The organism is Tenacibaculum sp. M341 (genome assembly GCF_004337695.1).
In the GTDB taxonomy this organism is placed as follows: Bacteria; Bacteroidota; Bacteroidia; order Flavobacteriales; family Flavobacteriaceae; genus Polaribacter.
The window spans coordinates 1-57671 of sequence record NZ_SJXJ01000022.1 but is presented as its reverse complement, the minus strand read 5'-3'; the positions used below and the strand labels follow the sequence as shown (position 1 = coordinate 57671).

Here is a 57671-nt window from a genome sequence, read left to right as displayed (position 1 = left end):
AAGTCATTACCAATTAAATGGAGTATTTGTTTTTCGTTCGCATTCTTTAAAAAGTAATTTATAAGTCCCACTTTTTCGTCAAAAATTAAATAAGAGTTTAATTGACTTCTTCTATTAACTCTATACCCAATACTTTTAGATGTTTTGATTCCTTTTTCAGAGAGATATTGTAATACTCCTAAAAGATTATTTTTTACAGGACCATAACATAACTTATAGATATCGTCAGAGCGATCTAAGTTTTTTAGAAGTCTAGGATACTTTTTAAAATGAAGCTCTAAATATTCTTTAATAATTTGCTCATCTTTCAAATCACATAAAATATCGTAGTTTTTTAAGATACCATAACTTACAGAAACATAGTTGTTCGTATTTTCATCTTTAGATAATATAAATTTGATAGCTTTTATATTCTTCTTGTCTACAAGTGTTTGTAATACATCTACATCAGCATCAGAAGAAGTACTGTAAGGGATGATCTTTCTTTTTAGTGGATTTACTCTTTGTTCTAAAAGGTATTGTACGATTTTTTGAGATTCAGATTGAGCAGCAATTGCCAAGCATACTAAAAATGTATCGTGATTGTAAGAAGTACTGTTTAATGCTGCTTTAAACTTAGCTAAATTATTACTTGTGATAGCTTCTACAATTCGTGTTTTTATTTTGGATGTTTTGGCTAGCTTTTCAATTAAAATAGGATTGATATTAGGAGTTTTATATGATGAATCATGCTCTTTTAAAAGATTGATTAACTTATTAAAAAGGTTAAAATGATTACTAGATTTAGCTAATGATACAATGGTGTTATTAATTTCGCTAACGGTTTTATCATCTTTTAAGTTTATGCCTTTGTTTAAAAGATGTTTAATAGTGAAAGAAAATCTTTCAGATACATTGTCTCTTGAAAAGAAAAGACGTAGACTAGTATTGAATAAATCAGTTTTATTCTCTTTACTTTCAGCATAGGTAAAGACTTCTCTTAAAGTGAAAAAGCTATGTTTTTCTAAAGGTTTTTCGTTTTCATTATTCTGTAGTGTAATATTTGCATGATGCTTGATGAGTAATTGGTTGTAGCATTCTGCTTTGGATAAATGCAAAGGAGTATTTCCATCTGCATTTTTAGCATTAACATTCGCACCTTTTTCTAATAAAGTTTTTAAGAAAAATACATTATCACAATTTTGATGTCTTTTATGATTGATGATTCGGTGTAAAATAGTTTCATCATTTTTAAACTTAAATTCTATGTCAGCTCCTTTCTCAATTAATTTGTTGAACATATAAATGTTTTCATTTTTATATGCCATCCATAAGAAATTCGAATTTTCATAAACTGAAGGATTCAAGTTGATTTTTTGATCTAGAATAGCATTAAACGCAGAAATATTATTTGCGTAAATAGCAGTTTGCATTAACTGGTTAAAAATGGGATGACTTTTATCCAGTTGATGTATTAAATGATCAAAAGTTTTTTGGTTGAATTTCTTCTCTTTGATTACTTTTTCAATAAAATTAGTAGTTACAGAGTCAAGATTAATTTTGATATTGTTTTCCTCTAAAATTCTTACTTTGTAATTAATATTAGCATTGGTATAATACTTTTTCTTTGGATACAATGCTGTTCCTTTTTCTGTAATAGTAAAACCATTTTGAAATAGCATTGCAAAGAAAGCTGGTTTTTTTGTCTGCCTGATAATAGTTTTAATGTTTTCAGCAGAAATTAATTCTTCATTCAATAATTTTCCATTCAATACATATGTACTTAATAAATGGTATGCTCCGTAATTTTCTAGATGTTCAATTTCTTTAAAAATAGTTTGAATGTGTTTTAAAGGAGCTTTTTTATCAGCACCATTATTTAATAACCATTTAACCATGTTTTCATTTTCATAAATAATAGCTGTTGTTAATGGGTTTGATAAAGGTTGCTCATTTTTATTAATTAAGCTTTTGTTTTCTTTTAATAGTTTTTTTGCAGTGTTCTCTTGCTTACAAGCAATAGCAAATGAAGCAGGAGTAATTCCTTTGTAATCTTGTATAAAACTACTAGTAGCTTTTTTAGAAAGTAAATATTTTACATAGTTGTGATTTTCATATAAAAAAGCATAAGAAAGTGGAGTGTATTGCTCTGAATCTTTGTGATTAATTTTTGCTCCTTTCTGAATTAAAAAATCGGCTATTTGCTTAAAATCATCTCTAAAGGCTAGATAAAATAAAGCACTCCAGGCTTCATTTCCTTCACTATCAATTTCTTTGTCGTTTGCTGAGATACCACATTTTAAAACAAGAAACTTTACTATTTCTAAGTCGCTTTTTAACGTAGCTACCGTTAATGGGCTACCAACATATAGTTCCTCTTTATCATCGTCAATAATAATTCCCTTTAAACGAGTATTCGCTCCATGTTTTTTAAGCAGTTTTACAATGTCAAATCTATTTTTATAAATAGCCCACATAAAAGGAGTTGCTTTGTTTTCGTCACGTTCGTTTAAGTTTTGTTTACGAATAATGAGTTTTTTAGCTTGTTCAAATTGCTCATTTTGTATCAATTCAATTAGCGAGGAGCTTTTTTGAGCATTGCTGTTGAAAGCAAAAAATAAGATAATTAGTATAAAGGAAATGCTATTTTTAAAATGCATATAATTTTTATAGTATTTGAAATTCAAATCAATTTTACAATTTATTCTTCAAGTTGTTTTATCTGAATTTATATTCGTTTTGATTTATTATATAATTGCAGTTTTATTACGTTTCATCAACTTAAATATTGCTTTTAATACTTGTTGCATAGAAATTTAAAACTAAAAAAGCCATAACATTTCAAATGTTATGGCTTTTATAAAATTGTTAGAAAACTGAATTATTGTTTCTTTAATAAATCTCTAATTTCAGCTAATAAATCTTCTTGAGAAGGACCTGCAGGAGCAGCTGGAGCTTCTTCTTCTTCTTTTTTCTTCATTGCGTTAACACCTTTTACAATCATAAACATTACAAATGCTACAATAATAAAATCGATAACGTTAGTAATAAACTCACCGTATAAAACAGCAACTTCACCAGATACTTTTCCAGAGGCATCGGCTACACCTTCTTTAATAACATACTTTAAATCTTTAAAGTCTGCATTGAAAATTAAACCAATTAAAGGAGAAACGATTCCTCCTGTAAATGAAGAAACTACTTTGTTAAAGGCAGCACCCATTACAAAACCTACGGCAATGTCAACTAGGTTGCCCTTCATGGCAAAGTCTTTAAATTCTTTTAACATGATTATTTGTTTTTTTTGATTATTGTTAATAATTACAATGTAAGAATTTTTTAACGTTTCACCAATCTTTTTATTCGTTGTGATAAAGCAGTTAAAATTTCATAAGGAATTGTTTCACACTTATGCGCCATATATTCAATATGTTGTTGATGGTTGAAAATAATTACTTCATCACCTTCTTTACAATCAATATTAGTAACATCAACCATAATCATATCCATACAAACATTACCAATAATAGGTGCAGGTTTGTTGTTTACAATAACAAATCCATTTTTTTCGCCCAATCTTCTAGAAATACCATCAGCATGTCCAACAGGAATAGTAGCACTTTGTGTAACCTTACTAGCTACAAAAGCTCTGTTGTATCCAACAGTTTCACCTGGTTGAACTATGTGTATTTGTGAAATAATAGATTTTAAACTATGTGTATTTCTTAAGTTAGCAGTTTCATTAGCATCGTTCCCAAATCCGTACAAACCGATACCAATACGTACCATATCAAACTGAGCTTTTGGGTAATTAATTACACCAGAAGTATTTAAAATATGAATCATAGGTTCGTATCCTAAATGATCATAAATTTGTTTTACAATGTAAGCAAAGTTATTGATTTGATTCACAGTAAACTCCTGCTCATTCGGATCTTCACTGGCTGCTAAGTGAGAAAAAACAGACTGAATAATTACATTGTTAGACTGTTTAATTTCTGCTAAAATATTAGGAATATCAGTATACCAAAAACCTAATCTGTTTAAACCTGTATTAAACTTAATATGTACAGGATAATTCATTAAAGGCACTTCACTAGCATACGCTAAAAAAGCCTCTAAAATTTTGAAGTTATATAAATTAGGTTCTAATCTATACTCAACAATATCTTTTAAGTTAGGAATTTGAGGGTGCAATACCAATATTGGAGTATCAATACCAGCCTCTCTTAATAATATTCCTTCGCTAGAGTATGCTACCGCAAAATAATCAACATGATCAGCTACTATTTTGGCAACTTCAATAGCATCACTACCATAACCAAAAGCTTTAACAACTGCCAAAATTTTGGTAGTAGGTTGTAATTTTTGTTTAAAATATTGGAGGTTATGCAAAACGGCATTTGCATCAATTTCTAAAACAGTTACATGATTATTCATTCTCTTCTTCTGTATTTTGAACACCTTGCTTTTGTAAAGCTTTATAATAAGCAGCTCTACTTAGCGGTTCGTATTCTTGAGTTTCACCTAAAAGTACAATATTTTCACTTTCTGCCTTTCTAAAACTGTAATGTGCTAAGTTTCCTGTTCTGGTACAAACCGCGTGTACTTTGGTAACGTATTCAGCAGTAGCCATTAAAGCAGGCATTGGACCAAACGGATTTCCTTTAAAATCCATGTCTAAACCAGCTACTATTACACGAATACCTCTATTAGCCAAATCGTTACAAACCGCCACTATTTCGTCATCAAAAAATTGTGCTTCATCAATACCTACTACATCTACATTGTTTGCTAATAATCTAATATTTGCTGAAGCAGGAACTGGTGTAGAACGAATTCGATTATCGTTATGCGAAACAACTTCTTCCTCGTCGTAACGAACATCTATTTCAGGTTTAAAAATTTCTACGCGTTGTTTAGCAAATTTTGCTCTTTTGAGTCTTCGAATTAACTCTTCAGTTTTACCAGAAAACATTGAACCGCAAATTACTTCTATCCACCCAAATTGTTCTGTATGATTTACTGTGTTTTCAAGAAACATTTTGTAATTTTAATGCTCAATATTATTTATTTTTGTCTCGTCTGAGTTGAACAACAAATGTATTAAAATTTAAGAGCAAAAAATAAAACCTACGAATAACTTATGCACAAAAAACTAGCTTCAGATTTAACGAGTTTAGCACACAGTATTTTACAGATGAAGAACAAAGAAGATGTACATGCTTTAAAAGAAAAGGCATATGCATTGTATGAAAAGTTAACTGTGTTGGCATATGTAGAAGACTATATAAATACAACACCTCAAGCTGAAGAAACAAAAGAAGAATTAGTAGAGAAAATTGAAAAAGCAGAAATTAGAAAGGCACATGATTTAGAATTAAAAGCGACTCAATTAGAGGAAGAGCTAGTAGAAGAAATAACAAAGATAGAAGAGGTTATTGAAGAAGAAGAGTTGATTGTAGAAGAAGCTACTCAAGAAGTAGAGATAAAAGAAGAAACAATTGATGAAGAAATTGAAGCTAGCGTTGAAGAGATAGAAGAGGAAGTAGCAATTGTAGAAGAAACAATTACTGAAGAAGTAGAAAATATAATAGAAGAACAAGAAGAAGAGATAATTGAAACCACAGAAGAAGCAATTATTGATGAGAAAATAGCAGAACTTATTAATGGAGAGGAAGCTGTAATTGAAGAAGAGGCTGAAATAGAATTTAAAGAAACGACGCCAGAAACTGTTGTTGAAGAAGAGGAAAGATCATTAGATGATCCTTTAGACAAAACAATTGAAGAAGTTTTACAGCAAAAGGAAGTACACGATTTAGATGAAAATATTGAGGTAATTGAGCTGAAAGAAGATGATGAAGAGGAGGAAGAAGTTACTGTAATTGAGCAGAAGATAAATATTGTAGACAATATTGAAGAGCAGCCTTTTGATGAATTAGAGAATCTACTTTTTGGTGAAGAGGAGTTTACAGAAGTTCCTGTAACTGATGAAATAGTGGAAGAAGAAACTCTTGTAGAAGAGGAAGAATTAGTAGAAGATAAATCACAACCTACATTAGAAGATGAACTGAAAGATACGCTTCCGGTAGATGTTATGGCTGATTTGTTTCAAAAAGTAGAGCCTAAAAAAACAGTAAATGATCATTTACAAACGACTATTCAAATTGGGTTAAACGATAGAATTGCCTTTGTAAAGCATTTATTTGATAACGATCAAACAGATTTTAATAGAGTAGTTTCTCAGTTAAATACGTTTAAAACAGAAGAAGAAGCTAAAAAGTTTATCAGTAGAATGGTAAAACCAGATTACGATTGGAGAGAGAAAGAGGAATATGAAAAGCGCTTTTTAGAAATTATTGAAAGAAAATTTGCTTGATTATATGAATAACAAGCCAATTTTAATACATACGCATTTTCATAAAAGAAAAACAGGAATTACCAGAAGCATTGAAAATATTTTGCCTTATGTAAAAGATCAGTTTGATACTTTTATTTATGGTTACAATGTTGAAGGAGAGAAAATTTCAAGAAAACAATTATTAAAATTACTATATTCAGGTAAAAACGTAGTAGTACATTGTCATAGAAACAATGAAATGCTACGTTTTTTACTGTTAAAAATAGTAGGTGCTAAGTTTAAGCTAATATCAACCAGACATGCAGAAACCCAACCTTCGGGTTTGTCCAGATTTTTATTTAAAAAGTCAGATGCTTTAGTAACACTTACAGAAAAAATGAATGTTGGTATTGGAATACCAAATACATTAATTCCACATGGAGTAGATACTAATTTATTTGTTCCTCAAATATCAAAATCAACAACAGAAAACTCCCAAAAAATTCGTGTTTTATGTGCGGGAAGGATTAGAAAAGCTAAAGGACAAGAAACTTTGGTTAATGCTATTGTACCTGTTTTAAAATCTGCAAAGCATGTTGAATTGTTAATTATTGGTAAAATTGACAATGAAAAGTATGTTGAGAATTTACAAAGGATTATTACAGAAAATGGAGTTGAGGATCAAGTAACTTTTTTAAAAGAAACAAGAGATATTATTTCTTATTATCAATCGTCAAAAATAGTAGTAGTTCCATCACATTCAGAAGGATTCTCATTAGTATGTGCAGAAGCAATGAGTTGTGGAGTTACTACTGTAGCTACTAGAGGTGTTGGTATTCATTCAAAATTAATAGCAGATAAAAAAACGGGATACTTATTTGAACCTGAAAACGTAAATGAATTACAGTCAATTCTTTCAGGATTGATAAATGAAAGTTTACCGTACATATCCGAAGAAGCTAGAAGTGCTATTCAGCATAATTGGAGCGCCCAAAAAGAAGCAACTTCGTTAGGAGAGTTATATCTTAGTTTGTAGGTTTGGCATCTAAAGTTTAGCTGAAATTTGTAATTTAGAATTAATTAACTACTACTTAATCAACCTAAAACCTAAAAACGGTTATGCTTAAAAAACAGATCAATATTATTTATTTGTTGCTTATCATGGTAGCATTTGCAAGTTGTAAAACAACGTATCAAACTAAAGAATTTTTAGTGAAAGATGCTCCTGCTACTCCAGATTATAATGTTGAAAATTCTTGGGCAGTATTACCTACAAAATATACAGAAGGATTTAAAAAATATGCGTCTAATAAATTAGATACGTTACAGGTGGATGTGTTTTATTTGTATCCAACCTTAAATTCAGATACTAAAGATACACGTTGGAATGTACCTATTACAGATAAAGAACAAAATGAAAAAGTAATAAATAAAGCAGCTTTAATGCAAGCATCTGCTTTTGCTACTACAGGTAAGGTGTATATACCATTTTACAGGCAAGCACATTTACGTTCGTATTCAATGTATAAAACTGGTGGAAAACAAGCTCAAGAACTTGCCTATTCTGATGTAAAAAGGGCTTTTGAAACGTATTTAAAAAAGTATAATAATAACCGACCAATAATTATGGTAGGTCATAGTCAAGGAACAACGCATACATTAAGATTGTTACAAGATTTTTTTGATGATAAGCCTTTACAAAAGCAATTAGTAGCTGCATATATTCCTGGAATTAGAGTAAAAGAAAATCAGTTTAAAACAATTCCATTAATGACAACTCCAAATGAAACAGGCGGATTTATATCTTGGAATACTTATAAAAAAGGGAATTATCCGAAGAAAGACAAAGATTGGTACAAGGGGAGTGTAACTACGAATCCAATCACTTGGAATTTAGATAAAAATACTACGTTACAACAACACAAAGGTTTTTTATATAGCAATGAAAAAATATATGATAAAGCACTAAAAATAGAAATAACCGACGGTTTAGTATGGAGTAGTAATCCGAAATTTCCATTGCGCTTTTTCATGTCTTTTTTAAAGAATTATCATGCAGGAGATATCAATCTTTTTTGGCAAGATATAAGAGAAAATGCATTGTTAAGAACCAATACCTATTTGAAAAACAACAACTAGTGTAACAAAAAATACGGTACATCGTCTTCATTTTAAAACCGAGTATTATGAAACGAATTACAACAATTATCGTATTATTTTTAACAGTATCAATTACTGCACAAAAAAACACTTTCAAGCAATTTTATAAATCTCACAAGGCTGATGCCGAAGTGTCGTTAAACCTACCAGGATTTTTAGTTAGAATGTTTATGGATGATGATGATATAGATGAAGAAGAACTTTTAGAGAAAGCAAGTAACTTTAAAGTAATGGTGTTTGAGAAACCAGATACTAAAGTGGCAAGTGATTTTAGAAAGTATATTAAACGTAATAACTTTAAAACTTTAGTGAGAGCAAAAGACGGAAAAGATAGAGCTGAAATTTACTTTTTAGAAAGAAATGATCATATTAGAGAGATTGTGTTAAGAGTTGGAAGTAAAGAAGATGAATTAGTGTTGTTAGGTTTAAAAACAAAATTAACAAAAGATGAACTAGCAGCTATAGTATCGTCAGCAAATGTAGAAATAGCTGCTAAGTAATAGTTAGGGCGTTACCCATAAAGGGTCGGGCTTTTAGCAGTCGCTTTAAAAAGTATTTTACATACTTTTAAAGAGCTCCAACAATGCTGCAATCCCTAACGCAAAAGGTTTGAAAAAGTACTTAACTTACTTTTTCAAACCTTTTTATATTTAACAGTGTTCGATTTAGATTAACTGTTTAATTTCTCTTTTAAACTCTCTACTGTTTTTTTACTATTACCAACAAAAATCTCATTGTCAACAATAAAAACTGGTCTCTTTAAAAAAGTATACTCATCTAAAATATGTTGTTTATAGTCTTGCTCAGTTAAGTTCTGATTTTTTAAATCCATTTCTCTATATAACTTGGCTCTTTTGTTAAACAACCCTTCGTAGCTATTTGTAAAACTGTACATTTCTTCAAGTTGAGCAACAGTTATAGGATTTGTTTTTATTTCCTGCTTGTCAAAATCATCCGCATTTACTTCTTTTAAAATACGTCTACAAGTATCACAAGTTTGTAAAAAATATACTTTTTTCATTGTAAGAGTTAAAAGTTTTTAGCTTAATATTTTTCAAAAGTACTATTTATTCCGAAGGAAATAAGAAAAATCATTTAGATACATATTTTTTCAGTCTTCTTTTCTGAATTAAGTATAAAAACAAAAGGCTAAAGAAAGCAAGAGGGTATAACACACAAAAAAATAAAAAGTTGATTTCGTAGTATGATAAGCCAGTTATATTAGCCAGGCTAATGACAAAATCAGTACAATACACGTATATTTCAGTATAAAATTGTTTCATCTTTACAGTTTTTTATAGCGGTTAATTTTATATTGAATTTGTATTGATTTTATAATGAAAAAATACAATGCTAACGGAATAATAATGACTAAAAAAATAATATTAGCTAGTTGATAATTTCCTGTAGACTTTAAAGAATGAATAATTCCGAAGTAAATTCCATCAGTATATTTATAATGACTCTTTAGGAATTTAACATGATGTTTTTTGCAGAAGTCAGTATTATTATGGCATGCCCAAGTACACCTGTTTGTATTGTATTTTCCTGAGTTAACCGTTACAATATTATATTTTTTATACTTGTTTTTAGTATTTGTTTTTCTGGTGAATTCATTAACACCAATTAGCAGCAATACTGGTAAAATAAATATTGAAATGTATAAGAATATCTTTTTCATTGGTTATTAAATTTATTAACGCAAAGGTTCATTGAAATTAAATATCTTTATCATTGAAAATTACACACAAAATGACTACACAATTTAATCTTTTAAAAATATCTAGAAACTTAGTTTTAAAAAAGATAGATGGACTAACTCACGAACAACTACATAAAATTCCAGAAGGATTTAAAAATAATATTGCATGGAATGTAGCACATTTAGTAGTTACTCAACAATTATTACACTATAAATTATCAGGATTACAATGTTTAGTGCCAGATGATTTAATTGAAAAATATAGAAAAGGAACAGCTCCTACAGAAGAAATATCGGCTGAAGATTTTGAAGAGGTGAAAGAGTTGTTAGCAGGGTTGCCAGATACGTTAGAAGAAGATTATAACGAGGGAATTTTTAAGGAGTATACAGAGTATGAAACAAGTACAGGTTTTGTTATTACTTCTATAGATGATGCTATATCTTTCAATAATTTACATGAAGGAATTCATTTAGGAACGATCATGGATTTATATAAGTTAGTATAAAAGTGAAGTTTAATACAAAAGTAATACATGGAGGACAACAGCACGAAAAAGCAACAGGTGCTGTTATGACTCCAATTTTTCAAACTTCTACTTATGCACAGTCAAGTCCAGGAGCTCATAAAGGATTTGAATATTCTAGAGGAGCAAATCCAACCAGATCTGCTTTAGAGAATGCATTTGCATCTATAGAAAACGGTACTAGAGGTTTTGCATTTGCCTCTGGTTTATCAGCGATTGATGCCGTTTTACGTTTATTAAAGCCAGGTGATGAGGTAGTAACAGGGAATGATTTATATGGCGGGACTTATAGAATGTTTACTCGTTTGTTTCAAAAATATGGATTAAAGTTTCATTTTGTAGATATTACTAAAACCGAAAATATTACCAACGCTATTTCTGCAAAAACTAAATTGGTATGGTTAGAAACGCCTACCAATCCGTTAATGAATATAGCAGATATTGAAGCTATTACTAAAGCTGTAAAAAATAAAGACGCAGCAATTCTAGTTGCAGTTGATAATACATTTGCAACGCCATATTTACAGCGTCCTTTAGATATGGGAGTTGATATTGTAATGCATTCAGCAACTAAATATTTAGGCGGGCACTCAGATTTAGTAATGGGGGCTTTAATTGTAAAAGATGAAAATTTAGCAAAAGAGTTACATTTTATTCAATTTGCAGCCGGGGCAATTGCTGGACCAATGGATGCTTTTTTAGCACTTAGAGGAATTAAAACATTGCATGTTCGTATGCAAAGGCATTGTGAAAATGGTAGGGCAGTGGCTGATTTTTTAAATAAGCATTCGAAGGTAGAAAAGGTGTACTATCCTGGATTGGAAGATCATCCTAACCATGAAATAGCCAGTAAGCAAATGGATGATTATGGAGGAATGGTTTCTTTTCGTTTAAAAAATGAAAAAAGAGAAGCTGCATTACGCTTTTTAGAAAGTACTACAATATTTACGCTTGCTGAATCACTTGGAGGTGTGGAAAGTTTATCGAATCATCCGATTACGATGACACATGCTTCAATGCCAGAAGAAGAACGTTTAAAAATAGGAATCACCAATTCTTTAATTCGTTTAAGTGTAGGTTTAGAGTCTGTTGATGATTTGATAGCGGATTTAGAACAAGCTTTAGAGAAATAATAGAAAACCTCTGATCATAAGAGGTTTTTTAATATAATAAAATATACCGAACGGTATATTTTATTATATTTGTAACATGTCTAAGTCTGAAAAAACACGATTACATATTATAGAAACCGTAGCGCCAATTTTTAATAAGAATGGATATGTTGCTATGAGTTTGGCTAAGATTACAGAAGCAACAGGTTTAACTAAAGGAGCAATTTACGGACACTTTAAAAATAAAGAAGAAGTTGCTATTGAAGCATTTAAATTTTCTGTAAGATTGGTTTTAAAAGACTTGAATGCATATGTTGCTAAAGGAAAAACTCCCTTAGAGATGTTAGTAAATGTAGCTGGTTTTTATGAAGGCTATTATATTTACAGTAAAAAATTTGGGGGTTGCCCTATTTTAAATATTGGAGTGGATTCTGATAATCAGAATAATGCAATAGCAAATTTAGTGCGTTCTTATAATGAAAGAATTTTAGCGCAGTTTACTTTTTTAATAAATGCAGCAAAAGAAGCAATACAGATAAAGCAAGAAATACATAGTGAAGAGTATGCAAAACGTTTTTTCTATATGATTGAAGGTGCTGTGTACATGTCGCATATAATGAAAGATGATTATTATCTTTTAGATGTTTCTAAAACAGTAAAGAATATTATACATAAAGAACTGAAAGAATAATTTTTTTAATCAAAAATATACCGATTGGTATATTTTAAAAATAAATAGTATGGAAATACAACAAATATTAGAAAGTAAAGCAGTGATTCGATTTCAAGATTGTGATCCTTTTAATCATTTAAACAATGCAGAGTATTTTAATTACTTGATTAATGCAAGAGAAGACCAAGTAATTGAAAATTATGGTTTAGATATTTATAAACACGGAAAAGAAACAGGGAAAAGCTGGGTGGTTTCTACTCATCAAATAGCTTATTTAAGACCTGCTGTTTTAATGGAAACAGTTACTATTCAGTCTCAATTGATCAATTTTACAGATAAAAAGCTGTTTGTAGAAATACGAATGTTTGACGAAACTAAAAGTGTACTTAAAGCTATAATGTGGAGTTCCTTTTCTTATTTTGACTTGTTAAAGCTTTCTTCAGCTAAGCATTCAGAAGATTTATTGCAATTATTTGAGCAAGCGAAGCTTTCGGTAACTGAAACTACTTTTGAAGATAGAGTGAAGAGTTTACGTTTTCAAAAAGTATGAGTCATAAAAAAAGTCGTATAACTTTTATGTTACACGACTTTTGTTTTATAATTAATAAGAGTTTATTATTGACACTCTGAGTATAATTTAGCAATAGCAACTAAATCCTTCTCAGTGTTTTTAAATTCTCCTTTTTTAAGTTTTTCTACTAAAGAAGCACAGCTTTTAAATAACTCACTAGCACTAGTAACAAAACTACTATCAGAGTTCATTTTTATTCTTTGTGCTTTTTCATTAGATGGGAATTTTAAGTAGTATACACCCTCACCATCATCTTTATGATTTAAGTAAACACCTACTTTTTCTGATTTATAAAGTTCTTTCATTAAAAAAACATTACTGAAAGCAAAGTTTAAAGCATTAGCTACTTTTTGTAATCCATCGGTTTCTGGGTTGATAGGTTTGTAAACTTTATCGTCAACTACAACTTCTTTAACTTTTTTAGCTTTTAACTCTTTAAATCTAGTTTTTCCTTTTGCATTTTTATATTTAACAGAAACAGATTTACCAGGAATTTTTTCACCGTCTAAACTAACAATTGTTCCTTGTTGTTTCTTTTCTTCTTTGCTAAATTTAAGAGTAACTTCACCTTCAAACTTTTCATCTTTAGAAGAGATTACATATCCGGCTGCACCAACAATATCATTTGCTTGAGCTTTTTTCTTAGCCTCTTCGCTTTGTAAAACTTTACCAATTCTTTTGTCAAGTTTATAAGCTTCAGCATAAATTCTTTCGCCATTAATGTTGTGATTAATATCGTAACGCTCTTTAAATCTTTTAAATCTGTTTTTAGCAGAACCTGTAGCCCAGCTTTTTGTTTCTAATGCTACTAGTTTGTTTAAGTATTCTTCTGCTAAAGCCACATCTTCAGTAATCATAGCAGTGTTATGTAGGTTCATTAACATTGCCCAAGCTGGCTTTTTTGTTGATTTGTATTTTTCGTATAAATCTTTCCAGTATGCAATGTAAGGATCAAATAGAGCTTTGTTGTCTCTTAAATCTTCTAAAGTATTTATTTTAGAAAAAATATTGTCGTACAGCTCAACAACTTTCTTTTTACTTTCTTCAATAACTGGCTTATTTTTCTTGTCTTTAATGTAGTAAAAAGCTTGAGAAGTTTTTTCTGAACCGTAATCGTATTTAGCTTTTAACTTAGGAACAACAGTTTTAGTTAAATAATCTTTTCCTAAATACTTTTGTAAAAAATCTTTGATTAAAGTTGGTGTTGGTTTTGCATTATCAACATCTCTAAAGTCTAAATACTTTTCAGCCTCATCAAAAGAGAATGTAGTTACAGTAGTAATGGCTTTTTTATCTTGTCCTATTTGAATAGGAACAAGAAAATCTAAAATTTGTCTAGGCTCACCATCTACTAATAGCATAATAGAAAACTTAGTGTTTTCTTTTGGTTTAGTATACACTTCGTATTGTTTTTTACTAGCGTATCTTTTAATAGTTGTTCTTACATCATTAACACCTACTCCTTGCACACCAAAAAATAAATTAGGAGTTTCATCTCCTACATGATGACTAAATGATTCAAAGTTTAATGCTTTCTGTAATTCTTCTTCATTAAAAGGTAAAGCTCTTTGTGCTTTATCTAAGAAGTTGATAGCGTAAGATTCCATATCCTTTACTGGTTGTTCAGTAGGATAAGAAGGTATTACAATACGAACAGATTTTGATTTTTGTTTTTGAGCAATTCCTGTAACTAAAATAAAGCAGAATGATAAAATAGTTAACGATCTTATTTTCATGATTTTTATGTTTGAATAACAATAATTGGGGTTATTGTTAAATTATGTTGGAGGCAAATTTATGTTTTTTTAAATATAAAAGTTAAAAAGGTTTAAAAATTTTGATTTTATGTTTTATTATGGTTAAAAAAATCAAATAAAAATATCGTTTATTAAAAATGTTTCAGGAAAATGAAAATAAAAGAAGAAGAGAAGAGAGTGTCGTCGATAACTTTGTAAAAATACTTTTGGGGTAAAAAGAAAAAGCACCGAAATTTTCGGTGCTTTTTAAAATATGTTTAGAAGATTGAATTACTTCGCTTCAGCATATCTTCTTTCAACCTCGTTCCAGTTGATTACTTTAAAGAAAGCATCAATATAATCAGGACGACGGTTTTGATAGTTTAAGTAGTATGCGTGCTCCCATACATCTAATCCTAAAATTGGAGTACCACCACAAGCTACACCAGGCATTAAAGGATTGTCTTGGTTTGGAGTAGAACAAACTTCTACTTTACCACCTTTATGAACACATAACCATGCCCATCCAGAACCAAATTGAGTAGCAGCAGCCTTAGAGAAAGCCTCAATAAAAGCTTCTTTAGAACCAAATTCAGCCTCAATAGCATCTTTTAATTCACCAGAAAGATATCCTCTATCTTCAGGATTCATTACTGTCCAGAATAAAGAGTGATTGAAAAAACCACCACCGTTATTACGAACAGCACCATTCGTCATGTCTAAGTTAGTTAAAATATCTTCAATTGATTTTCCTTCTAAATCAGTACCTTCAATAGCAGCATTTAATTTATTTGTATATCCATTATGATGCTTTGAATGGTGAATTTCCATTGTTCTAGCATCTATATTAGGTTCTAAAGCATCGTAAGCGTACCCTAATTCTGGTAATTTAAAAGCCATAATATTTTTTTATTTGATTTAACGTTTTTGAATTACGAATTTACCATAAAAAAATAGGACTAACAATGGTTAATCTTATTTTGAAGTTTATTCTAGTATAAATTATTCTTATAGTTCTTTTTTAGTTATTGGTATTTAGTACTGAGTATTGAGAAAATGTGCTTTTGAGTTTTTAGTTATCTGTGATTGAGGGGAGTCTTTCCCTTTCAAATTCCTTACCATTAAAACTTAAGCCTAAACACCAATTCTAATATTTAATATCACATATCTAATATGATTAATCTCTCATAAACTCTTCTGCTTTTTCTACCATGTTTTTACTTCCGCAGAAAAAAGGAATACGTTGGTGTAATTCCGTTGGTTCAACGTCCATAATACGATTAAAACCATCAGAAGCTTTTCCGTTAGCTTGCTCTGCTAAAAAAGCCATAGGATTACATTCATATAACAAACGTAATTTACCATTTGAGTTTTTAGAACTTTTTGGGTACATGTAAATACCACCCTTAATCATGTTTCTGTGAAAATCAGATACTAAAGATCCAATATATCTACTAGTGTAAGGTCTGTTTCCTTCTTCTTCCTGACAATATTTAATGTAATTTTTTACTCCTTGAGGAAAGTGAATATAATTTCCTTCATTTACAGAGTAAATTTTACCATCTTCAGGAAACTGCATATTTGGGTGCGATAAGTAAAAAGTACCAATAGCAGGGTTTAAAGTAAATCCGTTAACACCATCACCAGTAGTATAAACTAACATAGTAGAAGTACCATATACTACATATCCTGCAGCAACTTGTTCACTTCCTTTTTGTAAAAAATCTTCTAATTGTACTGGAGTTCCTACAGGAGTAACTCTTCTATAAATAGAGAAAATAGTTCCTACAGAAACATTTACATCAATATTAGATGAACCATCCAAAGGATCTATTAAAACAACATATTTATTTTGATGATTTTCGTCTTGGCTATTCACAGTAATAAAATCATCTTCTTCTTCACTGGCAATACCACAAACAATATTTCTATTGGTTAAGGTTTGAATAAATTTATCATTGGCATATACGTCTAATTTTTGTTGGTCTTCTCCTTGGATATTGGTTTCTCCAGCAGCACCGATAATGTCTACCAGACCAGCTTTATTTACTTCGTGATTTACAACTTTAGCTGCTAAACGAATAGAATTAATTAAACGAGATAATTCACCTGAGGTATATTTGAAAGAAGCTTGGTTTTCAATTATAAACTCACCTAGTGTTTGATTTTTTTTAGCCATAAAAATGATACAATTTTATTCGAATGCAAAGATGTTGACTTTTTTGAATAACTACAACGATTTCGCAGAGTATTTTAAATAAATTAATAATAGAAAATTACTTGGCAAAAGTCTTGTGTATTGTGTTTTTAAATGTTTGTTTTATAGTATCGTTAATCAGCTTGTTTGTCTAATGTTCAAAAAATCAAACAATGTTATATTTTTCGTAAAAATCAACAAAAAAAGAACGATGTGTTGTAATTTGTTATTTTTTTTAACAAGCTGTTATAAAAACTATTTTTGCCTAAAATTTTCAAAAAAAATGAATTTTACTATACGTAAAGGTACGGAAAAAGACGCACAAGCGATTTTAAATTTAATTACAGAACTAGCTGTTTTTGAAAAAGAACCAGATGCTGTAGAAGTTTCTGTAGAAGATTTAATTGCTGATGGATTTGGAGACAATCCAAGATTTAAAACATTTGTAGCAGAAGAAAATGACGGATCAGTTATTGGTATGGCATTGTTTTATGAGCGTTATTCTACCTGGAAAGGAAAAACAATTCATTTAGAAGATTTAATGGTTACCGCTTCAAAAAGAGGTATTGGAGCAGGTAAGGCATTGTATACTGCAGTGATGAATTACGCGTTTGAAAATGATTACAAACGTGTGGCTTGGGAGGTGCTAGATTGGAATACAAATGCGATACAATTTTATGAAAATAGTGGGGCAGCCGTTTTTGAAGATTGGCGTGTTGCTCAAATGAATCAAGAAAACTTAAGAAAGTTTATAAATGAGAATATTTAAGTTTGGAGGTGCATCAGTTAAAAATCCTGATGCCGTTAGGAATGTAGCACGAGTGTTACAACATGAAGGAACTGAAAATACTTTAGTGGTAATTTCGGCAATGGGAAAAATGACCAATGCGTTTGAACGTTTGGTAAAGGCTTATCAAGATAAAACAGAATTTGAAGAAGCTTTTTCATTTATAAAAGATTTTCATGCAAATATGTTACAAGGTTTATTTAAAGAAAATCATGTAGCATATGAAAAAGTAGGAGGGCTATTTGGCGAGCTAAATGGTTTCATGGCGACTAATAATGCTACTGATTATAATTTTATATATGATCAGATAGTAAGTTTTGGAGAATTAATTTCTACTACAATTGTAAGTGAGTATTTAAACGAAATTGGTTTACAAAACAATTGGTTAGATGTAAGGAAGTTCATAAAAACGGATGCTAATTACAGAGATGCTAAGGTGAATTGGGAGTTAACTGAAGCTACTATTCAGCAAAATGTAAATGCATCAGAATTAAATATAACACAAGGTTTTTTGGGAAGTGATGGAGAGAATACCACAACATTAGGAAGAGAAGGTTCTGATTATACAGCTGGTATATTTGCATATTGTTTAAATGCAGAAAGTGTTACTATTTGGAAAGATGTTCCTGGGGTGTTAAATGCAGATCCAAGAGTGTTTGATAAAACTGAATTGTTACATAAAATTTCATATACAGAAGCCATAGAAATGGCTTTTTACGGCGCTTCTGTAATTCACCCAAAAACATTACAACCGTTAGAGCAAAAAAGGATACCGTTGTATGTACGATCATTTGATGATTTAAATCAAACCGGAACTTCTGTTTTAAAAACTGTAGGTATTGAGCCAGAAGTACCTTGTTATATTGTTAAAAAGAATCAGATTTTAGTATCTGTGTCTGCCAAAGATTTTTCATTTATGGTAGAGGATAATATTAGCGATGTATTTAAAAAACTACACGATTATAAATTAAAAGTAAACCTAATTCAAAACTCTGCACTAAGCTTTTCAGTTTGTGTTGAAGATAAGTTTAATTTGTTTGATGCTTTTTATGAAGATTTACAAACCTCTTTCAATACAAAATCATACAAAAATGCTACACTTTATACAATTAGACATTTTAATGATGCAGCAATTGAAGGAATAAAGAAAAGAGGTAAAGCCATTATACGACAAATAAATACAGAAACAGCACAGTTAGTTATTCAAGAAAACGCCTAACCAAAGCAATTTTCTTATATATTTGCGATGAATGACAATACCAAATTATGGGTTTAGTTACATCTAAAGAAGTTGCAAAGGCGATAAAAGTAGATAAGTTAGGTGTTATAGGAACATCTATCGGATGGTTGTTGATGAAGGTTTTGCGAATTTCAACAGCTAATAAAGTTTACAATAAACATAAACATCTTAATGATTTACCTTTTCTAAAGGGATTATTAGATGAATTTCAAATAGAATTTGAGATTCCTGAAGAGGATTTGAAACGTATTCCTAAAGACGGACCGTTTATAACGATTTCAAACCATCCGTTAGGAGGAATTGATGGTATCTTACTTTTACGTTTGTTAGTAGAAAGTAGACCAGATTATAAGATTATAGCAAATTTTTTATTGCATAGAATTGAGCCGTTAAAGCCTTATGTAATGCCAGTAAATCCTTTTGAAAACCATAAGGATGCTAAGTCTAGTGTATCTGGTATAAAAAATGCTTTGCTACATCTACGTGAAGGTAAACCATTAGGACTTTTTCCAGCAGGAGAGGTTTCTACTTACAGAGATGGTAAGTTAATGGTAGATAAAGAATGGGAAGAAGGTGCTGTAAAGCTTATTAAAAAAGCAAAAGTGCCTGTTATACCTATTTATTTCCACGCTAAAAATAGCCGTTTGTTTTATGTGTTATCTAAAATTAGTGATACATTAAGAACAGCAAAATTACCTTCAGAGTTATTATCGCAAAAAAAGCGTGTAATAAAGGTTCGTATCGGAAAGCCAATTTCTGTTAAAGACCAAGATCAATACAAAGAAATTCCAGCATTTTATGAGTTTTTACGTAAGAAAACGTACATGCTGGCAAACCCTTTTGAAAAGAACCAAAAGTTAATTTCAACTCAAAAATTAAAAATACCTAAAAAAGCGAAAAAAATCAGTTCACAAAAGAATCCTGATTTAATAGCTAAGGAAATAGACGAGTTGAGAGATAATGGTAAGCGTTTGTTAGAAAGTAAAAATTACGAGGTGTTTTTTACAGAAGCAAAAGCAATACCAAGTTTATTACATGAAATTGGTAGGTTAAGAGAGATTACTTTTAGAGAAATAGGTGAAGGAACTAATAAGCCTATAGATTTAGATAAGTTTGATAAGTACTATCACCATTTAATTTTATGGGACAATAGCGCAAATGTATTGGCTGGTGCCTATAGAATGGGAATTGGTAAAGGAATTTACAAACGTCATGGTATCAATGGTTTTTATGTACACTCTTTGTTTAAAATAGAACCAGAGTTGTATCCAATGATGGAGGAAACTATTGAAATGGGACGAGCTTTTATTATTAAGCAATATCAGCAAAGACCAATGCCACTTTTCTTATTATGGAAGGGAATTATTCATATTACAATTCGTTATCCGAAGCATAAATATTTAATGGGAGGGGTGAGTATTAGTAATCAATTCTCAGATTTTTCTAAATCATTGATGATTGAGTTTATGAAATCTCATTATTACGATCCGTATGTGGCTCAATATATTCATCCGAAGAAAGAATTTAAGGTAAAACTTAAAGATGGTGATAAAGATTTTGTATTTGACGCAACACAGTCAGATATGAATAAGTTTGATAAAATTATTGATGAAATTGAACCAGGGAATTTGAGAATTCCTGTTTTAATAAAGAAATATTTAAAACAGAATGCTCGATTGGTAGCTTTTAATGTAGATCCTAAATTTAATAACGCAATAGACGGATTGATGTACATTAAAGTATCTGATTTACCTGAAAAAACAGTGAAGCCTGTTTTGGAAGAATTTCAAGCAGAATTAGAGCGAAAAGCAGCAGAATTAGAACGAAAAACAACAGAAGTTAATAAATAAATTTGTTGCTTAAAACTCAGTTTTACTGAAGGTTATAAAATAATTGTTACTTTAAACTACATAAAAAAGATAGTTTATAGTAACAATTTTCTTTTTTATGGAACATGATTTAAATAGGTGTTTGTCTTTTTTGAAGGCTTACATGTTTAAATTATATAAAGATGATAAAAGAGTTAGCGTTATTAATGATTCAAGAAAATGAAAATTCTAAGAATCATTTTTTTTCTGTTTCCGATGATAATGAAAATATAAAAAGGCTAATAGAGCATGAGTTATTTGATGATCTTAAAAGTAAATTAAAAAGCGAAGTTTTAGATATAGGATTGCTATTAAAGCTAGTTGATTTTATTGAAAATTATGCTAGTTATTATAGTTTAAAAAGAAATAATGCTTTAAAAGAATTATCACCAGCAGCTTCGGTTGATCAGTCAAATAAACTTTTTATTCATGTAAATGATTCATATGTTTCTTTAAGTATAGACGATATTGTTAAATGTGAAGCTAGCGGTAATTATACGTACATACATACCAAGCAAAAAGAAGAGTTTTTAGTTTCTAAACCACTTAAATATTATGAACTATTACTGGGAGCTAAAGGTTTTTTTAGAGCTAATAGATCTTTATTAGTAAACATGAATTTTGTTCAATCTATTTATAAACGAGAAGCAATAGTTTTAGTAACAAACGAGCGAATTACAGTTTCTGTGCGTAATAAGGCAAAACTGACAGAGTTTATCAATAAATACGTTTAAAGTGTAGATAAAAGTAATTATACAATGATTTTTAACGCTTAAAAGTTTTTAAAAACTGTTGGTTAGGTTTTTATTTAGGTTTACGTCATTCGTTAATCAAATAAAAATATAAACTATGTTAAAAAACATTTTAGAATTATCAGGAGTGTCGGCTTTAAATAATGAAAAGCAAAAAGAAGTAACTGGAGGAAATCCAATTTTATTATCATGTTCTTATCGTTGTAATGGAAGAAATTATGTTTTAGTTGGAGGTCAAGGACCAGATTGTTATTTAAATTATCCTGCAATTATTGTAAATCATCCAAGCTGTGGAGGTTCTGGAGGAGGAATTGATGTGTGGGCATAATTTTTTCTAATTAATTAAGATTTTAAGCTGTCTCTGACAGCTTTTTTTTGTTTTAAAAAGTTAAAATATAACCTGTTTTTTGAATAAAAAATACACTTAAAACAGAAATAACTTGGTTTGTAAATTAAATATTTACGCTTATCATAAAGTTTATTTTTAAAGGACGTTTTTTAAATAAGTTTACATCATTCGTAAATCAAATAAAAATATAATCATGTTAAAAAACATTTTAGAATTAACGGGAGTTTCGGCTTTGAATAATGAAAAGCAAAAAGAAGTAAGTGGAGGTAATACAAGCTTTGTTTCATGTACTTACCGTTGTGAAGGTAGAAATTATGTTTTAGATGGTGGACAAGGACCAGATTGTTATTTGAACTATCCGTCATTGATTACCAATCATCCATCTTGTGGAGGTACTGGGGGTTCTGAAGGTATAGGTGGTGGGGGTATAAGACCTACTGGCGGAGGAATTGAAGTTTGGGCATAATAACCTAAGTTTATAACTAACATTATTTTAGCTGTTTGGGAATTATTTTCAGACAGCTTTTTTTATGCGTATTCGATAGAAATTAAAGTCTATCTGTGTAAAAATTTTGCTAAAATTACATGAATAAAATATGGTTGTTTTACTGTTATTTTTACCTTGTTTTACTCTCTGTTGAGGTGTTAATTTGATGTTTGTGTTTTAAGAATTCTATGCTAGATTTATTTTTTGAGATATAATATTTACAAAAGATACCCGTTATCACTTACAATAAATCAAATCTCAATAAAAAATGAAAAAAAGTGTAATCCTATTAAGTGTTTCAGCTTTAATTATGAGTTCATGTGTTTCTAAAAAGAAATATGTAGCACTTGAAAAGCAGTATCAAGATACAAAAGGTAACTTGCAGAAAACCACTTTGGAGAAGCAAGAATTAGAAGCGAAATTTGCTAAAATTGAAAAGAGAGTTGAAAATTACAATGAGAAAATAAATTCATTAAAAAACTATAATTCTTCATTAAAAGAAGAAAACAATGTGAAGTTAGATATGGTGGGTAATACTGCAGTAATTTCTAACTCAATGAAAGAGAAAATGAGAGCTGTTTTAGCAAAGGTTGATCCTGCAGAATTAGCAAATGCTAAAACATTAAAAGATTCTATGAACATAGCAGTAGCTTATAACTTAAAAAAGTCAATCAATTCTGCTGAGCTTGAAAACTCTGATGATGTAGATGTGAATATTGATAAGACTGTGGTAATGATTTCTGTAGCTGATAACTTATTATTTAACACTGCTAGTTATAGAGTGAAAAATAAAGCACACAAGTTATTAAAGCAATTGGCAAACGTAATTAATTCTGAGCCAAGTATGGATGTAATGATTGAAGGTCATACTGATTCAAGATCTATTAACAATGCAGTTTTACAAGATAACTGGGATTTGAGTGTAAAAAGAGCAACTTCAATAGTAAGAATTTTAGAGAAAAAATATAAAGTAGAAGGTAGTAGATTAATTGCCGCAGGTAGAGGAAGTTCTATTCCGTTAGTTGAAAATAATACAGCATCTAATAGAGCAAGAAACAGAAGAACGAGAATTGTGATATTACCTAACTTAGATAAGTTCTTCGGTATGATGGCTGAAGAAGAAGCAGTAAACCCTTAACAACCATTTGTTATAATTTAATTTGAGCAAAAAACCTAATTCTGTAATGGAATTAGGTTTTTTTATATTGTATAATAGTACTACTATTAAATGTATTATTTTCCGAATAATCGTTGAAAGAAATTCTTTGCTTTTCCTTTAGTTTCTTTAATTTCTTCAACTACATCTTCAGCAATATCTGCTGCTTTTTCAGTAACATCACTTAAAACCTCTTTAGCGTCTTCGGCAAATTCGCCAGCTTTATTTTTAATGTTTTGAACTTCTTCACTCGCTAATACTTCTGCTACTTTTTCTTTAGCATCAGAAAGAGCATCCTTGGCTCCATCGGCTAAATCTGCTAATTTTTCACCCGCCTCACCAGCAAATTCAGAGATCTTTTCTTCAGCTACTTTTGCATATTCACCCGCTTTGTCGGCAACATCACCAAGAGCTTCTTTTGCTTCACCTGCTAGTTCGGTAGCTTTTTCTGTAGCATTATGAAAAGCCTCTTTAGCAGCGTCTTTTGCATTTTCAGTTGTTTCATTTGCAGTGTTTTCTATGTTTTCTGCTTCGTTATTTACTTGATCTTCTAAATTTTTGTTTTCTTCAGACATTTTTTGTTGGTTTTAAGTTAGATACCTCTCAAATTTAATAAATAAAAAGTAAACCCAACAATGTAAATTGTTGGGTTATTACTAACTAATTATGTAACCTAATTAGCTCATCAAAACAAATCTTTTTCATTTTCGTTTCCCCCTCTGTTTATGTATGCTATGTCTCTTACGTTTTTTTGTACTGCAATAGCTGCATAAATACTTAACATAAAAGAAATACCGTAGAAACCTTTTTCATTTAATTCTAAATCGGCATTCCATAAACCTATAATTAATAACAATATTGAAATTAAAGTTGTAGCCCAACTTATTCCGTAATACATTTCTGTTACTGCAATTCCTTCTAATTTATCTCTTACCGCTTTTTGTACAGAAATAACTGAAAAAAGACCAAATAAAAGTATGGTAAAGTAGTACCCTTTTTCATTTAATTGCATAGTAGCATTCCATAAACCAATACAGTAAGAAATGGTTCCAACACCTAAAGCAGCCCAAGACGCTCCTATAAAAGCTCCTGTAGGTTTTTGATTGAATACTTTTTTTTCTTTCTTCTTTTCTTTCTTTGTAGTTGCTTCTTTATTTGAAACTGTTGTTTGATAATCCATAATATTTGTTTTGAATGATTACACTGCAAAAATGTAACATGATAAAGAAGTATAGAAAACTTGTTTTTGTAAAAACTGACGATTAAAAAATAAATTATGATTTAAAATAAATTGTTTTTATTTATATATTTGAATTAAAACTGACGATTAAAAATGAGTTTAAATTCAGTTATTTCTTCTTTTTCTACGGATGATTATACAAAGTTTATCTATTTTTTAAATAAGAGAAATAGGCGAACAGATGCTAAGAATATTCAATTATTTAAGCTGATTTATGCAGGAGAATTGTCATCAGAAGAAATTTGTAGTCAATTATATGCGAGTAAAAAGAAAGACGCTTATCATGCGCTCAGAAAAAGACTGTATGAATCTCTAATCGATTTTTTGGCAGCATCTAACTTAGAAGAAGAGAGTTCTGATAAGATAGAAGTGATTAAATATATTTTAGTAGCACGTTCCTTTTTGCAACAGCAACAATTTGTTACAGGGTTTAAACTATTAAAAAAGGCAGCCACTATTGCTCGTGAATATCAATTGTATCCGTATTTAAATGAAATTTATCAGTTAAGAATTCAGTTTTCGTATGCTAATGAGGCAGAAGATTTAGAAGAACTAATTGCCGATTTTAGAGCAAATCAAAAGTTACATAGACTAGAAGAGGAGTTAAACATTGTATATGCTAAGGTAAGAAAGGTACTTCATCAAATAAGTAATAAAGGTGAGGTGGTAGATTTTCATAAAATCGTGTTGCAAATATTACATCAACAACAAATTAGTATTGATGAAACACTTTCTTTTAAATCGTTTTATCAATTATTAACTATTGCTAGTATTTCTGCTTTTGTAACTAAAGATTATATTCAAATAGAATCTTTTATGTTAGAAATGTATGCGTTGTTAGAAGAGCATCCAAATAAAGAAAAGGAAAGGTTTTATCACATTCATGTGTTATACATGATTGCCAATACGCTTTTTAGAACTAAGCAGTTTGAAAAATCTATGGAATTTTTGAAAAGAATGAATTCTGAAATAGCTAAAAACAAGCGAAAGAATGAACGAATTTTTAAGTTAAAGTATGAGTTACTTTATGTTTTAAATCTGAACTATACAAATTGTCAAGATGAAGCAATAGAACGGTTAGAATCTGTTTTAAGAAAAAAGCATCATGATTTAGTAGGTGTGTTAGATTTACATTTAAGTTTAGTAGTTTTTTATTCTCAAAAAGAAGAATTTAAAAAGTCTTATGCACTATTGTCTAAGCTTTATCATACAGATAATTGGTATCTAGAAAAAGTGGGTAAAGAATGGGTGATTAAAAAAAGTTTAATTGAGATATTGTTGTTAATAGAACTGGATTATTTGGAATTGTTTGAAAGTAGATTATTACGATTTAAAAGACAGTATGCTTCTTATTTAAAAGAAATAGGACAAGAGCGTGTGTTGATATTTTTGAAATATGCAGTACTTTATTATCAAAATCCAAAAGAAATTACTTCGGAATCCTTTTTAAATAAAGTAGAAAACTCTTTTGAGTGGATAGATGCAAAAGAGGAAGATATTTTTGTAATGAGTTTTTATGCTTGGTTAAAGAGTAAAATGATAAATAAACCAGTTTATAATGTTACTTTAGATTTGATAGAAATGGCTAAAAAATTATAAGAAAGCTTCATCAACAGGTTCCCAAAGTTCTATTTTATTACCGTCTAAATCAACAATCCAAGCAAACTTTCCGTAGCTGTATTCTTCTATCTCTCCGATAATAGTAACTCCTTCATTTTTTAATTCTTCTAGTAATTCTGTTAAATGTTCAACTCTATAATTAATCATAAAGTCTTTTTTAGAAGGAAGAAAGTGATTGGTGTCTTTTTTAAAGAGACTCCATTGTGTTGAAGCCTTATTGTTTTCATTGTCTTTCCACCAAAAAGTACAGCCCCAATCATCAGTATTAAATCCTAAATGTTTTTGATACCATTCTTTAGTAACATTTACATTTTCAGTTTTAAAAAATACACCGCCAATACCAGTTACTTTACCTTTTTTCATGAGAAAGAATTTAAAAACGATACAATTTACAAATAAAACTAATTATATACAGTAAAAGTAAAACCCTACAGGTTAAAAAACTGTAGGGCTCCTAAAAAATATAAACTAGACATAAAAATATAATTTATGCTCAATAACAATGCTTATTTATTTTTTGGTACCATTTAAAAACTTAGGTTTAAATACTAACATACCCCAAATCCAATTTTGCATTCCAGCAGCATTAACTTCTGGCACACCTTTTAGTTCATACATACCATCTGAAGCAAACATATGAGAATAACCAGCAACTAAAGCAAAACCTTTAAAACCTTGCTTGAAAACTAAATCTACTTCAGTTCCTAAAGATGATTCTCCGCTTGGTAAATCTTGATCAGCATTAAAGTTTAAAACTTTTACCATTAAATTTGATTTAGCTCCAAGTTTAAAATTTGAACTTACATGAATATCAAATAAACCTACAGAATTAGCATGGTTACCAACATAGAAATAATCCATAAATCCATTAAACTTATGATTTGTTCCGTATAATGGGAAGAAAGCAGAAGTAGCATCTGCATCAGTAGAGCTGTTTCCACTAATTAATTCTGCACCAGCACCTACAGTAATTTTATCTGAAGCCTTGTAAGTAGCGTCTAATCCAAGTAAATAAGCGCTTTCAACATCTTTATAGCTAGTACCATAAATAGCTCTACCCGTTTGTAAATATCCGTTTAAAGCAGCTCCGAATTTACCTGATTTATATTTTAAATGTGTACCAAATGTTTGTAAGTTTACTGTTTCTCCAAGTCCAATACTATGATTTTCAAAACCATTGTTCATAAATAATAAACTTCCAGAAAAAGTATCCCAACTTTGGTGTAAATGCAACATTTGCATTGTTTTATAAGTGAAAAAGCCAGAGGTGTTAAAATCGTTACCTACAGATACAAAACCGCCTGGGTTTTCAAAATCTTGATTAAAAGCCAAAGCTAAATCAGCGGCAAATTTCCCTTTTCTATATTTAATTAAACCAGCATCATGATTTCTACCTTGTTGTGCCCAGTCTAATCCACCTAAAATACGCTGATCATCATAAGATAATACTTGTCTACCTAATTTAGCAGAAAAACCATCACCGAAATCAACTTCAGCCCAAGCTTGAAAAACAGCAAAAGAATTATTTTGATCATTAGGTAAAATTTGTCGATTTTCTCCCCAAACAAGTACGTCTTGAAAACTTACAAAAAACTTGTAAGCATCTGTTTTATAACCAGCATTTAAACGTATTCTTGTAGAGGTAGCTAGTCCAGGGTCTGCGTCTTCAGGAATAATACTTCCAAATCCATTACGAAATTCAGTACGAGGTCTAAACTCACCACTTAATGTAAACTGAGCATTTACGGTGGTAACCACCATAAAAAGCAGTATTAAAAAAACATTCTTTGTTGTCATTTTTTTCATATTTGTAGTGTTTAATGTTCTAAAAAGTCTATTAGGTGTTTTCTGTATTCATAGTATTTATCATGTTCTAAAACGGTTTTTCTAGTTCTAGGTCTTTCAAAGTTGATGTTAAGTACATCACCAATTTTAGCTTTTGGTCCACTAGTCATCATTACTACTCTGTCTGCTAAAAAGATAGCTTCATCAACGTCGTGAGTAATCATAACTGCGGTAATTTTTTCTTTATTCCAAATCTCAATAAGTATGTCTTGTAATTCTCCTCTAGTTAAAGAATCTAACATTCCAAAAGGTTCGTCAAGTAGTAATACTTTTGGTTTTATAGCAAATGCTCTTGCAATTCCTACTCTTTGTTGCATTCCTTGAGATAATTCGCTGGCTCTTTTGTTAAAAGAATTTTCTAACCCAACTTTTTGTAAGTAATATTTAGCAATATCTTTTCGTTGTGCTTTTGTTGCATGTGGAAATACTTGATTTACACCTAGCAAAACATTTTGAAGTGAAGTCATCCAAGGCATTAAACTTGGAGCTTGAAAAATAACGCCTCTGTCTGGTCCAGGACCTTTAATCGGTTTCCCTAGTACAGATATATGACCTCCTGTAATTTCATTCAATCCTGCAATCATTGAAAGCATTGTTGTTTTTCCACAACCAGAATGACCAATAATTGTTACAAATTCTTCTTTCATAATTTGTAAATTCAAGTCTTCCAGTACAACATAATCTCCTTTAGGAGTTGGATATACTTTTTTTAAGTTTTTTAAATCCAACATAATATCCTTAGTAGCATTCACTTCAGTGATAATACTTGTGTTTTTTTCTAATACTTGTGTACTCATCTTCAATTCTCTTTAATTATGCTGAAATAAAACTTTTAGGCGCTAAATCTGGTAAAATGTAAGTTTCTTGGTTTTTAGATTTACGCTCATTTCCAATATCCATTAAATATTCAATAATGGCATTACGAGTCTTTTTGTAAACAGGATTGTCATTTAATGCTGTTTTATCTCTAGGGCGTTCAATATCAATGTTAAAAACAGGTCCTAATGTTGCATTTGGTCCAGGGCGTAAAGGAATAATTTTATCAGCCATATAAATTCCCTCATCCACATCATTCGTAATTAATAAGGCAGTTCTTTTATCTTTTTCCCAAATGTTTAAAATTTGATCTTGTAGGTTTCCTCTAGTCAATGCATCTAAGGCACCTAAAGGTTCGTCCATAATAATCATATCAGGTTTCATAGCTAAAGCACGAGCTACAGCTACACGTTGGCGCATTCCTCCAGATAATTCTTTAGGTAATTTGTTGATAGCAGGAGTTAAACCTACCATTTCAATATAATATGCTGATTTACGTTTCCAAACAGCTTTTTCTCTTTTAGGAAAGGCTTCTTTAACTGCCATTAATACATTTTGTTCTACTGTTAACCAAGGTAATAATGAGTAGTTTTGAAATATTACACCACGATCATGACTAGTTCCTTTAACAGGTTCTCCTTTAAATAATACTTCTCCTTTTGTAGGTTCTAAAAGTCCGTTTATTAAATTAACTAAAGTAGTTTTTCCGCTACCAGTAAATCCAACAATGGCAACAAATTCACCTTCTTCAATAGATAAGTTGATGTTAGAAAGTACTTCGGTTGCATTAGCGCCTTGTCCGTAAGTTTTGTGTATATTTTTTAATTCTAGATATGCCATTGGTGTCTTAATTTAAAGTTATAAATCTTTTTTTGTTAAAAAACAGGGTTTTACCTTATTTTTAAATTCCTTCGTTTTTGTTAAAAGACACCATGTTTTGGATTGTTAACATAATTCTGTCTAATAAGAATCCGATAATACCTATAACAAACATGGCTACAATAATTTTAGAATTAGAATCGTTGGCTCCATTTTGAAATTCTTCCCAAACAAATAAACCTAAACCAGGACTTTGAGCTAATAATTCAATAGCAATTAATACCATCCAAGCTACCGATAATGTAATACGTAAACCTGTAAATATTAAAGGTAAAGATGAAGGAAGCACTACTTTGAAAACTTTTTGTAATGCACCAAGCTTTAAAACTTTAGCTACATTTATGTAGTCTTTATCAACAGTAGAAACTCCCATGGCAGTATTTACTAAAGTAGCCCACATAGCACATAAACCTACACTGATAAAAGAAATTATAAAAGAGTTGTCTTTGCTTGATCCTAATAAAATTGTTTTTACAATCATAAACACAAGTAAGTACCAAACTACTGGAGATACAGGTTTAAATATTTGAATAAACCAGTTGAATGCATTTCTTAATTTATCGCTTAGTCCAATTACAATTCCTATTGGCACAGCAATAAATAGTGCTAATAGAAAACCAGCAAAAACTGTTTTTAAACTTGTTCCAATAATTTCTACAAAAGAAGCTCTACCAGTGTAAACGATCAATTTCTTTTTGGCTACTAAACCTTCGCTAATTTTATCAGCGTTATCAATGTTAAATTGTTTGATGCCTTCATTGGTAGATGCTACACTTTCGTAAAAATCTTTTTTATCTTGTTTAATAATGTAGTAATCGTTTACTAAAGTTATTAAAGAAGCCCATACCATACTTGGTGAAGGCAAAGTATTTGTTTGACAGCTTGATTCATTAGCTGCAAAACAAGCTTTCAAAGCATCAGCAGCCGCAACTCCTTGGTCAGCAAGTGCCTTTTCGACTCTATAGTTAATTTCTCTCTGACGTAAAGCCTCTGCACTTAAATACCAAATACCAATAAATGTTGCTATTGATAATACAGGTACAATTATCTTTTTAAAGATAGCCTCAAATGAAAAACTTGGTTTTTTGATGCTTATTTTAGAAGCTATGTTTCTAACGATTTCTAACCATTTAGCTTCTGCTGTTTTACTTACTGTTATACTTTGCTTCATGATATTGAACTTTTATTAGGTTTATATTTTTTAGGTGTAGCTTTTAAAGGTGTAAGCTATAAAACTTTCAATTTTCATTTATTTCTTTTCTTTATTACCAATAGAAAAGCTGTTGATATATGAAATAGGATCTTTTGCGTCGTACTTTTTACCATCAATAAAATCGGTAGTAGCTGGTTTGTAACCATCTGTTTCAGGGATATCTGAAGCAGGAATCTGTCCTTCCTCTACTAATAAAGTAGCTGCTTTTTTCCAGATATCTGGACGATAAATCTTTTTGATAGTTTCAGGATACCAGTTAGCAGGTTTTGTTTCTGTGATTTGACCCCAACGACGCATTTGAGTTAAAAACCAAATACCATCTGAATAAAAAGGATAAGTAGCATGATATTTATAGAATACATTAAAATCAGGCATTTCTCTTTTATCTCCCTTTTCAAATTCAAAAGTACCAGTCATAGAGTTTGCTAATACAATTTCATCAGCACCTACATATTGTGATTGTGATAATATTTTTACAGCTTCAGCTCTATTTGAAGGTTCATCTAACCATTTACCAGCTCTAATTAAGGCTTTGGTAACTGCAATAGCTGTATTCGGATTTTCATCAATAAACTTTTTAGTCATCACGAATACTTTTTCAGGGTTGTTTTTCCAGATATCATAGTTAGTGGTTACTGGAACTCCAATACCTTTAAATACTGCTTGTTGATTCCATGGTTCACCTACACAATATCCGAAGATAGTACCTGAAGCTAATGTTTTAGGCATTTGAGGTGGTGGGGTAACAGATAATAAAACTTCTGCATCAATTTGTCCTTGAGTATTGTCTTTAGTGTACATTCCTGGGTGAATACCTGCAGCAGCTAACCAATAACGTATTTCATAATTATGAGTAGATACAGGGAAAACCATTCCCATTTTAAATGCTTTACCTTCTCCTTTATAAGAAGAAATTACAGGTTTTAAAGCATCTGCTTTTATAGGGTGTATTGGTTTTCCGTCTTCACCTTTAGGTACATGAGGTTTCATTTTAGACCATACATCATTAGATACAGTGATACCATTTCCATTTAAATCCATAGAAAAAGTAGTTACTAATTCTGCTTGTCTTCCAAATCCAGCGCCAGCAGCAATTGGTTGACCGGCTAACATGTGTGAACCATCAAGTTGTCCGTCAATTACACGATCTAATACGTTTTTCCAATTCGACTGCGCCTCAACAGAAACAAATAGACCTTCATCTTTAAAAAAACCTTTTTCCTTGGCAATTGCTAAAGGAGCCATGTCGGTTAGTTTTATAAAACCAAAAGTCAATTGAGGTTTTTCAATTGCTAGTTTTTTAGTTTTTGATACTTTTTCTGTTTTAGTTTCTGTAATAACCTCTTTATTTTCAGGTTTTTTGTCTTTGCCCCCGCAAGCTATTAGCAGCATGGCTAATGATAAAAACCAGATAGAGTTTTTTAGTAGCGTTCTCATTGTTTTATTTTTAGATTAAATACGTATTGATACTTATTTTTAGCAAATATATACGTAGTTTTAAAATAAGCTTATGAGAAAGAGCGTGTAAAATTATCTTTTTAAAACACAAGAAAACCTGCTTTTTAGCAGGTTTTGTTTTTAAATTACTGGTTGTGAGGTGTTCTTGTTTTTACGTATCTAAGTAAAAATTGTGTTCGCTTATTTCTTTTTTAAGTAGTTCAATATCAGGTATTCCGATTTTTTTGCCCTTGGCAATAATTAAATTTTCTTTTTTGAGTGCAGAAATCATTCTAATTACTTGTTCTTCAGTAGTGCCAGCATAATCTGCATATTCTTTTCTGCTTAAAGTTAATTTAAGGAAATCGTTGGTGTTTCCGAATTTTCGATTTATATATAATAAGGTATCGATTACACGTTCTCTAACAGTCATTTGAGATAACGTTTTGACTTTCGCTTCGCTAGCATTTAATTCTTCAGCATAAAAAAGCATCAGGTCATAAGTGAATAAAGGATTTTCATGTAATACTTTTTGTAAGATGTCTTTTGAAAAATAGCAAAGTATGGTGTCTTCTAAAGCTGAAGCTCCAATTGAATAGTATTCTTCAGTTCCAAATCCACGATGTCCAATAATTTCACCTTCTTTTGCAAAACGTACTATTTGTTCTCTTCCGTTAATTCCTGTTCTTAAGACTTTTACTTTTCCTTTTAAAATAAAAAACAACCCGTTAACAGGAGCACCTTCAATAATAAACTGTTGTCCTTTTTTACATCGAATAGTATTTTTATTTTCAAAAAAATTAGCGTCTTGTAAAGCAGCTTTATTACGATTGATAAGGCAGGATGTGTTTTCACAGTTTTCGCACGAAATATGAAGGTTTGCTTTTGTTTTTAAGGGCATAATGTCGTTTTAAATAATAAATAGCTACTAAACGAATATAAGTATTTGTACGTATGATTAAAAATCATGGATTTACTTTTCAAGAGTAACTAAAAAACGATACTGATTTTTATCAATACCCAATTTTTAGCTTCGTTTTTTCATTTATTCATATTTATTTTATTCGTAAATAATTCTTTACAAAGATTCGTTATATTTGGTTAGATATAACGAATACAAATGATAACCATACAAGAAGCATTGTCTATTGTAAAAGATAATAGCAAACCTTTATTAAAAGAAACTACCAAAAAAGTAGAAAAAGCAGGTGGATACTTATTGTGTCAAGATGTTGTTTCTCCCATATATATGCCTCCATTCAGACAATCTGCTATGGATGGATATGCGTTATGTGTTCATGACTCGGTGGAATATACTTTGATTGGAGAGGTAAAAGCAGGTGATGATATTGAGCCAAAATTATTACCTGGACAAGCTGTTCGAATTTTTACAGGAGCAGCGGTACCAGACTCTGCTGGTGTTGTTATTATGCAAGAGAAAGTAACTGTAAAAGGAGAGGTTATTTTAATTGAAGATACTATTTCTGATGGTAAAAATATACGTCCTTTAGGAGAGCAGGTTCAAAAGGGAGGATTAGCCTTGAAAAAAGGAACTAAGTTAACACCTGCAGCTATTGGGTATTTAATTTCATTAGGAATTACTGAGGTGCTTGTATACAAAAAGCCATCAATAGCAATAGTGAGTACAGGAAATGAACTTGTACAGGCTGGACAAGATTTACCAAAAGGTAAAATTTATGAAAGTAACTCTAAAATGTTATTATCTGCACTATATTCTTTAAAGTTTTATGATGTAGAAATTCACACAATAGTAGATGATTATGAGCAAACCAAATCGAAATTATCAACAATTATTAACTCGTCAGATTTAGTGATTGTTACTGGAGGTGTTTCGGTAGGAGATTACGATTTTGTGGGAAAATCATTGAGAGAGTTAGCAGTACAAGAGCTTTTTTATAAAGTAAAACAGAAACCAGGAAAACCTTTGTTTTATGGTAAAAAAGGAGAAACGCATATTTTTGGATTACCAGGAAATCCCGCAGCAGCATTATCTTGTTTCTACTTATACGTATATATGGTACTACAAAAAATGATGAATAGAGCTGTGGTTGAGTTGCCAAGAGTTAAAGCTAAAACGACCAATGCTTTTATAAAAAGAGGAGACCGTCCACAGTTTTTAAAAGCAATATATAAAGAAGGAAATATTACCTTATTAGAAGGTCAAAGTTCTGCAATGTTACAAACTTTTGCATTGAGTAATGCGTTGGTTTTTGTTCCGTTAGAAGTGAGTAATGTGAATGTTAATGATGAATTAGAAACCATTTTGTTACCTGTTTAAAAAATGAGTAATTATAAGATTAAGAGTAGAATTTGGATAGAATCTGATAAGATTGTTTTTTTAGGAGAAGGTCGTATTCAATTATTAAAAGCAATTGAAGCTACAGGTTCACTATCAAAAGCTGCTAAATCTTTAAAATTATCATATAAGAAAGCATGGCATTTGTTAGATTCTGTAAATAAATCAGCTAAAAAACCTGTTACTATGAATAAGATAGGAGGCAAAGGAGGAGGAGGTACAGAGTTGACTGCTTATGGAAAATCGTTGATTCTTGTTTTTGAAAACATCAATCAACAATGCTGGAAGTTTTTAGATAATGAATTAAAAAAGTTAGATAATATTTAGTTATGTTAGAAGAATATACATCTTTGTTTTTTGTCATTTTACCAGTAGTTGCTTTTTTGTATGCGAGTGTTGGACATGGAGGGGCAAGTGGTTACTTGGCGTTAATGGCTTTGTTTTCATTTCCTACAGAAACGATGAAACCTACTGCCTTACTTTTAAATTTATTTGTAGCTGGAGTATCGTTTTACCATTATTATAAAGAAGGTCATTTTCATAAAAAACTATTTTTATCCTTTTCAATAGCATCTATTCCAATGGCTTTTTTAGGCGGAACCATGTCTATTCCAACGTCATTATATAAAAAGATTTTAGCAGGACTCTTAATATTTGCAATTTTAAAAATGTTGAATGTTTTTGGAAAAGAATCTAATGCTAATAAAGATTTTAAAGTAGGTTTAGGAATTGTAGCTGGAGCAGTTATTGGTTTTTTCTCTGGATTGATAGGTATTGGTGGAGGAATTATTTTAACACCGATTATTTTATTAATGAGTTGGGGAAATATGAAGCAAGCAGCAGGAGTTTCAGCACTTTTTATTTGGGTGAATTCTTTAGCTGGATTATTAGGACAATTAAGTAGTGGGGTGCAATTACACAAAGAATCGTTTTGGTTAGTAGTTGTTGCGTTATTTGGAGGCTTTTTAGGAAGTTATTATGGGAGTAAAAAATTAAACAATCAAGTGTTAAGATACGTGCTGGCTTTTGTATTGTTAATTGCTTGTGTAAAACTAGTTTTAACATAGGATGATTACAAAAAAAGATATAACAGGGATAGTTCTTGCTGGTGGAAAAAGTAGTAGAATGGGAACTGATAAAGGGCTGCTGTTATTTCAGAATACACCTTTTGTACAGCATAGTATAAATGCGTTAGATTGTTTGGTGTCTGATATTTTGTTGGTTTCAAACAATGTAGCCTACGATGTGTTTAAAGTAAAAAGAGTACAAGATTCAGTAGTTGATTTTGGACCTGTTGCAGGAATTTATGCAGGTTTATCGGCCTCTTTAACACCTTATAATATTGTGTTAAGTTGTGATATCCCTCTAATTCAAACTGTAATATTAGAAAAACTACTGAATGCAGTAGATAAAACATCTGAAGTTATTTTAATAGAAAGTGATGGAAGAAAAATGCCTTTAATAGCACTCTATAAAAAAGAATGTATGTTTCAATTTAAGGATGCTATCGAAGCTAAGGAACATAAGTTACAAAAGGTATTGGGTAAACTAAAAGTAAAATCGGTATTACTAACTAAAGAGGAAGAAGAGTTGGTAACTAATGTAAATACAAAGGAAGAACTAAATGCGATTATAGATGATGATAACAGTTAAGTATTTTGGACAAGTTTCGGATGTAACTCACAAAAAAGAAGAGCAAATTACAGTAGAGAAGGGAACTATTACTGATGTATTAGCTCATTTGTTAGCCGAATATCCAGAGTTAAAAAATATAGATTTTAAGGTAGCGCAAGGACAAGAATTAGTGAATGATAAAGTAGTATTGTCTGGTGAAGAAATCGCTTTGTTACCACCTTTTGCAGGGGGATGATTTAGAACTTAGAATTTTGTTTGGGATATTATGAAAGAGGAAAAATTCGTAATTAAAGTTAGACAACAATCAACTAAATAAAAATGGAAAGTAAAAAACCAAAAAATGTTTTTAAAGAAGGCGCTATTTCACCTCAGTTTATAGCAAATTCTATAGAAAAGCATCAGAGTAAAACTAATATTGGAGCTCATAATATTTTTTTAGGTCAAGTAAGAGCTGATGAAATTGAAGGTAAAACAGTTACCGCAATTGACTATACAACTTATGAAGGAATGGCGAATGCCAAGTTTCATGAAATTAGAGAAGCTACTTTTGAGAAGTATGATATTACTTGTATGCATATTTATCACAGCGTAGGTAGAGTAGCAGTAGGAGAGATTTGTTTGTTTGTATTTGTATCTAGTTCTAGAAGAAGAGTGGTTTTTGAAGCATTGGAATATGTAGTTGAAGCTATAAAAGCTGAGGTTCCAATTTTTGGAAAAGAACTGTTTGAAGATGCTAGTTATCAATGGAAAGTAAATACGTGATTTTAATTGTCAGTGCGCTGTGGTCAGTTGGCAGTTTTTTCAGTGATCAATGATCGGTTATCAATGATCATTTTTTGAAGAGCAATAAGATTAATATATAATAAAGAAAAACTTTCGACTTTTGTCTTTGGACTTTAGACTGATGTTTAGTTGTCATTTTTGAAAGGCATTAAAATTTAAAGACAAAAACAAAACTTTGTACTCAATACTCAATACTCAATACTCAATACTTAATACTCAATACTAAAAAAAATGGTAGATATTACACATAAAATAACCACATTACGATTAGCAACTGCAGAAGCTATACTAAAAGTAAGTGATATAAAAACAATTGAAGCTTTACAAAATAATACAGTACCTAAAGGTAATGTGTTTGAAATAGCAAAAGCGGCAGGATTGTTAGCTGTAAAAAATACATTTACTGTAATACCCGATTGCCATCCGTTGCCAGTAGAATTTACCTCAATTTCTTATGAGATAGAAGATTTAACGGTAAAAATTTATGTTGCTGTAAAAACGGTGTATAAAACAGGAGTAGAAGTAGAAGCAATGCATGGAGCTAGTATTGTAGCGTTAACAATGTACGATATGTTAAAGCCTATTGATAAGCAAGTAGAAATAGGAACTGTACGATTGTTAGAAAAAAGTGGAGGGAAAAGTAGTTTTAAAACAAAACATAGGTCACAATTAACCGCAAGTGTAATTGTTTGTTCAGATTCTGTTTCCGAAGGAAAAAAAGAAGACAGTGCAGGAAAGGTAATTATAAAAAAGTTAGAAGCAAATAATGTAGTTGTGGAGAATTATGATATTGTGCCTGATGAAATTGAAGTCATTAGGGAAAAAGCAACCACTTATGCAACAAAAAATCATTTGGTAATTTTTACAGGAGGTACAGGTTTGTCTTTTAGAGATGTTACTCCAGAAGCATTATTACCAATTATTGAACGTCGTATTCCAGGAATAGAAGAAGCAATTAGAGATTATGGACAAGAACGCATGCCTTATGCAATGTTATCGAGAAGTGTTGCCGGAACTTTAGGAGATGCTTTGGTATTAGCATTGCCAGGTTCTACAAAAGGAGCGTCAGAATCTATGGATGCTGTTTTTCCACATGTATTGCATGTATTTAAAATATTAAAAGGACAGAAACACGAGTAAATGACAGCAATTAAAAAAACACTAACCGATAGTTTTGGTAGAGAGCATACTTATTTACGTATTTCGTTAACCGAAAAATGTAATTTAAGGTGTACGTATTGTATGCCTGAACACGGAATTCCATTAACACCAAAAAGTCATTTAATGTCTGCGGATGAAGTGTTTGAAATTGCTAAAATTTTTGTGGAGAAAGGAGTTTCTAAAATTCGATTAACAGGAGGTGAGCCATTAGTCCGAAAAGATTTTTTAGACATTTTAAAAAGATTAGCTTCTTTAAATGTTCAATTAGCGTTAACCAGTAATGCAGTTATCATAGATCGTTTTGTTGATGATTTAAAAGTTTATCAAGTAAACGATCTTAATATTAGTTTGGATTCGCTTCAACCAGAAAAGTTTCATCATATTACGAAGAGAAATCAGTTTAAAAAAGTACATGAAAACTTATTAATGCTTATTAAAGAAGGTTTTCGTGTAAAGGTAAATGTGGTACTCATGAAAGGTTTTAATGAAGATGAGATTGTTGACTTTATTAATTTATCTCAAAAATATCCTATCAGTATCCGATTTATAGAGTTTATGCCTTTTGATGGAAATAAATGGGATAAGTCAAAAATGGTTTCCTACAAAGAAATTATGAATGTTGTTAGAGAATCGTTTGGAGAAAATGAAGTAGAACGATTGTTAGATGCACAAAATGATACTGCTAAAAATTATAAAATATCAGGTTATAAAGGAAGTTTTGGAATAATAAGTTCAGTTACCAATCCGTTTTGTGATACTTGTAACAGAATTCGATTAACTGCTGATGGAAAATTAAAAAATTGCTTATTTTCAGCTACTGAGTCTCATTTATTACCACAATTAAGAGTTGGTAAATCTATTGAGGCAATTATTGAAAAAGAAGTGAAATCTAAATTTAAAGTTCGTGGAGGAATGAATTCCCTCGAAAAATTAGAAAACCCCGATTTACATTCGAAAAATAGAAGCATGATTAGTATTGGGGGATAATGTTTAAAGGTTGCTATGGATAAACTAGAATTACAGTTTTTTGATAATATTAAGCGGTTTAAAAACTCTAAAGATTTTAAAAGTAAGTTTGAACAGGAATATAAGATATGTAATGATTATCAAATACAAATAAATTACAAAAAAGAGCTAAACCAAGGTTGTACTAGAATAAATAACTTTTTTGAGTTTTATATTAATGGTATTCCGCTTAGTCAGATACTAGACAAGTTTTTTAACAATTCTGAAACTCTACTAAACAATCAAAATGGTCAAATTGGATATTGCAAAAACTCTTATAATTTTGATAAATTAGTTATCAATAGTTTTTTAAAGAAGCCAATAACAAGTAAAGATTTGAGTATTTTTCCTAAAGAAGGGAAAGAAGAATGGTTTTTAGATTTTGTAGATGAACTGAATAAAGCAATTAACGAAGACGCTTTCTTTAGGTTTTATATTTGTTCTGTGTGCGGAGATGGTTACTGCCATCTGACATTGGGAAAGGTTATTAAAAATGAAAAAACATTTTCATGGATTTTTGAAAATTTTAAAGATGAAACTTTAAAATTTGAATTTGATAGTGATTCTTATATAAAAGTATTTAATGATTATTTGAAAGAATGTTTAATGGGGAATTGAAAAGATTATCAGGTTGTTATTCGCTATCTTAACTACTGGTAGAAAATACAAATAACATAATAAATAATTTGCTTTTTATTTTCAGATGCTGAACTTATAAAGGTTTAGACTTTATGTAGGGTCAGTAGGATTATTAAAACTTTTAAATTAAATGGAAAGAATAAGATTAGAAGATTTACCCAAAATCTTAAATGAAGATATAATAAATATCCTCGCATTCATGGCTAATGAAATTCCACAATCAAAAGATTGGCATGATATTTTTGAAGTTTTATCAGATGTTGATTACAGAAGAGTTATGGATAGGAGGAGAGAACTTCAAAATCAAGAGGAACAATCTCGAAAGGCAGCAATGACAGAAGAAGAAAAGATAGAAGAGAAAAATAAAATAGATGAATTTATAAGAAATCTTAAGCCTACAGATTTTTTTGGTAATATGGGGCAGCCAGAAACGATAGAAGATCTTAAAAATAGATATGGAGAGTATTCTTCAGATTATGATGATAGTAAAATAGAAGAAAAAAATAATTCAATAAACTTGATAGAATCTTTTCCTGAAAAGACAACATTCGATAGTTCCTCTTTATTATATTTTTATGAATCAATAAATGAATTAACAATTCGAGTTATAGAGGGGGTAAAACAAGTACAATATAGGTTTTATAACCTCATAGAATATTATCAGTCTAGCAAGAATAATGAAAATCAAGGAATTTTTGAAAAGAAATCTTCAGATTGGTTGAGCAAGATTGAGTACGATAATTCTTATTTAATCCACAAATTAGATAAACAAACTATAAAACATTTCGTTTTTAATATTAGTGATTTAAGTTTTGAAATTCTTGCAGAAAATTATGTTAAAGATTTAGAATTTTATGAAGTTTATAGAGAACAGGAACTTGTGAGAAAAATAATAAAATGAAGTTAGAGCCAGTATTTAAATATTTAAGTAATTCATTATTAAGAGATACAGGTTTAGAGTATTATCCAGAATCTAAAAAGGCATTAACGATAGTAAATCTAGCTAACCATAAAGAAAATAAAAATGAAACATATGGCTTTTTATTTTCTGATGTTATTACTATTTCACAAAGGGTTAAGAATAAAATGAATGCTGATTTATTAGGTTGTACAGATGTTGGAATGTTACATTTTTTATATTATTTGAATTTAGAAGATGAAAAAAAGCGATATGTGTTTCATACTGAAGAAAATTTTATTGTTATTGAAGCTAAGGCAGTTGAACTGATAGAGGGGCTATACTTTATGTAGATTCGGTATAATTATTAGAGCTTTTAAATTAAATGTAGAGAGAATATTGAGATATTTCCTAGCTTGGGCTGATATATATCATGGAACAATGAGTGATGGAATAACATTAGAGTTCGCAATAAAGAACGATATAATTGAATCTGCTTATCCAAATTTAACACTATGGTAGAAAAATGGCAAATTATAATAAAAAAACAAAATTAATACACATAGAAAATATAGATAACTACAGATTGTCGTATTTGAAGTATAAAAATACACCATTAATTAATGTAACTTTAAAATCCACGAAAGAAGACCATTATATAGGTGATTTTTTATCATGTCATAAGGATAAAAATGATATAAGAGACGATATTCTTAATATGATAGATAATGTGTTAGATAATAAATCTTTAAATGAGGTTTTGAGTTCGCAATACTTATCTGTTTATGTAGAAAAAGAAAATTCCTTTTTTATAGAAAGTTCTGATTTAGTTATTGGAAAAAAGATTGCCATGGAACATTCGAAGATGTTAATTCCAACTCCAATTTTTAAGGAAATCACACAACAATGGCTTGTTTTTTTAGAATTAGAACAAGGAAGATGAGATTATGTCAAAGAATAATTTCATAATATATACATTTATCTATTTAGTACTTTCAAGTTTTTTTCTACTTAAAGTAGGACCAAACATGTTAAGGTCAGGAAAGGTTATAGCTATAAAACCTGAAGATGCTGGTAATATAAAAAGTATGAACTTCTCCTATCATATAGCTAGTAAACAATATTTGAATGTACAACTAAATACAACAAAGAGAGGTATAAGATTTCAGTATTATCTTCCTGATAATGATCAAGAAAAATTGATAGATATTTTAGGTGATAATAACTTAATTAATGATGAGAACGAGCTTTTGAGTCAAGTCCCTATTATATTTCAAAGAAATGACTTGGAGTTTTTTAAAAATATTGAAGTTATATATTTTAAAGATGAATTAACTTTTTTATCGATAAATGATAAAACAATATTAGGAAGTAAAAATGTATTAGGTAGAATAATTATAATAGTCTTAAGCTATTTTATAATGGTTTTAGGAGGGGTGGGATTATTGATTTTTCCATTGAATTTGTTCTTACAGATTAGAGATAATGAAAATACAGGAAAATCAATTTATGTTCCAAACAGACTAGATGGGGTAAAATATATCTTAAGAGTTTTAAAAAAAATAAATTTGAAAGAAAAACGCTCCCATGTTGCCGCGAGAAAGAGTAATAAAAAGTAACGGCTACCGTTAGTATTTGCTAGTGGTATATCAGTTGTTAAAAAATAATATTTAAAAAGCTACTTTGCATTAAAGTGTAAGTTAATTTAGTTATCTAATTATTCAGCATGAGTTGAGTGTTAGCGTCGGGGTGAAAAAAATGAAATGAAAAAAAATATAACTAGTTTTTTAATAACAATATTGATAATTACAGTATTAATTTTAGGTTTTAAATTATTAGATAATATAGAATTTTATATAATCATATTTATTGTTCTTTTATTAACAAGTCTACTACTTCTACTTAATAAAAAATCAAGAAAAGTTGGTTTTGGTATTCTTTTGGCTTTATTGATGTGCTTATTAGGTTTTATAATATTAGACAGTATGTTAAAAGGATTAATTTAGTTAATGAATCTTCAGTACAGTGTTACTAACAACCTCTTTTCCTGATAGGTTGTAAAAATAATATTGTATATTAAACTATTGATTTGAATACTAGTCTAATAAGATGAACTATTTAATTATCAATAGTTGAAATAAAGTTTAAGTAGCTTATTTTATTACAATAACATATCATTACAAACCTATCTATGCATTATATAGCAATCCCCATTTTTAATATTAGAACAATATTTTTTGCAGTTTCATTTATTATATTTTCTGCATGTAACAAAGGAAGTGACAACCTTGATAACGGATCATCATCTCCCAATTCTCCGAACATACTTTTAATTATAGCAGATGATTTAGGAAAAGATGCTATAAATGGTTTTTCAGAAGGAAACATAAAGCCAGTTTCACCTAATATAGATAAGATAAGAACAGATGGATTGTCTTTTTCTAAATTTTGGGTGTATCCAACTTGTTCACCAACACGGGCTTCAATATTAACAGGAAAATACGGTTATCGTACAGGTGTAAAATGGGCTTCAGATGTTCTTGATGAATCAGAAACGAGTTTACAAGAATATATCAATAATCAAACTTTAGATCGATATTCAACGGCAATTGTAGGAAAATGGCATTTGTCTGGAGGTAATAGTACTTTTAATCCAGAAGTCTTTGGCATCGATTATTATGCAGGTTTAATTAGAGGAGACGCAGGTGATTATTTTAATTGGCAATTAACAGAAGACGGTGTGGCTACTACAGAAACTACCTACATAACAACGAAATTTACCAATTTAGCAATTGATTGGATACAGCAACAAAATAAACCTTGGTTTATGTGGTTGGCTTACAATGCACCTCATACACCGTTTCATGTACCACCAAGCGAAATGCATAATCAAGGAGATTTACCAGAATATACTTCAGGAATGGATGCAACTCCGTATTACATGGCAGCTATAGAGGCAATGGATTTTCAAATAGGAAGACTTTTAGATAGCATGACTGATAGCGAAAGAGAAAATACGGTTATTATTTTTATGGGAGATAATGGTACTCCAAATCAGGTAGCCCAACAACCATATTCAAATACAACAGCAAAAGGAACTTTATATCAAGGAGGAATAAATACACCGTTGTTTATTTCAGGAAAAGGAGTAACAAGAAAAGGTATAGATGAGAATTTAATTACAAGCTCAGATTTGTTTGCTACTATTGCTAGCATTTCAGGAGTACCTGTAACGGAAATTCATGATAGTAGAAATTTTAGAACTTTGTTTACTGAAGAAACAGTGTTAAGAGGTTATCAATATTCTGAAAAGGATAATGGAAGCGATGATCTTTTGACAATAAGTAACGGTGATTATAAGTTGATTGAAAATGCAAATGGAAGTGCTGAATTTTATAATTTAAACAATGATCCTTATGAGCAAAATAATTTATTAAATGGCGCATTAAATGGATCTGAATTTACAACAAAATCAATATTAGAAAACGAGTTGACAAAGATTAGGCAGTAAATTGATTTTTGAGAGCACTTAGAAAAAAATATGAATATTAGTTTTGATCTTGATGGAACTTTAATTCCGTTCAATAAAGAATTTGAAACAGAAAAAAGAAGTTTATTAGCAAAGCTTTTTGGAATAGAGAGGCTGAGAAAAGGTAGTTCTGTTTTAATTGCTGATTTACAACGAGAAGGTCATAAGATTCATGTGTACACCACATCTTTCCGATCTAAAATAAAAATCCGAATTATGTTAAAGTACTATGGGGTTTCAGTAAATAAAATTATTAATCAGACTAGAAACAGGAAAGTTCTAAAATCATTAAACCTAAATCTATCAAAATACCCACCTGCATTTGGTTTTGATTTGCATATAGATGATTTAAAGGGAGTTGAAATAGAAGGAGCTAAGTTTAATTTTAAGGTTGTAGTTGTGAGTTCTTCGGATATTAACTGGGTTTTAAAAATAAAGAAGAGTCTAACATCTGTTAAAAATTTGTAGTTAATTATTCATTTCATTAAAAGAATTTATATGAATAAGGTTTTTCGTTAATTTTACGATTGAAAAATTGTAGAATAAATGTATAAAAATCAAGAGTTGAATCAAAAAAACACCTCTGAATCAAAATTAAAAAGGATTGATAGGAATTATATTTCTAGTGAAATTAGAAGTGTCTTTAATTTAGAAAAAGGATTGTTTTTTACAGTAAAAAGTTTGCTAATAAATCCTGGGAAATCAGTTAGGGAATTTCTTTTTAAAGATAGAAAGAAATATGTAAAACCAATTGTTTACTTGTTAATAGCAGCTATTCTTTTTTCATTTATCATAAAAACATTAAACCTTAATGTAAGTTTTTTTAATGTGAATAATATTAAAGGGCTTCGTGATCTTATTAGAGGAAGAGAAGTTGGTGATTGAACTCAAAGAAATTTAGGGTATTCTCAATTAGTAATGGGATTGTTTATTGGAGTGTGGCTTCAGGTATTCTTCAAGAAAGCAAATTATAATTTCTATGAAATATTAGTGATGTTATCGTTTGTTTTAGGAGAAGCATTTATACTCTTGGGCATTTTTTTAATTTTAGCAGCTTTGTTTAAAAGTCCAATTATAGGAGTTATAGGTTCTTTAGTGTATTTCATTTACATTATTTGGGCTGTTTCACAGTTTTTTGGTGGAAAAAATGTCAAGAATTTTATCAAATCATTTCTAGCTTATTTTTTAGGGAACATAACTTATTTGTTAGTACTAGTTATAATTGCTTTTCTTTTAAAATTGGTACTTTAGTTTTTAATGGATAAATTCGATAAAAAAAAGGGTATGGAAACACAAATATTTAAACCCAATAAAAAACAAAATATCATTTTAATGTTAGTTTGTTTAATTTTTATCATAGGAGGAGTTTTTATGATTAAAAGTGGTGAGCCCAAAGGGTGGTTTGTAGCAATATCTTTTGGATTAGGAATCATCGTTTCTATAGTTCAATTGTATCCAAACGCATCTTACTTAAAGCTTACAGAAGAAGGTTTTGAGGTAAAAAGTATGTTTAGAGCATCTTTTACAAAATGGGCAGATATTAAAGACTTGAGAAAAGGAAGTTTGAATGGAAATAAAATGATTTTCTTTGATTATACCGACGAACATAAAAAATGGAAACAAGGAAAGAAAGTGGCTAAGTTTTTATCAGGAAAAGAAGGAGCAATACCATCTTCATATAATATCAAAACAGATGATTTATTAGCATTAATGTTAACTTACAAGTCAGAGGTGGTTAAGTATAGGTAAAAGAGAGGTATTTATACATAATAAAAAATAAATTGATTAACATCATTAATATTACTTAAGAAAATGAAAATTACAAATAAGATTTTAGTACTAATGTTAGTACAGATAAGCACGGCTTCTTTTTGTCAGTCAGGTAGTAAAATTGTGAAAAAATTTTACTCTGATATGTATTTAAATGGATCTAATAAATACAATGGTTCATTAGAGAAATCGAGAGCAGCTCTCGACTATAAATATTTTTCTAATGAAATGAAACACCTTATTAAAACACACTATTTAACTATTCCTAGAAAAGATTCACACACTACTATAAGTGAAAAAACAAGTGAAGGATGGATGTTAACATCTATTGGTAAGGTAAAAAATATATTAGGGTTTGATATTGAGATTAAAAGAAAGTTTTTAATAAAAAAAATTGATAAAAGAAAAAAGATAGTGAACTCTCAAGACCTTATTTCTTTTAATTTAAACTTTAAAGTAGAGCATAAAAAATGGGATTATTTATGGGATTTACAAAAAAATGAAATTATAAATGATATAACAAAGAATCTAAAATTAGAGGTTGTTTCAAGTGATAAGGAGCCTTTAAGTAATAATTTACAAGAAGGTAAACTTAAAATAGTTAACAATTCTGATTATGATGTTAAAAACATTGAAATTGTAATTGATCACTTTGATGCAGATGGTATTTCAGTAAATACAGATGTAAGGGTTATAAAAGATATTATAAGGTCAAAAGGTTATAGAGAGTTTAATTGGTCTAGTTATGATTGTTCTAAATGTGTTTCACAAAAATATAAAGTAAATTTTTTTGAAGATTAATGTTTTCCTGATATCAATGATAATAGGCTTACTTTACCAAAACTTTTTTCTCAAAAGCACTTTTTGGCGCTTCACAAACCGAGCACTTGTAAGAATCAGGTAAACTATCAAAAGAAGTATGCGGTTGTATGTTTTGTGTAATATCACCATAAGTTTCATCATAAATAGTAAAACATTCCGTGCATTGATGAATTTCATCTTCAATTACTTCTTTTTTACTGTTCTTTTTAGAAGTGGTGTTTTCTTGTTCGTTTCCTAACTGTTCAAAGTATAATTTACTTAATTCCATTAGTAAGCCAGGAAGCTCTACTTGATCTACATCTTGAACGTGCATTACGTATTCTAATGAGTTAGGATCAAAATTCTTAGCATACAATAAATTATAGGTATCGCGAATTACAAAATCGTCAATAGGAGCAGGGCGTTTATTCTTTTCAATAACAATAGAAGTAAAATTATAAGCATCATTATTATAGTTTGTTATACCGAAAGTTAATCCGTAGGTACTGATGTCATTTTGGTCAAAATTTGTAACTAAATACTTTTTTAAATTTAAAGCATCTTTATCGTTTACAGGTAAATGCCAATTGAGTTCTAACATAGAATGACGTACGTTAATACCAAATCTACCCAATAATTTTTCCCAAGCTAATTTAGAAGCAACAGGAATTCCTTTTACAATAAACGATTTCCATGGAGTAATAGAAATTTTACCAATTTTATTTTCATTACATAAATCGCACATTTCCTTTAAAAAAGAAATAGTGTATTTGTTGTTTCGCCAATATAACCCTAACCAATATTTATCACCAATACGATTCATGCCTTCGTAATAAGGAAAAGGATGAAATGGAACTTCTAAAGGTTTGTCAACAGTTCTATTATTTGTTTCAACAGCATCATTCACTAATTCAAAAACAGTGTCAATATTTTCGGGTTCTTCAATCAGAACGTTTTCTATAGCTTGTGCTACCTTGTGTAAGTCCCAACTATAAATAAGAGCAGGATACATTTTTATTTTTCTCCATGATGGTAAACGAAGGTATAAGTACCAGTAATCTTCGTTTTCAGAAGCAATAAAATTGATGTTCCCTGTAAATAAAGGAACTAATCGTTGTTTAGGATCAGTAATATTTACTCGTAATTTAGGCTGGTATTTGAATTGTTCAATAACATATAAATACCGAGCACTTGTAAGCCAAGATGTGTTGTTAAATATGTCTGAAGAAACATAAGAAGAAACCACATTTTGTGCTTGATTTTCACCAGGGGGAATGATTTCAGCATCTTTAAAAGCGTTTAGTTTTTCATCATCAATATCTTTTAAAAATATAATGTCTTGCCTTGAACCAAAAGAAATAGTATCCATTCCCATAGTTTCGGCTGTTTCACAAATACTTTTTAATTCACCAGGAGAAAGTGTTCCACCATTAATTAATAATCGACTTAGTTTTTTCATGCTAAAATTTTAGTGTTTAGAAGAATTTCTCTTACTTCGGTTTTACAACTTCCGCAACCTAAACCAGCTCCGGTTTTATTACATAGTTCGGTGAAATCAGCACAACCATTTAAAATTGTTTCTTCAATGTTTCCTTTTCCTACTTGGCTACACGAACAGACTAGTTTTCCTTGTACAATTTTATTAGAAGCTGTACCTCTTAAAATAGTACTTCGTTTTTCTGCCATTTCAGTTTTGCTCTCTATCATTGTTTTAAACTCGGCAAACTCACTTTTGTCTCCCATTAAAACTGCACCAATTAATAAATCATCTTTTACAATACACTTTTTATAATAGCGTTGCGATTCATCTAAAAATACGATTTCCTCATAACTAGGATCGTTTTTAGGAACAATAATGTCGCCAATACTGCATAAGCTTAAATCATTGAATTTTAAAATATTCATTAAAACAGAGCCTTTGTATACGCTACTAACATCACCCGCTAAAAAATTGGCTAAAATAGCAGCCTGTTCTTCAGCAGCTGAGGTAATTCCAAATAACTTATTTTTAAACTCTGCAATTTCTCCAATAGCAAAAATATCAGGATGAGAAGATTGTAAATGTTCATTAACAATTACACCTCTACTACATAAAACACCATTATCTCTGGCAATTTCTATATTCGGTTGTGTACCAATGGCGTATACAATAGCGTTGGCTGTAATTGATTTCCCACTTTTTAGTGTAATGTTTAAATCATCTGTATCATCATCTTCAAAAACAGTACTTACTTCATTATCAAAATAAATCTGAATACCTCTTTCTTGAACATCTAAAGCCAGTAGTTTACTAGAAACTTGATCTAATTGGCGCTCCATTAAACGAGAGGCACGTTGTACAATGGTAATACGTACATTTTTATGTTTCATGGCAGCTGCTAACTCTAAACCTAACAATCCACCACCAACAATTACTACATGCTGTTTTTCTGGAGGAAGATTTGTAGCATCTAAATAAGCTTTAAATCGATCAGCATCTACCTTATTACGCATGGTAAATTGTCCTGGTAAATTTATTTGAACATCTCTAGGAATAAAAGCTCTACTTCCAGTAGCCATTATTAACTTATCAAAAGAATGCGTTACATTATTGCTATCAATCACTGTTTTTTCAGCAGGATTTATTTTTGAGATAGTGGTTTCAGGATAAGTGTGAATGTATAATTCTTCTAACTCTAGTTTCTTAATTTTTAATAATTCTTCCCAAGATAATTCTTCAGTAACATATTCAGGGAGTAAAACTCTATTATAAAATAGATTGACCTCTTTTGAGAAAACATGGATTTCATCAGCTTCATTGTATTCCCTGTAGTTTTGAATAAATCGGAAAGCTGCTGCACCAGCTCCAATTACTATGATTTTTTCTACAGATTTTTGATATCGAGTAACAGAAACCTGAGTGAATTTAAAATCGGGTTCTTTTGATACTGGATCTAATACAGTTCTGGTTAAATTATTAGCTCTATTTAGGTTACTTTGCAATTGCTTTCCCCAGTGCATTGGTAAAAAAACAACTCCTTTTTTAATACTATCAGTAACTTTTGCTCTTACTCTTACAAGACCATTGATACTTTTAATTTCAACAATGTCTTTGTCTTTTATTTTATTAAGATATGCATCTACAGGATTAATTTCTAGTAAAGGTACAGGATAATGTGTTTTTAATCGTGATACTTTACCTGTTTTAGTCATTGTGTGCCATTGATCTCTGATACGACCTGTGGTTAGAATTAACGGATAGTCAGGATCGGTTTCTATATTCGATTTATAATCGGTAACAGGAATATTGAAAATAGCCTTTTGCGTTGGAGTATAGAATTTCTTGTCTTCAAATAAGCGCTGTGTTCCTTGGTGTCTGTATTGATGCACTGGCCATTGAAAAGTTCCTTCATTTTTTAATCGATCGTAATTTAAAAAGGAAACATCAATATTAGTGCCTTTGGTCATAGAAGCATATTCGTCATAAATTTCGCTTGTATCACTATAATTAAAGCTTCGAAAGCCCATACGTTGAGCAAAATCGCAAAATATTTCTACATCTGGACGTGCTTCACTTGGTGGATCTATTGCTTTTGGTAAGTATGAAATTCTTCGTTCAGAATTCGTCATGGTTCCTTCTTTTTCTAACCATCCTGCGGCAGGCAATACTAAATCGGCAAATTTTACAGTGTCAGACCTAAAAGAGATGTCTTGAACAATGACAAATTTTGCATTTTTCATGGCTTTTTCAATGCGATTTGAATTAGGTAAGCTCACTAAAGGATTCGTACAAACAATCCAAACAGCTTTCATTTTTCCACTTTCAAGTGCATCAAACATTTCAGTAGCTGTAAGTCCAGGTTTTTCAGAAATTTTTTCTACACCCCAAAATTGAGCAACTTCTTGACGATGTTCTGGGTTTAAAAGATTTTTATGTACTGCTAATAAATTAGCCATGCCACCAACTTCTCTACCTCCCATAGCATTAGGTTGACCAGTAAGGGAAAAAGGACCAGAACCTGGTTTTCCTACTTGTCCTGTTATTAAGGATAAGTTTAAAAGAGATACGTTTTTGTCTGTTCCAACAACACTTTGATTTAAGCCCATTGCCCACATGCTGATAAAACCTTTAGACAGTCCTATAATATTCGCTACTTTTTTAATCTCTTTTTCATCAATACCACAAATAGCTGCTGCTTTTTTAATAGAGATATCATACACTGTTTCTTTATATTTATCAAACCCTTCAGTATGTTTGGCTATGAAATCTTTATCAACAAGTCCTCTTTTAATTAAGTATTGTCCAATTGCATTGTATAAAACAACATCGGTACCAGGAAGTATTTGTAAATGAATATCGGCAAATTTTGCAGAGTCCGTTTTTCTTGGATCTACTACAATAATTTTTACATTCGGATTTTCTTCTTTGTGTTTTTCAATTCTTCTAAAAAGTATTGGGTGGCACCATGCAGGATTGGCTCCTGTAATTAAAAAACAATCAGCTAATTCAATATCGGCATAAGAGATAGGTACGCTATCTTCTCCAAACGTTTTTTTGTAGCCAACAACAGCAGAACTCATACAAAGTCTTGAGTTTGTATCTATATTATTAGTACCCAAAAAACCTTTGGTGAGCTTGTTTGCAATGTAATATTCTTCAGTTAAACTTTGTCCAGATACATATAAACCAACGCTATCTGGACCGTGTTTTTTTATTATAGATTTAAAAATATTGGCAGCTCTGTCTAAGGCATCGTCCCAATTTACTCGAACTCTAGGGTGTGATCTGCTCCAGCGCATTTCAGGATATAAAATTCGATCAGAAGTATCATTTACTACGTAATGTAAATTCATGCCTTTAGAGCACAACATCCCTTTGTTTACAGGATGTTCTTTGTCTCCTTCAACATATATTTTATTGTTAGTATCTTTTTTTGCAATTATACCGCAACCAACTCCACAATAAGAACACGTAGTTTTAAATTCCATAATACCAATACCTATTTACACAAAACTAAGTATTTATACTTAATTTTAAATAAAATTCATAAGTAATTATTGAAATTTGAAGAATTTTTAGTTTAAGGATTAAACAATTATTAATTTCTTAAAATTGGGTTGGGTATTTTGTTGATACATAATGAAGTGTTTTAACTGCTGATTAAATATTAGGGTGGTATTTTACAAATGTTATGATGATAGATAAATAGGCTGTGAACAAAATCATAAATCGTACTAGAAATTCTTAATTTATAACTAATAACATTTATCTTTGTACCTATGAATTTACCTTTTTTATTTATTGGAGGACCAGAGATTTTTGTAGTACTATTATTTGTAGTGTTATTTTTTGGAGCAGACAAAATACCCGAAATAGCTAGAGGGTTAGGTAAAGGAATGCGTCAAATAAAAGATGCTACTAATGATATTAAAAAAGAAATAAACGATTCAGCTAAAAGCCAAGGGCTAGATACTAATATTGTTTCTGATATTAACAAAGAAATAAATGATGTAAAGGATAATATTGATGATTTTACAGGTCCTATAAAAAGGAATATGTAAATTATTTTACCCTACTTACCGTTAAACCGTCTCTAATTGGTAATAATACAGTTTCTATTCTTTCATCTTCATTTAATAACTTGTTGTATTCTAGTAGTACCTTGGTGTCTTTGTCTTTTTCATTTAGTGTTTCTACAACTTTACCACTCCATAGTACATTATCAGATAAAATAATTCCTCCTTTATTCATTTTTTCTATAATTAAATGAAAGTAGTTTAGGTAATTAGATTTATCAGCATCAATAAATACTAAATCAAATTTTTCTTCTATTGTAGGTATAATTTCTATAGCATTACCAATACGTTGGTGTATTTGGTCCTTATAGTCAGATTTATCAAAATATTTTTTTTGTAAATCTTCTAGTTCTTCGTTTTTATCAATAGTATAAAGTATACCATTTTCTTGTAATCCTTCTGCCAAGCATAAAGCAGAATACCCTGTATAAGTTCCAATTTCTAAAATTGATTTAGGGCGAATTAATTTGGCTAACATTGACAGAACTCTACCCTGAAAAGCACCACTTAACATTCTTGGATTTAATACTGTTTGCCAAGTTTCTTTGCTTAGTTGCTTCAGTAAATCAGGTTCTTGTTGTGAATGATTTACAATGTAAGTGTCTATTTTTTCAGGTAAAAAATGCATTTGCGAAAATTTTTGCAAAAATATAAAAACGGAATTTACTGTGCAGTAAATTCCGTTCAATCTAACAAAAAATCAAAAAAACGATTTATTAGTACTAATAAATCGAAAAGTTTATGAAGACATTTCTCTCTTCAATTTTTCTTTCAATAATTCTTTATCCTCATCACTCATACATTGTACGCGACTTTTGCAATCATTTGCTTTACTGTTGAAAATATCTGTTAAATGGATATTTTGTTTCACGTACTTTGCGCATATTTTACAATATGCAATGTGAATGTTTAACTTTATTCTTTCTAAAAGAGTAGCTTCATTGTACTGCGATTTATTACAGATTTCTGTAGCTTCTTTACACGATATAATTAAAAATTTGAACATCTTTTTATTTATTAAACCAATTTTTCTCCATGCAGTTTCTTAACTGTGCTCTAGCTCTATGGATAATAACCCATAGATTTGACGACGTTATATTTAATTCCTTACAAATTTCTTCAGTTTCAAATCCTTGAATAGTTTTCATTGTAAAAACCATAGCATATTTTTCAGGAAGATTACCGATACATATGTCTATTTGATCTTTTAACTCTTCGTTCTCAATATTCTTCTCGGTTTCATTTTTCCAAGATTGAGGAACTCTTTCTTCTATCCATTTACCTTCGTTTTCTCCATCTTCGTAAAAATCCATTCGAACTTCGGCTTGTCCTTTCTTAGAATTAATTTTTCGATAGTAATCGATTATTTTTCTTTTAAGAATAGAAACTAACCAAGTTCTCTCGGTTGATTTACCTTGAAAATTTTTTGCTGATCTTAAACCTGCAAAGAAGGTTTCCTGAACTAAATCTTTAGCAACATCTCCATTACTAACTCTTGCAATAGCATAATTATACAGATAATCTGAGTATTTATCTATCCAAGTATCAGGATTTAATATATGTATCTCACTTTCTTGACTCACGAACTAAAAATATACATTATTTTTTATTTAATTAACCTTACACCCTTTTCTTTTTCTGGTATCAATTAAATAAATTATATCCCATTTTCCATTATTATTAAACAGATGAAATGAATTTGCACCGCAATGACTAAAAACATCATTTAAGTAAAACTCGTAAGGTGTCCAAACTGTCGCTAAATTAGCATCTATTTTTATATTAAATGATAATAATTTTTCAAAATACTTGTCGGTTTTCTTTTTTGAGGCAATGTTTTTTAACAAATTATCTCTTGTTTCCCCTTTTAAAATCGACGTTCCTTGCTTGTTAATGTAAGCTGTTTGAATTTTAACATCTTTGTGTAAAGTTTCACTTATTTTAGTTGAATCTCCTTCATGTAAACCTTCAAAAAATACATTAATGACTTTTTTTATAGCTGCCTCATCAGCAACTTTTTGAGCATTTAAAATACTACTTAAAAGTAGTAAGTATAATGTTAAAAGAATTTTAGCCATTACATTGTTTTTTGTAAAATTATAAAAATAGATGATAGTTTAAAATCAAATTAACACAAGATTAACTAGTTTGGTGTATTTTCCATATTTTTGCGGAAATTAAAGCATATTAAATGTCAGTAGCAAAGAAAGAATACAAAAGAGTTACCGTTAAGTCGTTGATTGAGATGAAGAGTAATAAAGAAAAAATCTCAATGCTTACAGCTTATGATTATACCATGGCTAAAATTGTTGATGGTGCTGGAATTGATGTTATTTTGGTTGGTGATTCAGCTTCTAATGTTATGGCTGGACATGAAACTACTTTGCCTATTACATTAGATCAAATGATTTATCATGCAAGCTCAGTAATTAGAGCTATTGACCGTTGTTTAGTAGTAGTAGATTTACCTTTTGGTACTTACCAAGGAAATTCTAAGCAAGCACTAGAATCTGCAATTAGAATAATGAAAGAAACAGGAGGTCATGCTGTTAAATTAGAAGGAGGCGCAGAAATAGAGCAATCAATTTCTAGAATTTTAACTGCTGGTATTCCAGTAATGGGGCATTTAGGTTTAACACCACAGTCTATATATAAATTTGGGACTTACACAGTTAGAGCAAAAGAAGAAGCAGAAGCTCAAAAATTAAAAGAAGATGCTAAATTATTAGAAGAGTTAGGATGTTTCGCTTTAGTTTTAGAAAAAGTTCCTGCAAAATTAGCACAAGAAGTAGCTGAGAGTTTAACCATTCCTGTAATAGGTATTGGTGCTGGTAGTGGAGTTGATGGTCAGGTGTTGGTAACACATGATATGTTAGGAATGACACACGAATTTAATCCACGTTTTTTACGTCGTTATTTAGATTTATATTCAGAAATGACCAATGCATTTAAACAATATATTGATGATGTAAAAAGTATTGATTTTCCAAACGAAAAGGAACAATATTAAATTTTTAAAATGTCTGATAATTTATTTAAATTTATCAGACATTTTTTTTGAATAAACTTTATAAAAATTGCTTAATGAAAATGAGAAAAGGTATTCTTGTGATTACTCTTCTAGTATCAATATTTACTTATAGTCAAACTGGATTTATAGAAGTGGAAGTTAGAGATTCTATAAAACTGAAAGCTTCTAAGTATGAGTATTTAATTGAAATTACTCAAAATAATGATTATTTATATAGTAATGATAATACTGATGTAATTGCTACTAGAAAAAAGATAAAAGAAAAAACAGTATTACAAAAGAAAGAAATTGAAGCATTTCTAAAAGAAAAGAACTACAAATACAGGTTTCCTGAAAATCTTTACTTAATAAATAACAATTCATTATTCGATGACAAATCATTTGTAATTACAGTTTTTAATAGTTCAGAAATAAACAAATTGCGAACTGATTTTAAACAGTTTGATTATATTAATATTCGTTTGATAGAAACACTTTACGAACCTAAAGATGAAGGTGAAGCGGAAAAACGATTGTTTAAAAAATTAATAAAAAAAGCAACCGAAAAAGCATCAATGATAGCTGCATTATCTGGTTTAAAATTGGGTAAAATCATCGAGTTTAAGGAAGTTAAAGAAATTGATAATCTTACTTTTAATATAATGGATGTTTATGCTATGAGTAAGCGGAATAACAATTCTACAAGCCTAGTTCATGTTGATAGTAAGGCAATTGTGGTAAAGTTTGCTGCTAAGTAATACTTCTATTCGAGTGACTTTTAATAAAGAAAATAATATTTATACTCTTTTATTTGTCTTAGGGCTAATGATATTAGTGTTCTTTGGTTTAGTTTTTTGGTTTTCTCTTATACAGGATCTTTTTTATAAAACTATTGATGTTTATTCAGTACTCAAATTACTACTAGTGATCATGATTACTGTGTTGCTATTCAGATTATTTAAAATATTATTCGATAAAAAAGACTTTCCGCATCCGAAGAATTTTAAACCTTTTTTGAAATGGAATTATGATATTAGTTTTTGGAATATTTTCAAAAAAAAGGAATTTAAGCATCTAAAAAAAAGAGCTATCAAAGAAGCTTTGTTTCCTTGGTACTTTCTTTTACTTATAATTGGTATTACTTATTTAATAGGTTGGAATAAGATAAATAATATTCAATTGACATTACAATTTACGATGTATAGCCTTTGGATTGTTTTTATGATTTCAAGTGCTACACTTATTCATTTTTATTCACAAAACAAAAGATTATTTCCTTTTAAATACTGTAAATTAGCCTTTAATAGCTCTGGTTTTATGGTGAATAATGTCTTTTTACCAATAGAAGTACATCACGCACAATATGATATATCTTCTTTCGAAATTACGGAAAAATATGATGCGCTTTGCTTTCATCATTTTACCTCCAAAATAACTGAATATGATTCTTTTGAATATGGTTCTGGAAAATATATAACGATTAAAGAATATTATATTCCTATACCTTGTGATAAAAAAGAAGATGTAGATAAATTTATTGATGTTTTTGAAAACAGATATAAAAAGAAAATAAAAGGAAGAGGATTGATTAAGAGTAGTTTATGAGTAAAGTATTCGATTTAGTGTACCAGTTACTTAAATGGTTATCTAAAATTAGTGGATTTACTTACAGAGAAATTAATATTATAGTTTACTTCATTATAATTCCTTCGTTGTTTTTCTTTTTATTGAGTAAAATTTTGAAGCAAAAATATATTGTAATAAACCCGTTGTGCATTTAGGCAATATTAACTTTTAGATTATTTATTTTTCGTTTTTCTATGAATTTATTAATGTATTGAATAGTTGTCAATGCTGTTATTTTGGCTAGAATCCTAGTTTTAA

The 57671-nt window shown here is 29.9% G+C and carries 63 protein-coding genes and 1 pseudogene (1 of these 64 running past the window's edge); 38 read left to right on the top strand and 26 right to left on the bottom strand.

The genetic code is table 11. The features are described 5' to 3' along the window. The 4 genes from EYW44_RS18715 to EYW44_RS18700 form a co-directional block, all read right to left on the bottom strand. On the bottom strand, positions 1-2639 hold the 5' portion of the coding sequence (locus tag EYW44_RS18715) for an ankyrin repeat domain-containing protein (RefSeq protein WP_132726299.1). 964 nt of this gene lie to the left of the window's left edge; the window shows 2639 of its 3603 coding nt (coding positions 1-2639); it begins with the start codon at positions 2637-2639; its stop codon lies off the left edge, out of view. A 221-nt stretch (positions 2640-2860) separates the two neighbouring features. Continuing rightward, positions 2861-3268 (bottom strand): large-conductance mechanosensitive channel protein MscL, encoded by a 408-nt coding sequence (gene mscL, locus EYW44_RS18710; protein WP_132726297.1) that lies wholly within the window; start codon positions 3266-3268, stop codon positions 2861-2863. A gap of 50 nt (positions 3269-3318) precedes the next feature. Further along, on the bottom strand, positions 3319-4419 hold the full coding sequence (gene alr / locus EYW44_RS18705) for an alanine racemase (RefSeq protein ID WP_132726294.1): 1101 nt from the start codon (positions 4417-4419) through the stop codon (positions 3319-3321). Further along, on the bottom strand, positions 4412-5023 hold the full coding sequence (locus EYW44_RS18700; protein ID WP_132726292.1) for a thymidine kinase: 612 nt from the start codon (positions 5021-5023) through the stop codon (positions 4412-4414). Before EYW44_RS18700 ends, alr begins: the two co-directional genes overlap by 8 nt. Before the next feature lie 102 nt (positions 5024-5125). On the opposite strand from EYW44_RS18700, the gene EYW44_RS18695 reads away from it, so the two are divergent. The 4 genes from EYW44_RS18695 (at position 5126) to EYW44_RS18680 (ending at position 8979) form a co-directional block, all read left to right on the top strand. Then, positions 5126-6358, top strand: a complete 1233-nt coding sequence (locus EYW44_RS18695) for a hypothetical protein (protein WP_132726289.1) — start codon at positions 5126-5128, stop codon at positions 6356-6358. A gap of 4 nt (positions 6359-6362) precedes the next feature. Next, on the top strand, positions 6363-7355 hold the full coding sequence (locus EYW44_RS18690; protein WP_132726287.1) for a glycosyltransferase family 4 protein: 993 nt from the start codon (positions 6363-6365) through the stop codon (positions 7353-7355). A gap of 83 nt (positions 7356-7438) precedes the next feature. After that, positions 7439-8458 (top strand): DUF3089 domain-containing protein, encoded by a 1020-nt coding sequence (locus EYW44_RS18685; protein ID WP_132726284.1) that lies wholly within the window; start codon positions 7439-7441, stop codon positions 8456-8458. 47 nt (positions 8459-8505) lie between these two features. Then, positions 8506-8979, top strand: a complete 474-nt coding sequence (locus tag EYW44_RS18680) for a DUF4252 domain-containing protein (protein ID WP_132726281.1) — start codon at positions 8506-8508, stop codon at positions 8977-8979. Between the two features lie 170 nt (positions 8980-9149). Here the strand turns inward: EYW44_RS18680 and EYW44_RS18675 are convergent, their stop codons facing one another. Together EYW44_RS18675 and EYW44_RS18670 are read right to left on the bottom strand one after the other, a co-directional pair. Continuing rightward, complete coding sequence (locus tag EYW44_RS18675; protein WP_132726278.1) at positions 9150-9500, bottom strand: arsenate reductase family protein; 351 nt, start codon at positions 9498-9500, stop codon at positions 9150-9152. A gap of 264 nt (positions 9501-9764) precedes the next feature. Further along, complete coding sequence (locus EYW44_RS18670; RefSeq protein ID WP_132726277.1) at positions 9765-10160, bottom strand: hypothetical protein; 396 nt, start codon at positions 10158-10160, stop codon at positions 9765-9767. A 71-nt stretch (positions 10161-10231) separates the two neighbouring features. Here EYW44_RS18670 and EYW44_RS18665 point away from each other — a divergent pair, with 71 nt between their 5' ends. From EYW44_RS18665 to EYW44_RS18650, 4 genes are all read left to right on the top strand, one after another. Continuing rightward, positions 10232-10687: a DinB family protein gene (locus tag EYW44_RS18665; protein WP_132726275.1), complete on the top strand. Its 456-nt coding sequence runs from the start codon at positions 10232-10234 to the stop codon at positions 10685-10687. Positions 10688-10689: 2 nt separating this feature from the next. After that, the gene (locus EYW44_RS18660; protein ID WP_132726273.1) at positions 10690-11838 is read left to right on the top strand and encodes a cystathionine gamma-synthase; all 1149 of its coding nucleotides are present in this window, start codon (positions 10690-10692) and stop codon (positions 11836-11838) included. A gap of 76 nt (positions 11839-11914) precedes the next feature. Then, positions 11915-12508 (top strand): TetR family transcriptional regulator, encoded by a 594-nt coding sequence (locus EYW44_RS18655; protein ID WP_132726272.1) that lies wholly within the window; start codon positions 11915-11917, stop codon positions 12506-12508. Positions 12509-12557: 49 nt separating this feature from the next. After that, positions 12558-13040 carry an acyl-CoA thioesterase gene (locus tag EYW44_RS18650; protein ID WP_132726270.1) on the top strand — a complete coding sequence of 161 codons (483 nt, stop codon included), beginning with the start codon at positions 12558-12560 and terminating at the stop codon, positions 13038-13040. 65 nt (positions 13041-13105) lie between these two features. On the opposite strand, the gene EYW44_RS18645 is transcribed toward EYW44_RS18650, so the two are convergent. From EYW44_RS18645 to fbp, 3 genes are all read right to left on the bottom strand, one after another. Then, positions 13106-14797, bottom strand: a complete 1692-nt coding sequence (locus tag EYW44_RS18645) for a hypothetical protein (protein ID WP_132726268.1) — start codon at positions 14795-14797, stop codon at positions 13106-13108. Positions 14798-15088: 291 nt separating this feature from the next. After that, positions 15089-15697 (bottom strand): superoxide dismutase, encoded by a 609-nt coding sequence (locus EYW44_RS18640; RefSeq protein ID WP_132726265.1) that lies wholly within the window; start codon positions 15695-15697, stop codon positions 15089-15091. Between the two features lie 277 nt (positions 15698-15974). Beyond that, entirely contained in the window at positions 15975-16976 is a 1002-nt protein-coding gene (fbp, locus tag EYW44_RS18635) for a class 1 fructose-bisphosphatase (RefSeq protein ID WP_132726262.1), read from the bottom strand. Positions 16977-17277: 301 nt separating this feature from the next. On the opposite strand from fbp, the gene EYW44_RS18630 reads away from it, so the two are divergent. The 7 genes from EYW44_RS18630 to EYW44_RS18600 all read left to right on the top strand — a co-directional run bounded on the left by EYW44_RS18630 (position 17278) and on the right by EYW44_RS18600 (position 23615). Then, positions 17278-17763 carry a GNAT family N-acetyltransferase gene (locus EYW44_RS18630; RefSeq protein WP_132726259.1) on the top strand — a complete coding sequence of 162 codons (486 nt, stop codon included), beginning with the start codon at positions 17278-17280 and terminating at the stop codon, positions 17761-17763. After that, positions 17750-19000: an aspartate kinase gene (locus tag EYW44_RS18625; protein ID WP_132726256.1), complete on the top strand. Its 1251-nt coding sequence runs from the start codon at positions 17750-17752 to the stop codon at positions 18998-19000. Before EYW44_RS18630 ends, EYW44_RS18625 begins: the two co-directional genes overlap by 14 nt. 47 nt (positions 19001-19047) lie before the next feature. Beyond that, on the top strand, positions 19048-20871 hold the full coding sequence (locus EYW44_RS18620; protein WP_132726253.1) for a GNAT family N-acyltransferase: 1824 nt from the start codon (positions 19048-19050) through the stop codon (positions 20869-20871). A 161-nt stretch (positions 20872-21032) separates the two neighbouring features. Continuing rightward, positions 21033-21623, top strand: a complete 591-nt coding sequence (locus EYW44_RS18615; protein WP_132726250.1) for a LytR/AlgR family response regulator transcription factor — start codon at positions 21033-21035, stop codon at positions 21621-21623. Positions 21624-21738: 115 nt separating this feature from the next. Further along, positions 21739-21969, top strand: a complete 231-nt coding sequence (locus EYW44_RS18610) for a hypothetical protein (protein WP_132726247.1) — start codon at positions 21739-21741, stop codon at positions 21967-21969. 214 nt (positions 21970-22183) lie between these two features. Next, positions 22184-22456, top strand: a complete 273-nt coding sequence (locus EYW44_RS18605; protein WP_132726244.1) for a hypothetical protein — start codon at positions 22184-22186, stop codon at positions 22454-22456. A 289-nt stretch (positions 22457-22745) separates the two neighbouring features. Further along, positions 22746-23615, top strand: coding sequence for an OmpA/MotB family protein (locus EYW44_RS18600; protein ID WP_132726241.1), 870 nt, complete (start codon positions 22746-22748; stop codon positions 23613-23615). Between the two features lie 95 nt (positions 23616-23710). On the opposite strand, the gene EYW44_RS18595 is transcribed toward EYW44_RS18600, so the two are convergent. Next, entirely contained in the window at positions 23711-24208 is a 498-nt protein-coding gene (locus EYW44_RS18595) for a hypothetical protein (RefSeq protein WP_132726238.1), read from the bottom strand. A 110-nt stretch (positions 24209-24318) separates the two neighbouring features. Then, positions 24319-24813: an inner membrane protein YiaA gene (gene yiaA, locus EYW44_RS18590; protein WP_132726235.1), complete on the bottom strand. Its 495-nt coding sequence runs from the start codon at positions 24811-24813 to the stop codon at positions 24319-24321. Between the two features lie 153 nt (positions 24814-24966). Here yiaA and EYW44_RS18585 point away from each other — a divergent pair, with 153 nt between their 5' ends. Further along, complete coding sequence (locus tag EYW44_RS18585) at positions 24967-26472, top strand: hypothetical protein (RefSeq protein WP_132726232.1); 1506 nt, start codon at positions 24967-24969, stop codon at positions 26470-26472. Here EYW44_RS18585 and EYW44_RS18580 read toward each other — a convergent pair. The 7 genes from EYW44_RS18580 to EYW44_RS18550 form a co-directional block, all read right to left on the bottom strand. Next, positions 26467-26856 carry a VOC family protein gene (locus EYW44_RS18580; protein WP_132726229.1) on the bottom strand — a complete coding sequence of 130 codons (390 nt, stop codon included), beginning with the start codon at positions 26854-26856 and terminating at the stop codon, positions 26467-26469. The genes EYW44_RS18585 and EYW44_RS18580 overlap by 6 nt on opposite strands. A gap of 147 nt (positions 26857-27003) precedes the next feature. Beyond that, entirely contained in the window at positions 27004-28299 is a 1296-nt protein-coding gene (locus EYW44_RS18575; RefSeq protein ID WP_243643698.1) for an alginate export family protein, read from the bottom strand. 11 nt (positions 28300-28310) lie between these two features. Then, positions 28311-29069, bottom strand: coding sequence for an ABC transporter ATP-binding protein (locus EYW44_RS18570; RefSeq protein ID WP_373681078.1), 759 nt, complete (start codon positions 29067-29069; stop codon positions 28311-28313). Positions 29070-29151: 82 nt separating this feature from the next. Beyond that, the gene (locus EYW44_RS18565) at positions 29152-29994 is read right to left on the bottom strand and encodes an ABC transporter ATP-binding protein (RefSeq protein WP_132726223.1); all 843 of its coding nucleotides are present in this window, start codon (positions 29992-29994) and stop codon (positions 29152-29154) included. 61 nt (positions 29995-30055) lie between these two features. Continuing rightward, positions 30056-31204 (bottom strand): ABC transporter permease, encoded by a 1149-nt coding sequence (locus EYW44_RS18560; protein ID WP_132726220.1) that lies wholly within the window; start codon positions 31202-31204, stop codon positions 30056-30058. Positions 31205-31282: 78 nt separating this feature from the next. Beyond that, a complete protein-coding gene (locus EYW44_RS18555; protein WP_132726217.1) occupies positions 31283-32683 on the bottom strand; it encodes a CmpA/NrtA family ABC transporter substrate-binding protein in 1401 nt (466 codons plus the stop codon). A 172-nt stretch (positions 32684-32855) separates the two neighbouring features. Next, the gene (locus EYW44_RS18550; protein ID WP_132726214.1) at positions 32856-33584 is read right to left on the bottom strand and encodes a Crp/Fnr family transcriptional regulator; all 729 of its coding nucleotides are present in this window, start codon (positions 33582-33584) and stop codon (positions 32856-32858) included. 219 nt (positions 33585-33803) lie between these two features. On the opposite strand from EYW44_RS18550, the gene EYW44_RS18545 reads away from it, so the two are divergent. From EYW44_RS18545 to EYW44_RS22510, 16 genes are all read left to right on the top strand, one after another. Next, the gene (locus EYW44_RS18545) at positions 33804-34982 is read left to right on the top strand and encodes a molybdopterin molybdotransferase MoeA (protein WP_132726211.1); all 1179 of its coding nucleotides are present in this window, start codon (positions 33804-33806) and stop codon (positions 34980-34982) included. 3 nt (positions 34983-34985) lie between these two features. Next, on the top strand, positions 34986-35327 hold the full coding sequence (locus EYW44_RS18540; protein ID WP_132726208.1) for a winged helix-turn-helix domain-containing protein: 342 nt from the start codon (positions 34986-34988) through the stop codon (positions 35325-35327). 2 nt (positions 35328-35329) lie between these two features. Continuing rightward, positions 35330-36067, top strand: a complete 738-nt coding sequence (locus EYW44_RS18535; RefSeq protein WP_132726205.1) for a sulfite exporter TauE/SafE family protein — start codon at positions 35330-35332, stop codon at positions 36065-36067. Position 36068: 1 nt separating this feature from the next. Beyond that, positions 36069-36653 (top strand): molybdenum cofactor guanylyltransferase, encoded by a 585-nt coding sequence (mobA, locus tag EYW44_RS18530; protein ID WP_132726202.1) that lies wholly within the window; start codon positions 36069-36071, stop codon positions 36651-36653. After that, positions 36637-36870 (top strand): MoaD/ThiS family protein, encoded by a 234-nt coding sequence (locus EYW44_RS18525; protein WP_132726199.1) that lies wholly within the window; start codon positions 36637-36639, stop codon positions 36868-36870. The genes mobA and EYW44_RS18525 overlap by 17 nt, the downstream gene beginning before the upstream one ends. A gap of 83 nt (positions 36871-36953) precedes the next feature. Then, positions 36954-37397: a molybdenum cofactor biosynthesis protein MoaE gene (locus tag EYW44_RS18520; RefSeq protein WP_132726196.1), complete on the top strand. Its 444-nt coding sequence runs from the start codon at positions 36954-36956 to the stop codon at positions 37395-37397. 252 nt (positions 37398-37649) lie between these two features. Then, positions 37650-38558: a bifunctional molybdenum cofactor biosynthesis protein MoaC/MoaB gene (moaCB, locus tag EYW44_RS18515; RefSeq protein WP_132726192.1), complete on the top strand. Its 909-nt coding sequence runs from the start codon at positions 37650-37652 to the stop codon at positions 38556-38558. Continuing rightward, complete coding sequence (gene moaA / locus EYW44_RS18510; RefSeq protein WP_132726189.1) at positions 38559-39566, top strand: GTP 3',8-cyclase MoaA; 1008 nt, start codon at positions 38559-38561, stop codon at positions 39564-39566. Between the two features lie 15 nt (positions 39567-39581). Then, on the top strand, positions 39582-40202 hold the full coding sequence (locus EYW44_RS18505) for a hypothetical protein (protein WP_132726186.1): 621 nt from the start codon (positions 39582-39584) through the stop codon (positions 40200-40202). Between the two features lie 151 nt (positions 40203-40353). Next, positions 40354-41124, top strand: coding sequence for a hypothetical protein (locus EYW44_RS18500; protein WP_132726183.1), 771 nt, complete (start codon positions 40354-40356; stop codon positions 41122-41124). Then, the gene (locus EYW44_RS18495; RefSeq protein ID WP_132726180.1) at positions 41121-41474 is read left to right on the top strand and encodes a hypothetical protein; all 354 of its coding nucleotides are present in this window, start codon (positions 41121-41123) and stop codon (positions 41472-41474) included. The genes EYW44_RS18500 and EYW44_RS18495 overlap by 4 nt, the downstream gene beginning before the upstream one ends. Positions 41475-41647: 173 nt before the next feature. After that, entirely contained in the window at positions 41648-42064 is a 417-nt protein-coding gene (locus tag EYW44_RS18490; RefSeq protein ID WP_132726177.1) for a hypothetical protein, read from the top strand. 4 nt (positions 42065-42068) lie between these two features. Then, positions 42069-42740, top strand: coding sequence for a hypothetical protein (locus tag EYW44_RS18485; RefSeq protein ID WP_132726174.1), 672 nt, complete (start codon positions 42069-42071; stop codon positions 42738-42740). Positions 42741-43312: 572 nt separating this feature from the next. Further along, positions 43313-44632 (top strand): sulfatase-like hydrolase/transferase, encoded by a 1320-nt coding sequence (locus tag EYW44_RS18480; protein ID WP_132726171.1) that lies wholly within the window; start codon positions 43313-43315, stop codon positions 44630-44632. Between the two features lie 30 nt (positions 44633-44662). Next, positions 44663-45118, top strand: a complete 456-nt coding sequence (locus tag EYW44_RS18475; protein ID WP_132726168.1) for an HAD family hydrolase — start codon at positions 44663-44665, stop codon at positions 45116-45118. 78 nt (positions 45119-45196) lie between these two features. Beyond that, positions 45197-45535, top strand: coding sequence for a DUF3667 domain-containing protein (locus tag EYW44_RS22510; RefSeq protein WP_207893812.1), 339 nt, complete (start codon positions 45197-45199; stop codon positions 45533-45535). A gap of 92 nt (positions 45536-45627) precedes the next feature. Here EYW44_RS22510 and EYW44_RS22730 read toward each other — a convergent pair whose 3' ends face one another. Then, a complete protein-coding gene (locus EYW44_RS22730; RefSeq protein WP_256369383.1) occupies positions 45628-45756 on the bottom strand; it encodes a hypothetical protein in 129 nt (42 codons plus the stop codon). Between the two features lie 178 nt (positions 45757-45934). Between EYW44_RS22730 and EYW44_RS18465 the strand changes: the two genes are divergently transcribed. Next, positions 45935-46399 (top strand): STM3941 family protein, encoded by a 465-nt coding sequence (locus tag EYW44_RS18465; RefSeq protein ID WP_132726165.1) that lies wholly within the window; start codon positions 45935-45937, stop codon positions 46397-46399. Positions 46400-46462: 63 nt separating this feature from the next. Further along, entirely contained in the window at positions 46463-47221 is a 759-nt protein-coding gene (locus tag EYW44_RS18460) for a hypothetical protein (RefSeq protein WP_132726162.1), read from the top strand. Between the two features lie 28 nt (positions 47222-47249). On the opposite strand, the gene EYW44_RS18455 is transcribed toward EYW44_RS18460, so the two are convergent. Beyond that, positions 47250-48680 carry a rubredoxin gene (locus EYW44_RS18455; RefSeq protein ID WP_132726160.1) on the bottom strand — a complete coding sequence of 477 codons (1431 nt, stop codon included), beginning with the start codon at positions 48678-48680 and terminating at the stop codon, positions 47250-47252. Continuing rightward, entirely contained in the window at positions 48677-52189 is a 3513-nt protein-coding gene (locus tag EYW44_RS18450; RefSeq protein WP_132726157.1) for a nitrate reductase, read from the bottom strand. Before EYW44_RS18450 ends, EYW44_RS18455 begins: the two co-directional genes overlap by 4 nt. A gap of 291 nt (positions 52190-52480) precedes the next feature. On the opposite strand from EYW44_RS18450, the gene EYW44_RS18445 reads away from it, so the two are divergent. Continuing rightward, positions 52481-52762: a Sec-independent protein translocase subunit TatA/TatB gene (locus EYW44_RS18445; RefSeq protein ID WP_132726154.1), complete on the top strand. Its 282-nt coding sequence runs from the start codon at positions 52481-52483 to the stop codon at positions 52760-52762. Position 52763: 1 nt separating this feature from the next. On the opposite strand, the gene EYW44_RS18440 is transcribed toward EYW44_RS18445, so the two are convergent. The 4 genes from EYW44_RS18440 to EYW44_RS18425 form a co-directional block, all read right to left on the bottom strand. Next, the gene (locus EYW44_RS18440) at positions 52764-53405 is read right to left on the bottom strand and encodes an O-methyltransferase (RefSeq protein WP_132726151.1); all 642 of its coding nucleotides are present in this window, start codon (positions 53403-53405) and stop codon (positions 52764-52766) included. Between the two features lie 111 nt (positions 53406-53516). Continuing rightward, positions 53517-53783, bottom strand: a complete 267-nt coding sequence (locus EYW44_RS18435; RefSeq protein ID WP_132726148.1) for a hypothetical protein — start codon at positions 53781-53783, stop codon at positions 53517-53519. Positions 53784-53787: 4 nt separating this feature from the next. Further along, a complete protein-coding gene (locus tag EYW44_RS18430) occupies positions 53788-54360 on the bottom strand; it encodes a sigma-70 family RNA polymerase sigma factor (RefSeq protein ID WP_132726146.1) in 573 nt (190 codons plus the stop codon). 27 nt (positions 54361-54387) lie between these two features. After that, complete coding sequence (locus tag EYW44_RS18425; protein WP_132726143.1) at positions 54388-54855, bottom strand: nuclear transport factor 2 family protein; 468 nt, start codon at positions 54853-54855, stop codon at positions 54388-54390. 113 nt (positions 54856-54968) lie between these two features. Between EYW44_RS18425 and panB the strand changes: the two genes are divergently transcribed. The 3 genes from panB (at position 54969) to EYW44_RS18410 (ending at position 57392) form a co-directional block, all read left to right on the top strand. Beyond that, positions 54969-55787, top strand: coding sequence for a 3-methyl-2-oxobutanoate hydroxymethyltransferase (gene panB / locus EYW44_RS18420; protein WP_132726140.1), 819 nt, complete (start codon positions 54969-54971; stop codon positions 55785-55787). Between the two features lie 74 nt (positions 55788-55861). Continuing rightward, complete coding sequence (locus EYW44_RS18415) at positions 55862-56545, top strand: hypothetical protein (RefSeq protein WP_132726137.1); 684 nt, start codon at positions 55862-55864, stop codon at positions 56543-56545. 166 nt (positions 56546-56711) lie between these two features. Continuing rightward, positions 56712-57392, top strand: a complete 681-nt coding sequence (locus tag EYW44_RS18410; protein WP_132726135.1) for a hypothetical protein — start codon at positions 56712-56714, stop codon at positions 57390-57392. Between the two features lie 172 nt (positions 57393-57564). On the opposite strand, the pseudogene EYW44_RS18405 reads toward EYW44_RS18410, so the two are convergent. Further along, positions 57565-57671 (bottom strand): annotated as a pseudogene (locus tag EYW44_RS18405) (IS982 family transposase); the annotation flags it as partial.

What these genes read in the sequence shown, in the direction of transcription:
- mscL (WP_132726297.1), bottom strand. Translation starts at nt 3,268, where the DNA reads ATGTTAAAAGAATTTAAAGACTTTGCCATGAAGGGCAACCTAGTTGAC.
- alr (WP_132726294.1), bottom strand. Translation starts at nt 4,419, where the DNA reads ATGAATAATCATGTAACTGTTTTAGAAATTGATGCAAATGCCGTTTTG.
- EYW44_RS18700 (WP_132726292.1), bottom strand. Translation starts at nt 5,023, where the DNA reads ATGTTTCTTGAAAACACAGTAAATCATACAGAACAATTTGGGTGGATA.
- EYW44_RS18695 (WP_132726289.1), top strand. Translation starts at nt 5,126, where the DNA reads ATGCACAAAAAACTAGCTTCAGATTTAACGAGTTTAGCACACAGTATT.
- EYW44_RS18690 (WP_132726287.1), top strand. Translation starts at nt 6,363, where the DNA reads ATGAATAACAAGCCAATTTTAATACATACGCATTTTCATAAAAGAAAA.
- EYW44_RS18685 (WP_132726284.1), top strand. Translation starts at nt 7,439, where the DNA reads ATGCTTAAAAAACAGATCAATATTATTTATTTGTTGCTTATCATGGTA.
- EYW44_RS18680 (WP_132726281.1), top strand. Translation starts at nt 8,506, where the DNA reads ATGAAACGAATTACAACAATTATCGTATTATTTTTAACAGTATCAATT.
- EYW44_RS18675 (WP_132726278.1), bottom strand. Translation starts at nt 9,500, where the DNA reads ATGAAAAAAGTATATTTTTTACAAACTTGTGATACTTGTAGACGTATT.
- EYW44_RS18670 (WP_132726277.1), bottom strand. Translation starts at nt 10,160, where the DNA reads ATGAAAAAGATATTCTTATACATTTCAATATTTATTTTACCAGTATTG.
- EYW44_RS18665 (WP_132726275.1), top strand. Translation starts at nt 10,232, where the DNA reads ATGACTACACAATTTAATCTTTTAAAAATATCTAGAAACTTAGTTTTA.
- EYW44_RS18655 (WP_132726272.1), top strand. Translation starts at nt 11,915, where the DNA reads ATGTCTAAGTCTGAAAAAACACGATTACATATTATAGAAACCGTAGCG.
- EYW44_RS18650 (WP_132726270.1), top strand. Translation starts at nt 12,558, where the DNA reads ATGGAAATACAACAAATATTAGAAAGTAAAGCAGTGATTCGATTTCAA.
- EYW44_RS18645 (WP_132726268.1), bottom strand. Translation starts at nt 14,797, where the DNA reads ATGAAAATAAGATCGTTAACTATTTTATCATTCTGCTTTATTTTAGTT.
- EYW44_RS18640 (WP_132726265.1), bottom strand. Translation starts at nt 15,697, where the DNA reads ATGGCTTTTAAATTACCAGAATTAGGGTACGCTTACGATGCTTTAGAA.
- fbp (WP_132726262.1), bottom strand. Translation starts at nt 16,976, where the DNA reads ATGGCTAAAAAAAATCAAACACTAGGTGAGTTTATAATTGAAAACCAA.
- EYW44_RS18630 (WP_132726259.1), top strand. Translation starts at nt 17,278, where the DNA reads ATGAATTTTACTATACGTAAAGGTACGGAAAAAGACGCACAAGCGATT.
- EYW44_RS18625 (WP_132726256.1), top strand. Translation starts at nt 17,750, where the DNA reads ATGAGAATATTTAAGTTTGGAGGTGCATCAGTTAAAAATCCTGATGCC.
- EYW44_RS18620 (WP_132726253.1), top strand. Translation starts at nt 19,048, where the DNA reads ATGGGTTTAGTTACATCTAAAGAAGTTGCAAAGGCGATAAAAGTAGAT.
- EYW44_RS18615 (WP_132726250.1), top strand. Translation starts at nt 21,033, where the DNA reads ATGATAAAAGAGTTAGCGTTATTAATGATTCAAGAAAATGAAAATTCT.
- EYW44_RS18610 (WP_132726247.1), top strand. Translation starts at nt 21,739, where the DNA reads ATGTTAAAAAACATTTTAGAATTATCAGGAGTGTCGGCTTTAAATAAT.
- EYW44_RS18605 (WP_132726244.1), top strand. Translation starts at nt 22,184, where the DNA reads ATGTTAAAAAACATTTTAGAATTAACGGGAGTTTCGGCTTTGAATAAT.
- EYW44_RS18600 (WP_132726241.1), top strand. Translation starts at nt 22,746, where the DNA reads ATGAAAAAAAGTGTAATCCTATTAAGTGTTTCAGCTTTAATTATGAGT.
- EYW44_RS18595 (WP_132726238.1), bottom strand. Translation starts at nt 24,208, where the DNA reads ATGTCTGAAGAAAACAAAAATTTAGAAGATCAAGTAAATAACGAAGCA.
- yiaA (WP_132726235.1), bottom strand. Translation starts at nt 24,813, where the DNA reads ATGGATTATCAAACAACAGTTTCAAATAAAGAAGCAACTACAAAGAAA.
- EYW44_RS18585 (WP_132726232.1), top strand. Translation starts at nt 24,967, where the DNA reads ATGAGTTTAAATTCAGTTATTTCTTCTTTTTCTACGGATGATTATACA.
- EYW44_RS18580 (WP_132726229.1), bottom strand. Translation starts at nt 26,856, where the DNA reads ATGAAAAAAGGTAAAGTAACTGGTATTGGCGGTGTATTTTTTAAAACT.
- EYW44_RS18575 (WP_243643698.1), bottom strand. Translation starts at nt 28,299, where the DNA reads ATGAAAAAAATGACAACAAAGAATGTTTTTTTAATACTGCTTTTTATG.
- EYW44_RS18570 (WP_373681078.1), bottom strand. Translation starts at nt 29,069, where the DNA reads ATGTTGGATTTAAAAAACTTAAAAAAAGTATATCCAACTCCTAAAGGA.
- EYW44_RS18565 (WP_132726223.1), bottom strand. Translation starts at nt 29,994, where the DNA reads ATGGCATATCTAGAATTAAAAAATATACACAAAACTTACGGACAAGGC.
- EYW44_RS18560 (WP_132726220.1), bottom strand. Translation starts at nt 31,204, where the DNA reads ATGAAGCAAAGTATAACAGTAAGTAAAACAGCAGAAGCTAAATGGTTA.
- EYW44_RS18555 (WP_132726217.1), bottom strand. Translation starts at nt 32,683, where the DNA reads ATGAGAACGCTACTAAAAAACTCTATCTGGTTTTTATCATTAGCCATG.
- EYW44_RS18550 (WP_132726214.1), bottom strand. Translation starts at nt 33,584, where the DNA reads ATGCCCTTAAAAACAAAAGCAAACCTTCATATTTCGTGCGAAAACTGT.
- EYW44_RS18545 (WP_132726211.1), top strand. Translation starts at nt 33,804, where the DNA reads ATGATAACCATACAAGAAGCATTGTCTATTGTAAAAGATAATAGCAAA.
- EYW44_RS18540 (WP_132726208.1), top strand. Translation starts at nt 34,986, where the DNA reads ATGAGTAATTATAAGATTAAGAGTAGAATTTGGATAGAATCTGATAAG.
- EYW44_RS18535 (WP_132726205.1), top strand. Translation starts at nt 35,330, where the DNA reads ATGTTAGAAGAATATACATCTTTGTTTTTTGTCATTTTACCAGTAGTT.
- mobA (WP_132726202.1), top strand. Translation starts at nt 36,069, where the DNA reads ATGATTACAAAAAAAGATATAACAGGGATAGTTCTTGCTGGTGGAAAA.
- EYW44_RS18525 (WP_132726199.1), top strand. Translation starts at nt 36,637, where the DNA reads ATGATGATAACAGTTAAGTATTTTGGACAAGTTTCGGATGTAACTCAC.
- EYW44_RS18520 (WP_132726196.1), top strand. Translation starts at nt 36,954, where the DNA reads ATGGAAAGTAAAAAACCAAAAAATGTTTTTAAAGAAGGCGCTATTTCA.
- moaCB (WP_132726192.1), top strand. Translation starts at nt 37,650, where the DNA reads ATGGTAGATATTACACATAAAATAACCACATTACGATTAGCAACTGCA.
- moaA (WP_132726189.1), top strand. Translation starts at nt 38,559, where the DNA reads ATGACAGCAATTAAAAAAACACTAACCGATAGTTTTGGTAGAGAGCAT.
- EYW44_RS18505 (WP_132726186.1), top strand. Translation starts at nt 39,582, where the DNA reads ATGGATAAACTAGAATTACAGTTTTTTGATAATATTAAGCGGTTTAAA.
- EYW44_RS18500 (WP_132726183.1), top strand. Translation starts at nt 40,354, where the DNA reads ATGGAAAGAATAAGATTAGAAGATTTACCCAAAATCTTAAATGAAGAT.
- EYW44_RS18495 (WP_132726180.1), top strand. Translation starts at nt 41,121, where the DNA reads ATGAAGTTAGAGCCAGTATTTAAATATTTAAGTAATTCATTATTAAGA.
- EYW44_RS18490 (WP_132726177.1), top strand. Translation starts at nt 41,648, where the DNA reads ATGGCAAATTATAATAAAAAAACAAAATTAATACACATAGAAAATATA.
- EYW44_RS18485 (WP_132726174.1), top strand. Translation starts at nt 42,069, where the DNA reads ATGTCAAAGAATAATTTCATAATATATACATTTATCTATTTAGTACTT.
- EYW44_RS18480 (WP_132726171.1), top strand. Translation starts at nt 43,313, where the DNA reads ATGCATTATATAGCAATCCCCATTTTTAATATTAGAACAATATTTTTT.
- EYW44_RS18475 (WP_132726168.1), top strand. Translation starts at nt 44,663, where the DNA reads ATGAATATTAGTTTTGATCTTGATGGAACTTTAATTCCGTTCAATAAA.
- EYW44_RS22510 (WP_207893812.1), top strand. Translation starts at nt 45,197, where the DNA reads ATGTATAAAAATCAAGAGTTGAATCAAAAAAACACCTCTGAATCAAAA.
- EYW44_RS22730 (WP_256369383.1), bottom strand. Translation starts at nt 45,756, where the DNA reads ATGAAATACACTAAAGAACCTATAACTCCTATAATTGGACTTTTAAAC.
- EYW44_RS18465 (WP_132726165.1), top strand. Translation starts at nt 45,935, where the DNA reads ATGGAAACACAAATATTTAAACCCAATAAAAAACAAAATATCATTTTA.
- EYW44_RS18460 (WP_132726162.1), top strand. Translation starts at nt 46,463, where the DNA reads ATGAAAATTACAAATAAGATTTTAGTACTAATGTTAGTACAGATAAGC.
- EYW44_RS18455 (WP_132726160.1), bottom strand. Translation starts at nt 48,680, where the DNA reads ATGAAAAAACTAAGTCGATTATTAATTAATGGTGGAACACTTTCTCCT.
- EYW44_RS18450 (WP_132726157.1), bottom strand. Translation starts at nt 52,189, where the DNA reads ATGGAATTTAAAACTACGTGTTCTTATTGTGGAGTTGGTTGCGGTATA.
- EYW44_RS18445 (WP_132726154.1), top strand. Translation starts at nt 52,481, where the DNA reads ATGAATTTACCTTTTTTATTTATTGGAGGACCAGAGATTTTTGTAGTA.
- EYW44_RS18440 (WP_132726151.1), bottom strand. Translation starts at nt 53,405, where the DNA reads ATGCATTTTTTACCTGAAAAAATAGACACTTACATTGTAAATCATTCA.
- EYW44_RS18435 (WP_132726148.1), bottom strand. Translation starts at nt 53,783, where the DNA reads ATGTTCAAATTTTTAATTATATCGTGTAAAGAAGCTACAGAAATCTGT.
- EYW44_RS18425 (WP_132726143.1), bottom strand. Translation starts at nt 54,855, where the DNA reads ATGGCTAAAATTCTTTTAACATTATACTTACTACTTTTAAGTAGTATT.
- panB (WP_132726140.1), top strand. Translation starts at nt 54,969, where the DNA reads ATGTCAGTAGCAAAGAAAGAATACAAAAGAGTTACCGTTAAGTCGTTG.
- EYW44_RS18415 (WP_132726137.1), top strand. Translation starts at nt 55,862, where the DNA reads ATGAAAATGAGAAAAGGTATTCTTGTGATTACTCTTCTAGTATCAATA.